Source organism: Bacillus sp. FSL W8-1127 (assembly GCF_038006725.1).
Lineage (GTDB): Bacteria > Bacillota > Bacilli > Bacillales > DSM-4216 > Bacillus_O > Bacillus_O smithii.
In genome coordinates this window covers 2,133,847-2,191,517 of the sequence record NZ_JBBOVU010000001.1, presented here as the reverse complement: position 1 = coordinate 2,191,517, position 57,671 = coordinate 2,133,847, and the positions used below count along the sequence as shown (strand labels likewise).

61 protein-coding genes, 2 pseudogenes and 1 other annotated feature (2 of these 64 only partly in view) are annotated in these 57,671 nt (G+C 41.1%); of the genes and pseudogenes, 47 read left to right on the top strand and 16 right to left on the bottom strand.

Going from position 1 to position 57,671, the window contains the following annotated elements; all coding sequences use genetic code 11:
• A protein-coding gene (locus NST12_RS10385; protein WP_341029921.1) for a DUF871 domain-containing protein crosses the window boundary here: on the top strand, positions 1-1,054 show its 3' portion. It extends 20 nt beyond the left edge of the window; 1,054 of the gene's 1,074 nt are visible here — the last part of the coding sequence; its start codon lies off the left edge, out of view; it ends in the stop codon at positions 1,052-1,054.
• 405 nt (positions 1,055-1,459) lie between these two features.
• Positions 1,460-2,329, top strand: a complete 870-nt coding sequence (locus NST12_RS10380) for a Cof-type HAD-IIB family hydrolase (RefSeq protein ID WP_048623631.1) — start codon at positions 1,460-1,462, stop codon at positions 2,327-2,329.
• 281 nt (positions 2,330-2,610) lie between these two features.
• Here the strand turns inward: NST12_RS10380 and pdxK are convergent, their stop codons facing one another.
• The 4 genes from pdxK to zwf form a co-directional block, all read right to left on the bottom strand.
• Complete coding sequence (pdxK, locus tag NST12_RS10375; RefSeq protein ID WP_003355250.1) at positions 2,611-3,432, bottom strand: pyridoxine/pyridoxal/pyridoxamine kinase; 822 nt, start codon at positions 3,430-3,432, stop codon at positions 2,611-2,613.
• A gap of 165 nt (positions 3,433-3,597) precedes the next feature.
• Positions 3,598-4,026, bottom strand: a complete 429-nt coding sequence (locus tag NST12_RS10370) for a YueI family protein (protein WP_341029920.1) — start codon at positions 4,024-4,026, stop codon at positions 3,598-3,600.
• Positions 4,027-4,333: 307 nt separating this feature from the next.
• Entirely contained in the window at positions 4,334-4,951 is a 618-nt protein-coding gene (locus NST12_RS10365; RefSeq protein WP_048623629.1) for a cyclase family protein, read from the bottom strand.
• 184 nt (positions 4,952-5,135) lie between these two features.
• Positions 5,136-6,638 (bottom strand): glucose-6-phosphate dehydrogenase, encoded by a 1,503-nt coding sequence (zwf, locus tag NST12_RS10360; RefSeq protein WP_341101131.1) that lies wholly within the window; start codon positions 6,636-6,638, stop codon positions 5,136-5,138.
• A 331-nt stretch (positions 6,639-6,969) separates the two neighbouring features.
• On the opposite strand from zwf, the gene rnz reads away from it, so the two are divergent.
• Both rnz and ltrA read left to right on the top strand, forming a co-directional pair.
• Complete coding sequence (gene rnz, locus NST12_RS10355) at positions 6,970-7,908, top strand: ribonuclease Z (protein ID WP_040341756.1); 939 nt, start codon at positions 6,970-6,972, stop codon at positions 7,906-7,908.
• Between the two features lie 571 nt (positions 7,909-8,479).
• Positions 8,480-9,742: a group II intron reverse transcriptase/maturase gene (gene ltrA, locus NST12_RS10350; protein ID WP_003354109.1), complete on the top strand. Its 1,263-nt coding sequence runs from the start codon at positions 8,480-8,482 to the stop codon at positions 9,740-9,742.
• A 98-nt stretch (positions 9,743-9,840) separates the two neighbouring features.
• Here ltrA and namA read toward each other — a convergent pair whose 3' ends face one another.
• On the bottom strand, positions 9,841-10,857 hold the full coding sequence (gene namA, locus NST12_RS10345; RefSeq protein ID WP_328202683.1) for an NADPH dehydrogenase NamA: 1,017 nt from the start codon (positions 10,855-10,857) through the stop codon (positions 9,841-9,843).
• A gap of 186 nt (positions 10,858-11,043) precedes the next feature.
• Positions 11,044-11,913: a pyrroline-5-carboxylate reductase gene (proC, locus tag NST12_RS10340; protein WP_255287997.1), complete on the bottom strand. Its 870-nt coding sequence runs from the start codon at positions 11,911-11,913 to the stop codon at positions 11,044-11,046.
• 62 nt (positions 11,914-11,975) lie between these two features.
• Positions 11,976-12,188: a binding site (T-box leader), on the bottom strand.
• A 258-nt stretch (positions 12,189-12,446) separates the two neighbouring features.
• Here proC and NST12_RS10335 point away from each other — a divergent pair.
• Positions 12,447-13,241, top strand: a complete 795-nt coding sequence (locus tag NST12_RS10335) for an SDR family NAD(P)-dependent oxidoreductase (protein ID WP_048623625.1) — start codon at positions 12,447-12,449, stop codon at positions 13,239-13,241.
• Between the two features lie 102 nt (positions 13,242-13,343).
• Here NST12_RS10335 and NST12_RS10330 read toward each other — a convergent pair whose 3' ends face one another.
• Positions 13,344-13,520 (bottom strand): YqzH family protein, encoded by a 177-nt coding sequence (locus tag NST12_RS10330; protein ID WP_003355241.1) that lies wholly within the window; start codon positions 13,518-13,520, stop codon positions 13,344-13,346.
• Between the two features lie 180 nt (positions 13,521-13,700).
• Between NST12_RS10330 and NST12_RS10325 the strand changes: the two genes are divergently transcribed.
• The 3 genes from NST12_RS10325 (at position 13,701) to NST12_RS10315 (ending at position 15,773) form a co-directional block, all read left to right on the top strand.
• Positions 13,701-14,957 carry a Y-family DNA polymerase gene (locus NST12_RS10325; protein ID WP_327802861.1) on the top strand — a complete coding sequence of 419 codons (1,257 nt, stop codon included), beginning with the start codon at positions 13,701-13,703 and terminating at the stop codon, positions 14,955-14,957.
• 15 nt (positions 14,958-14,972) lie between these two features.
• The gene (locus NST12_RS10320) at positions 14,973-15,296 is read left to right on the top strand and encodes a YolD-like family protein (RefSeq protein ID WP_270583134.1); all 324 of its coding nucleotides are present in this window, start codon (positions 14,973-14,975) and stop codon (positions 15,294-15,296) included.
• 147 nt (positions 15,297-15,443) lie between these two features.
• Positions 15,444-15,773: an iron-sulfur cluster biosynthesis family protein gene (locus NST12_RS10315; RefSeq protein ID WP_048623622.1), complete on the top strand. Its 330-nt coding sequence runs from the start codon at positions 15,444-15,446 to the stop codon at positions 15,771-15,773.
• 35 nt (positions 15,774-15,808) lie between these two features.
• Here NST12_RS10315 and NST12_RS10310 read toward each other — a convergent pair whose 3' ends face one another.
• Complete coding sequence (locus tag NST12_RS10310; RefSeq protein ID WP_048623621.1) at positions 15,809-16,723, bottom strand: alpha/beta hydrolase; 915 nt, start codon at positions 16,721-16,723, stop codon at positions 15,809-15,811.
• Positions 16,724-16,884: 161 nt separating this feature from the next.
• Between NST12_RS10310 and NST12_RS10305 the strand changes: the two genes are divergently transcribed.
• A complete protein-coding gene (locus NST12_RS10305) occupies positions 16,885-17,124 on the top strand; it encodes a YqkE family protein (protein WP_003355235.1) in 240 nt (79 codons plus the stop codon).
• 179 nt (positions 17,125-17,303) lie between these two features.
• Here NST12_RS10305 and NST12_RS10300 read toward each other — a convergent pair whose 3' ends face one another.
• A complete protein-coding gene (locus NST12_RS10300) occupies positions 17,304-18,215 on the bottom strand; it encodes an aldo/keto reductase (RefSeq protein ID WP_048623620.1) in 912 nt (303 codons plus the stop codon).
• Positions 18,216-18,279: 64 nt separating this feature from the next.
• Positions 18,280-18,405 (bottom strand): Z-ring formation inhibitor MciZ, encoded by a 126-nt coding sequence (mciZ, locus tag NST12_RS10295; RefSeq protein WP_082142307.1) that lies wholly within the window; start codon positions 18,403-18,405, stop codon positions 18,280-18,282.
• A gap of 242 nt (positions 18,406-18,647) precedes the next feature.
• Between mciZ and NST12_RS10290 the strand changes: the two genes are divergently transcribed.
• The 16 genes from NST12_RS10290 to NST12_RS10215 all read left to right on the top strand — a co-directional run bounded on the left by NST12_RS10290 (position 18,648) and on the right by NST12_RS10215 (position 32,754).
• Positions 18,648-19,199 (top strand): NUDIX hydrolase, encoded by a 552-nt coding sequence (locus NST12_RS10290; protein ID WP_048623619.1) that lies wholly within the window; start codon positions 18,648-18,650, stop codon positions 19,197-19,199.
• A 210-nt stretch (positions 19,200-19,409) separates the two neighbouring features.
• On the top strand, positions 19,410-20,045 hold the full coding sequence (spoIIM, locus tag NST12_RS10285; protein WP_048623618.1) for a stage II sporulation protein M: 636 nt from the start codon (positions 19,410-19,412) through the stop codon (positions 20,043-20,045).
• Between the two features lie 111 nt (positions 20,046-20,156).
• Positions 20,157-20,633: a ferric iron uptake transcriptional regulator gene (gene fur, locus NST12_RS10280; protein WP_003355230.1), complete on the top strand. Its 477-nt coding sequence runs from the start codon at positions 20,157-20,159 to the stop codon at positions 20,631-20,633.
• A 143-nt stretch (positions 20,634-20,776) separates the two neighbouring features.
• Entirely contained in the window at positions 20,777-20,995 is a 219-nt protein-coding gene (locus tag NST12_RS10275) for a YqzK family protein (protein ID WP_003355229.1), read from the top strand.
• A gap of 6 nt (positions 20,996-21,001) precedes the next feature.
• Positions 21,002-21,895, top strand: a complete 894-nt coding sequence (gene xerD, locus NST12_RS10270; protein ID WP_003355227.1) for a site-specific tyrosine recombinase XerD — start codon at positions 21,002-21,004, stop codon at positions 21,893-21,895.
• Positions 21,896-22,149: 254 nt separating this feature from the next.
• A complete protein-coding gene (gene deoB, locus NST12_RS10265) occupies positions 22,150-23,334 on the top strand; it encodes a phosphopentomutase (protein ID WP_255287963.1) in 1,185 nt (394 codons plus the stop codon).
• Positions 23,335-23,467: 133 nt separating this feature from the next.
• The gene (locus tag NST12_RS10260; RefSeq protein ID WP_341101125.1) at positions 23,468-24,772 is read left to right on the top strand and encodes a pyrimidine-nucleoside phosphorylase; all 1,305 of its coding nucleotides are present in this window, start codon (positions 23,468-23,470) and stop codon (positions 24,770-24,772) included.
• A gap of 180 nt (positions 24,773-24,952) precedes the next feature.
• Positions 24,953-26,134, top strand: coding sequence for a D-alanyl-D-alanine carboxypeptidase family protein (locus NST12_RS10255; protein WP_328202667.1), 1,182 nt, complete (start codon positions 24,953-24,955; stop codon positions 26,132-26,134).
• A gap of 141 nt (positions 26,135-26,275) precedes the next feature.
• Positions 26,276-26,626 carry an anti-sigma F factor antagonist gene (spoIIAA, locus tag NST12_RS10250; protein ID WP_003355223.1) on the top strand — a complete coding sequence of 117 codons (351 nt, stop codon included), beginning with the start codon at positions 26,276-26,278 and terminating at the stop codon, positions 26,624-26,626.
• A 1-nt stretch (position 26,627) separates the two neighbouring features.
• Positions 26,628-27,068 (top strand): anti-sigma F factor, encoded by a 441-nt coding sequence (gene spoIIAB / locus NST12_RS10245; protein ID WP_048623616.1) that lies wholly within the window; start codon positions 26,628-26,630, stop codon positions 27,066-27,068.
• Between the two features lie 12 nt (positions 27,069-27,080).
• Entirely contained in the window at positions 27,081-27,845 is a 765-nt protein-coding gene (sigF, locus tag NST12_RS10240; protein ID WP_003355220.1) for an RNA polymerase sporulation sigma factor SigF, read from the top strand.
• 186 nt (positions 27,846-28,031) lie between these two features.
• Complete coding sequence (locus NST12_RS10235; RefSeq protein WP_040341908.1) at positions 28,032-28,652, top strand: stage V sporulation protein AA; 621 nt, start codon at positions 28,032-28,034, stop codon at positions 28,650-28,652.
• Complete coding sequence (locus NST12_RS10230; protein ID WP_341101122.1) at positions 28,645-29,064, top strand: stage V sporulation protein AB; 420 nt, start codon at positions 28,645-28,647, stop codon at positions 29,062-29,064. Before NST12_RS10235 ends, NST12_RS10230 begins: the two co-directional genes overlap by 8 nt.
• Before the next feature lie 51 nt (positions 29,065-29,115).
• Positions 29,116-30,603: a spore germination protein gene (locus tag NST12_RS10225; RefSeq protein ID WP_328202661.1), complete on the top strand. Its 1,488-nt coding sequence runs from the start codon at positions 29,116-29,118 to the stop codon at positions 30,601-30,603.
• Positions 30,604-30,861: 258 nt separating this feature from the next.
• Complete coding sequence (gene lysA / locus NST12_RS10220; protein WP_328202660.1) at positions 30,862-32,184, top strand: diaminopimelate decarboxylase; 1,323 nt, start codon at positions 30,862-30,864, stop codon at positions 32,182-32,184.
• 201 nt (positions 32,185-32,385) lie between these two features.
• Complete coding sequence (locus NST12_RS10215; protein WP_048623612.1) at positions 32,386-32,754, top strand: GNAT family N-acetyltransferase; 369 nt, start codon at positions 32,386-32,388, stop codon at positions 32,752-32,754.
• A 120-nt stretch (positions 32,755-32,874) separates the two neighbouring features.
• On the opposite strand, the gene NST12_RS10210 is transcribed toward NST12_RS10215, so the two are convergent.
• The gene (locus NST12_RS10210) at positions 32,875-33,417 is read right to left on the bottom strand and encodes a DUF309 domain-containing protein (protein WP_048623611.1); all 543 of its coding nucleotides are present in this window, start codon (positions 33,415-33,417) and stop codon (positions 32,875-32,877) included.
• Positions 33,418-33,609: 192 nt separating this feature from the next.
• Between NST12_RS10210 and NST12_RS10205 the strand changes: the two genes are divergently transcribed.
• From NST12_RS10205 to NST12_RS10150, 12 genes are all read left to right on the top strand, one after another.
• Positions 33,610-34,353 carry a segregation/condensation protein A gene (locus NST12_RS10205; protein WP_328202691.1) on the top strand — a complete coding sequence of 248 codons (744 nt, stop codon included), beginning with the start codon at positions 33,610-33,612 and terminating at the stop codon, positions 34,351-34,353.
• 3 nt (positions 34,354-34,356) lie between these two features.
• On the top strand, positions 34,357-34,947 hold the full coding sequence (gene scpB / locus NST12_RS10200) for an SMC-Scp complex subunit ScpB (protein ID WP_003355211.1): 591 nt from the start codon (positions 34,357-34,359) through the stop codon (positions 34,945-34,947).
• Between the two features lie 270 nt (positions 34,948-35,217).
• On the top strand, positions 35,218-36,360 hold the full coding sequence (locus NST12_RS10195; protein ID WP_003355210.1) for a D-alanyl-D-alanine carboxypeptidase family protein: 1,143 nt from the start codon (positions 35,218-35,220) through the stop codon (positions 36,358-36,360).
• Positions 36,353-36,943, top strand: a complete 591-nt coding sequence (locus tag NST12_RS10190) for a nucleoside recognition domain-containing protein (RefSeq protein ID WP_328202658.1) — start codon at positions 36,353-36,355, stop codon at positions 36,941-36,943. Before NST12_RS10195 ends, NST12_RS10190 begins: the two co-directional genes overlap by 8 nt.
• 1 nt (position 36,944) lies before the next feature.
• On the top strand, positions 36,945-37,478 hold the full coding sequence (locus NST12_RS10185; RefSeq protein ID WP_048623608.1) for a spore maturation protein: 534 nt from the start codon (positions 36,945-36,947) through the stop codon (positions 37,476-37,478).
• Between the two features lie 629 nt (positions 37,479-38,107).
• Positions 38,108-38,833 carry a pseudouridine synthase gene (locus NST12_RS10180; RefSeq protein WP_328202655.1) on the top strand — a complete coding sequence of 242 codons (726 nt, stop codon included), beginning with the start codon at positions 38,108-38,110 and terminating at the stop codon, positions 38,831-38,833.
• A gap of 273 nt (positions 38,834-39,106) precedes the next feature.
• Positions 39,107-39,640 (top strand): thiol-disulfide oxidoreductase ResA, encoded by a 534-nt coding sequence (gene resA / locus NST12_RS10175; protein WP_328202653.1) that lies wholly within the window; start codon positions 39,107-39,109, stop codon positions 39,638-39,640.
• Between the two features lie 18 nt (positions 39,641-39,658).
• Positions 39,659-41,287 (top strand): cytochrome c biogenesis protein ResB, encoded by a 1,629-nt coding sequence (locus tag NST12_RS10170; protein WP_048623607.1) that lies wholly within the window; start codon positions 39,659-39,661, stop codon positions 41,285-41,287.
• Complete coding sequence (gene ccsB, locus NST12_RS10165; protein WP_048623606.1) at positions 41,284-42,468, top strand: c-type cytochrome biogenesis protein CcsB; 1,185 nt, start codon at positions 41,284-41,286, stop codon at positions 42,466-42,468. Before NST12_RS10170 ends, ccsB begins: the two co-directional genes overlap by 4 nt.
• 203 nt (positions 42,469-42,671) lie before the next feature.
• Positions 42,672-43,376, top strand: coding sequence for a response regulator transcription factor (locus NST12_RS10160; RefSeq protein WP_169799157.1), 705 nt, complete (start codon positions 42,672-42,674; stop codon positions 43,374-43,376).
• The gene (locus tag NST12_RS10155) at positions 43,373-45,148 is read left to right on the top strand and encodes an ATP-binding protein (RefSeq protein ID WP_341101115.1); all 1,776 of its coding nucleotides are present in this window, start codon (positions 43,373-43,375) and stop codon (positions 45,146-45,148) included. The genes NST12_RS10160 and NST12_RS10155 overlap by 4 nt, the downstream gene beginning before the upstream one ends.
• 240 nt (positions 45,149-45,388) lie before the next feature.
• Positions 45,389-45,565 (top strand): hypothetical protein, encoded by a 177-nt coding sequence (locus tag NST12_RS10150; RefSeq protein WP_156179247.1) that lies wholly within the window; start codon positions 45,389-45,391, stop codon positions 45,563-45,565.
• A gap of 82 nt (positions 45,566-45,647) precedes the next feature.
• On the opposite strand, the gene NST12_RS10145 is transcribed toward NST12_RS10150, so the two are convergent.
• Positions 45,648-46,145, bottom strand: coding sequence for an inorganic diphosphatase (locus NST12_RS10145; RefSeq protein WP_048623604.1), 498 nt, complete (start codon positions 46,143-46,145; stop codon positions 45,648-45,650).
• A 413-nt stretch (positions 46,146-46,558) separates the two neighbouring features.
• On the opposite strand from NST12_RS10145, the pseudogene NST12_RS17135 reads away from it, so the two are divergent.
• Together NST12_RS17135 and NST12_RS17130 are read left to right on the top strand one after the other, a co-directional pair.
• Positions 46,559-47,296 (top strand): annotated as a pseudogene (locus NST12_RS17135) (MCP four helix bundle domain-containing protein); the annotation flags it as partial.
• A pseudogene (locus NST12_RS17130) lies at positions 47,294-48,164 on the top strand (methyl-accepting chemotaxis protein); the annotation flags it as partial. The pseudogenes NST12_RS17135 and NST12_RS17130, both read left to right, overlap by 3 nt.
• Before the next feature lie 448 nt (positions 48,165-48,612).
• Here NST12_RS17130 and NST12_RS10135 read toward each other — a convergent pair.
• Positions 48,613-48,861 carry a ferredoxin gene (locus NST12_RS10135; protein WP_048623602.1) on the bottom strand — a complete coding sequence of 83 codons (249 nt, stop codon included), beginning with the start codon at positions 48,859-48,861 and terminating at the stop codon, positions 48,613-48,615.
• Between the two features lie 259 nt (positions 48,862-49,120).
• Between NST12_RS10135 and NST12_RS10130 the strand changes: the two genes are divergently transcribed.
• The 5 genes from NST12_RS10130 (at position 49,121) to NST12_RS10110 (ending at position 53,327) form a co-directional block, all read left to right on the top strand.
• Positions 49,121-50,188 carry a helix-turn-helix domain-containing protein gene (locus NST12_RS10130; protein ID WP_048623601.1) on the top strand — a complete coding sequence of 356 codons (1,068 nt, stop codon included), beginning with the start codon at positions 49,121-49,123 and terminating at the stop codon, positions 50,186-50,188.
• Entirely contained in the window at positions 50,178-51,659 is a 1,482-nt protein-coding gene (locus tag NST12_RS10125) for a RecQ family ATP-dependent DNA helicase (protein WP_327796627.1), read from the top strand. The genes NST12_RS10130 and NST12_RS10125 overlap by 11 nt, the downstream gene beginning before the upstream one ends.
• On the top strand, positions 51,646-52,239 hold the full coding sequence (locus NST12_RS10120) for a CPBP family intramembrane glutamic endopeptidase (protein ID WP_327796626.1): 594 nt from the start codon (positions 51,646-51,648) through the stop codon (positions 52,237-52,239). The genes NST12_RS10125 and NST12_RS10120 overlap by 14 nt, the downstream gene beginning before the upstream one ends.
• A 3-nt stretch (positions 52,240-52,242) precedes the next feature.
• The gene (locus NST12_RS10115; protein WP_327796625.1) at positions 52,243-52,746 is read left to right on the top strand and encodes a LysM peptidoglycan-binding domain-containing protein; all 504 of its coding nucleotides are present in this window, start codon (positions 52,243-52,245) and stop codon (positions 52,744-52,746) included.
• A gap of 125 nt (positions 52,747-52,871) precedes the next feature.
• Entirely contained in the window at positions 52,872-53,327 is a 456-nt protein-coding gene (locus NST12_RS10110) for a DUF2663 family protein (protein ID WP_327796624.1), read from the top strand.
• A 24-nt stretch (positions 53,328-53,351) separates the two neighbouring features.
• Here the strand turns inward: NST12_RS10110 and NST12_RS10105 are convergent, their stop codons facing one another.
• The 3 genes from NST12_RS10105 to NST12_RS10095 form a co-directional block, all read right to left on the bottom strand.
• Positions 53,352-53,921, bottom strand: coding sequence for a manganese catalase family protein (locus NST12_RS10105; protein WP_048623597.1), 570 nt, complete (start codon positions 53,919-53,921; stop codon positions 53,352-53,354).
• Positions 53,922-54,030: 109 nt separating this feature from the next.
• Positions 54,031-54,288 (bottom strand): spore coat protein CotJB, encoded by a 258-nt coding sequence (locus tag NST12_RS10100; RefSeq protein WP_327796623.1) that lies wholly within the window; start codon positions 54,286-54,288, stop codon positions 54,031-54,033.
• Positions 54,272-54,529, bottom strand: a complete 258-nt coding sequence (locus NST12_RS10095) for a spore coat associated protein CotJA (RefSeq protein WP_048623596.1) — start codon at positions 54,527-54,529, stop codon at positions 54,272-54,274. Before NST12_RS10095 ends, NST12_RS10100 begins: the two co-directional genes overlap by 17 nt.
• Positions 54,530-54,692: 163 nt before the next feature.
• On the opposite strand from NST12_RS10095, the gene NST12_RS10090 reads away from it, so the two are divergent.
• From NST12_RS10090 to NST12_RS10080, 3 genes are all read left to right on the top strand, one after another.
• Positions 54,693-55,061, top strand: a complete 369-nt coding sequence (locus tag NST12_RS10090; RefSeq protein WP_048623595.1) for a hypothetical protein — start codon at positions 54,693-54,695, stop codon at positions 55,059-55,061.
• A gap of 899 nt (positions 55,062-55,960) precedes the next feature.
• Complete coding sequence (locus NST12_RS10085) at positions 55,961-56,281, top strand: MerR family transcriptional regulator (protein WP_082142306.1); 321 nt, start codon at positions 55,961-55,963, stop codon at positions 56,279-56,281.
• A 1,012-nt stretch (positions 56,282-57,293) separates the two neighbouring features.
• Positions 57,294-57,671, top strand: the 5' portion of a protein-coding gene (locus NST12_RS10080; RefSeq protein WP_048623589.1) for an adaptor protein MecA. It continues 216 nt past the right edge of the window; only the first 378 of its 594 coding nucleotides appear in the window; its start codon is at positions 57,294-57,296; the stop codon falls past the right edge of the window.

Genomic DNA, 57,671 nt, shown 5'->3' with positions numbered 1-57,671 from the left:
CTTATCAGATTCAATCTCTCGTCATGAAGGATATATTGCCAAAATGAAATCAGCGGGCTTTACTTCGATCTTTACTTCTTTGCAGATTCCTGAAGAAAATCCGGATCTTTCTGTAAAACGTTTAAAAGAGCTGGGGGAATTGGCTAAAAAATATGGGATGGAATTAACGGTGGATATATCTCCGAAATCGCTCAAGCGTTTAGGCTGCACATGGGAATCAATAGACAGGCTTACGTCTTGGGGATTAACGGGTTTGCGCATCGATTACGGAATCAGTGAAGAGATCATCGTTGAATTATCTCGTAAAATGAAGATTGCTTTAAATGCAAGCACGTTAACAAAGGAGGGGATGAGACGCTTAAAGTCGTTAGGGCTATGCATTGAAAATACGGAAGCATGGCATAATTATTATCCTCGACCTGAAACGGGATTGGATAGAAAGGATTTTTCGCTGCAAAATGACTGGCTGCAAAAGGAAGGAATTCTTGTTGCGGCCTTTATTCCCGGAGATGAGGAAAAGAGAGGCCCTTTGTATTCAGGATTGCCGACATTGGAAGATCATCGCTATTCTTCACCTTTTTTAGCGTTTCTCGATTTAAAAATAAATGAGAGCGTTGATAAAATCTTGATCGGTGATGTTCGGATCAGCGAGAAAGCATTGGAACAGTTTTCTACATTCAATCAAAATATTTTTTTGCTGCGAGCGAAACCCTTTGTTCAAAATGATATCCTTCAAAAAGACATTTCTGTAGTGCAAACGAATCGAGTAGATGCAGCAAGAGATGTGATCCGTTCTCAAGAATCACGCGAAAATGGGTTAGTTGGTAAACCATTATTGGAGCCTATCCATACAATCGAGCGAAAAAAAGGGTCCATTACAGTAGATAATCTTCTGTATGGACGTTATCGAGGAGAGATTCAAATCGTAAAACGCGATTTGCCGGCAGATAAGAAAGTAAATGTAATCGGAAAGGTCATCGATGAGGATTTGCCCCTTTTGCCATTTATAAAAGGCGGAACAAAGTTTAAGATTAAATGGATGGACATCGAATAGACAATTTTTTTTGCGTGAATGAAATTTATAAGTATTTTATAATTTCGTAAAAGGCCCTTAATAATTCTTTTTTAATATAGAAAGTGTAAGGAAACCAATTGATCGCTTGATTTGAACCTCGAATCACTCAATCGCCCCCTTACAACAGCGTTAAATTCTTTTCATCGTCCAAGAAGGTGATTCAAAAAATGGCGGATTCGAAAGGCATATCGGAAAGAAAAATCGAGTACATATGATGAAGAAATGTTAATTGAATGGTTCCCGTTTATTTAAACATTTTTTTAAGCATTGGAACCTGCTGGTAAGAAAAAATTCGAAAGGAGATTCATGAACAAAGGAGAAAAAGAAGATGGAGGACAATTTGAAAAAGATCACCGAATATAAGCGAAGAAAGGTGTGGACCTCATGATTCGATGCATTGCATCTGATATGGACGGGACCTTATTAAACTCCAAACAACAAATTAGTCCGGCAAATCGTGACGCGATTCAATTAGCTCAAGAGCAAGGAGTCGAATTTGTGATTGCAACGGGGCGTTCTTATCAAGAAGCAAAAGAGGTTTTAGACGAAGCAGGGATCCGTTGTACAGTGATTGGGTTAAACGGTGCGGAAGTAAGAAATGAAGCAGGTGAAATTACTCATAGATCTGTCATTAGCGCCAAAACTGCCTCTCAAGTGGCGGATTATCTTGAAAAATTCGGGCTTTATTATGAATTTTTTACCAATAAAGGCATTTTTACAGAAGACTATGAAACAAGCATCGAAATGTTGGTGGATATTTTCCAATCGGCTAATCCCGAAGTTTCAGAAGAAGAAATCCGCATCCATCTTAAAAATCGCGGTGATATTCGACATATCCAAAACGTATACGACTCAAAAGAAATTTTCAATGATCCTTCCATTCGTTTTTTTAAAATATTGGCATTCGATAAAAAAGAGTCGCTGTTTGAAGAGCTCAGCACCAAGCTGGAGTATGAACTGGACGATATTCACGTGACGTCGTCAGGGTTTCGCAACATTGAAATCAACCATATCTCCGCACAAAAAGGTATTGCCTTGGAACGCTTTGTGAAAGAAAAAGGAATTTCTTTACAACATACGATGGCGGTGGGAGATAATTTGAATGACCTTTCGATGTTAGAAAGAGTCGGTTTTCCGATTGCGATGGGAAACGCGGTACAAGCAGTGAAAAATCTTTGTCCGTATGAGACAAGTAAAAACGATGAAGATGGCGTAGCCAAAGCGATACATAAGATTTTAGAAATCTGTAAATAACCAAGAATGGACCAGATATCTTTCATCCATGGAAAAAGAGGCTTTATTGAAGATGGCTGATCCTTTATATTGGCGTGATTGTATTTCCAATCTTATGGCTGAAAACATTTTTATGTAGCCGTTTGTTGATCCGATTATTCAATGCACACCTACCTGATTGCTGACATCATCCAGCGGCTAAAATCAAAGATAATAACAAACATCCTAGGAAATGAAAAAAGGCATGCAGGGTTATAACATGCCTTTTTTCATCATGCATTTCTATGTGCTGGTTTAGCATTTCATACGGTTGCTTTAGAAACAAATCGGGTATAAGCACCGTGCATAACCGGGCCAACATACTGATTCAATTTAAAGCCGTGTTCAATTGCTGCATGAACAAAATCTTTTGCAAAACGGACGGCTTCTTCCACTGAGCTGCCTTTTGCTAGTTGAGCTGTGATGGCGGCGGCAAAAGTACAGCCTGCACCGTGATTATAAGTGGTATCAATTTTTTCCGATTCAAATACACGGAAGTTTTGACCATCGTAGAATAAGTCAACGGCTTTTTCGTGCTGCAGCTGTTTTCCGCCTTTGATCACGACATTTTTGGCCCCTAATTCATGGATTTTCACAGCCGCTTTTTTCATATCCTCAATCGTTTTAATAGGGCCGGTTTGTGCTAATTGCCATGCTTCAAAAAGGTTTGGAGTGACAATCGTTGCACGCGGCAGCAATAATTCGCGCATCGCGTCTGTATTTTCAGGTTGAAGAACTTCATCTTCTCCTTTACATACCATCACCGGATCAATCACGACTTTATCTAAATGATATTCATCAATTTTACGGGCGGCGAGTTCAATAATGTCGACAGATCCGAGCATACCCGTTTTCATGGCGTCAATCCCGACGGAAAGAATGGTTTCTAATTGCGGTTCAACCGTTTTTACATCCACCGGAAAAACGTTATGATGCCAGTTGTTTTTTGGATCCATGGCAACAATGGAAGTAATGGCTGTCATTCCATAGACGCCCAGCTCTTGGAATGTTTTCAAATCAGCTTGAAGACCGGCTCCACCACTGGAATCCGAACCAGCAAGCGTAAAGGTTTTCTTTAAACTCATAACCCACATCTCCTTCATAGCAACGATTATGAATAGGACTAGTCTATCTTTAGAATATATTTTTCGATTAGAAAAGACAAATATGAGATACTTTTTTTGTTTATGAAGGCATATAGGAAAAAAGAATCTCCAATCGTTAAGCAGGATTTCATTATTGAATCATTTTTATTTAAAGATTTTAGAAAACAAGCCATTCTTTTTCTTTTTTTGTTCTGTAGAGGCTGGCTTCTTTTTGGATGCCCAAATCATTTCTTTGTCGACCGCGTGTTTATGAGCGACTACCAAGCCGATATCCGTTTCTGCTTCATGATTTTGGATGATGGTATAAGAAATATTTTGGTCGTTGGCCAGCCTGACATATTTGCTAATATGAGAATAGTCTATTTTTCCGTTTAAAAGCAGGCGGACGCCGGGTTTTTGGATCCATTCTTTCACTTCCGGATAGATGTCCGGCTCTTGTACTTGGCTAATCGTCAAGGCACCTTCCACGCGCTCTCGAAACGTTCCTAAAAATCGTTTTCGCTCTTCAGGTTTCAGTTCTTTTTTTCCGTATAATCCTTCTTTTAACACGTCATCGATCTTTTTTCCAACCACTGGAACCGCCTCCTAAGCTAATATTTTCAAGCCTATATTATGTTGGCTGGTTTAGTTACACCTATTCGGGATGGCTGAAAAAGGTTCAAATATCGGTCAAGATGGCCGTTTTTTCCTAAAGATAATGGATCATGAAAAGAGTCCATTTTCATCAATAAAAGAAATTTGACGATCAAGGCAAAACCCCGATGAATCTAAACGGATAGATAGGCAGGAAGTTCCAGGCGAAATGGGGATGACGAAACATGATTACCAAAAAAAGAACAGCCTGTGAAGCGCACAAGCTGCTCTTTTTCATCGCATTTCTTTATTTCCAATTATCCAGCAAAAGAACTCGGGCTGGAGAGGCATCCGTTCCTTGAATATTTAAAGGGGCCGCAATCATAAAATAGGACCCTTCTTCCACGTCCGCCAATTGAAGTCCTTCGATGACCACGATGTCTTTGTCCATCAGAGCACGATGAGTGGGGTGCTCCGGCTGAGCACGTTCTATGCCTAAGGAATCGATGCCGACACCGGCGATTCCGATTTCCGCCAAGTAGCGGGCTGCATCTTCAGCAAGATAAATGAAATCAAAATTAAATTCTTTATCAAACGAGTTTTTCGTTTTCAATAAAATAAAGTCGTCTTTTTGAATATCCGCATTTTCTACATCTGATTTCGTAATTTTTTCATGGACATGTGTCAAATCGATCACTTTGCAAGGACGAACGAGTTTTTCGATCGAGATCGTTTCAATCGTTTTTCCGTCGTTCATCATATGGAGCGGAGCATCGACATGTGTACCGGTATGTACGTCCATGCAAATTCGTGACTCCGTTACATGGCCATTTGTTTGAGTGGTAATCGATGGCTGTTTTTCCGGCTTATTTTTATAAACCGGCATTCCTTCATAAATTGGAGCAGTTATGTCAATAATTTTCAATTTTATAACCTCCTTTTCTTTTTGCACGGTTCGGTTTGACTCGTTCGGATTCCCGCTTGAAAGAGTCTTTGACGTAAAATGCCTAAGTATTGGATGGCAGTGAACGGTGGCAGTATGTGTATCCAATGGATAGGCATGACGGCAATCATCAGCGGAAAGAAAATGACCGCTGATGATTGGATTTTTATTGACAATTGTCTACATCAAGCCGATCAATAGGCCACCAGAAGAATCCGTCTTTTTCAAGCAGTTGGTCAGCTTCTTTCGGTCCCATAGAACCAGCTTCATAATTAGGGAAATGGGCGGAAGTGTTGGCCCATACTTCAGAAATTTCATCGACAAAACGCCATGAGAGGGAAACTTCATCCCAGTGGGTAAAGTTGGTCGCATCTCCCCGAATGGCATCGTATAAAAGCTTTTCGTAGGCTTCAGGCGTGTTGATGGCGTCAAAACTGTTATTTCCAAAGCTTAGTTTGATTGGAATCATGCCCGTGCTCTGACCGCTTTGTTTTGTGTTTAAATGAAGGGTGATTCCTTCCTCAGGCTGAATATGGATCACAAGCAGATTAGGGGACAATGGTTGATCCATCTTGTAATAAAGATTCATCGGGACATCTTTAAATTGGACGACAATTTTCGTTGATTTCGTAGCCATCCTTTTTCCTGTTCGAATGTAAAAAGGTACGCCGGCCCAGCGGAAATTGTCTATCATGACTTTCCCGGCTACAAACGTTTCAGTATTGGAATGAGGATCGACGTTCGGTTCTTCCCGATAAGCGACCACTTCTTTGCCATTAATGACTCCTTTTCCGTATTGGCCGCGGACGAAGTACTCGTGCACTTGATCTCCTTTTATTGGACGAAGCGCGCGCAAAACTTTTACTTTTTCGCTGCGGATTTCATCTGTTGTCAATTTAATCGGTGGTTCCATGGCAAGCAGCGCCACCATTTGCAGCATATGGTTTTGAAACATATCGCGCAGTGCACCGCTGTTTTCGTAATACCGTCCCCGTTCTTCTACTCCCAGCGTTTCGCTGGAAGTCACTTGGATGTTTGAAATGTAGCGGTTGTTCCATAATGGTTCAAACAGGGCATTAGCAAAGCGGATCGCTTCAATATTTTGCACCATAACTTTTCCTAAATAGTGGTCAATCCGATAGATCTCAGATTCGGAAAAGGCCGTTCGAATTCGTTTATTCAATTCGATGGCTGATTCTAAATCATGGCCAAACGGTTTTTCGATGACGAGACGGGTGAATCCATTAGTGTCTGTCAATCCGTCTTTTTTCAAATGTTCGGCGATCGTTCCAAAAAATTCCGGAGCCATTGCCAGATAAAAGATCCGGTTCCCTTCAAGGTTGTATTGTTCATCCAACGTTTGTGCCAACTTTTTCAAAGCAACATACGACTCTGAGTCTGACACATTATGAGGCTGATAATAAAAATGGGAAATAAACTCATCGATATTGTCCACTTTTCCGATTGAAGCAATAACGGAGTCTTTTACATGGGATTGGAAGGTTTCTTTTGACCATTCTCTTCTGGCTACGCCAATGACGGCAAATCGCTCTGATAATTTCTTTTTTCGAAATAGATGGTAAAGAGAAGGAAACAGCTTTCTCTTCGCTAAATCCCCTGTTGCACCGAAAATCATAATTAAAGTTGCTGGAGATTCTGATTGTTTCACTGTATATGACCTCACTTTTTACATCTTTTATGTAACAAAAGTTTGCTGCTGTTTAAAGGATGTTCTATGCACTGTTAGTTTTCGCCAAACAGGCTAAAACCAAACACCTCTTTTCTATTTCCAAAGCATGAACATTTTATCCTATACAGGTATTTAATTTTAGACGTTCTGACGCCTTTAGGCAACTATTATGCGCAAGGATTGCCGTGAAAAAGGAGATGGATGACGTTGTTTTAGATGGCAAAATTCATGTTTTGTTGGAAAAAGACGTGCATTTATGACAGAATGGAAGAACGGAAAACAGGTAGTTTGTTAAAAGGGTGTGAGTTGTTTGGAATTGTTGTTTTTAGGAACAGGAGCGGGTGTACCAGCCAAAGCAAGAAACGTCAGTGCCTTGGCTTTAAAACTCCTCGCTGAACGAGGAACGGTGTGGTTGTTCGATTGTGGAGAAGGAACACAGCATCAGATTCTTCGCACATCGTTAAAACCGAGAAAAATTGAAAAAATTTTTATTACCCACTTGCACGGTGATCATATTTTCGGTCTTCCGGGGCTTTTGGGAAGCCGTTCGTTTCAGGCAGGGGAGACTCCTTTGACGGTATACGGACCTAAGGGTATTGCCGATTTCTTGCGCGTCAGCTTGGAGGTCAGCGAAACGAGGCTGCGCTATCCGCTCATCATTGAAGAAATTGAAGAGGGAATCGTTTTTGAAGATGAGCAAATGATCGTGGAAACACGGCTTTTGGAACACGGGATTCCATCGTACGGGTATCGGATTACAGAAAAGGATAAACCCGGTGTTTTGCTTGTAGATAAATTAAAAGAAATGGGAATTATGCCGGGGCCTCTTTATAAAAAAATAAAAAATGGCGAAACAGTTGTGCTCGAAGACGGCCGCGTCATCGACGGAAAAGAATTTGTCGGACCTTCCAAGAAAGGAAAGGTCGTCGCCATTCTTGGCGATACCCGTCCTTGCCAAGCTGCTGTAGATCTGGCTAAGGATGCGGATATGCTTGTTCATGAAGGCACATTTTCCGCTGAAAGTGCAGAGATGGCGTATGAATATTTTCATTCGACCACGGCTCAAGCAGCTGAAATTGCCAAAAAAGCGAATGCAAAAGCGTTGTGCTTAAATCATGTCAGCTCCCGTTATCCTGTGGAGGAATGGGATCACTTGCAGAAAGAAGCGGAATCGATTTTTCAGCCGACTGTATTGGTTCATGATTTTATGGAAGTCAAAATCGAAGACATCACAAAAAAGGAAGGCTGATCTTTTAGCCTTCCTTTTTTGTGTGCGCCCGGCATGGGTGTAATCTATAGGGTGAAAGTCCCGAGCTGCGAAGGCAGAAGTAGCAGTTAGCTTAACGCAAGGGTGTCCGTGGTGACGCGGAATCTGAAGGAAGCGGGCGGCAAACTTCCGATCTGAGGAACACGAACTTCATATGAGGCTAGGTATCACTGGGTGAGTTTGCACAACAAAACAAAGCCCTTTCTGCCGAAGGTGATACAGAGTAAATGAAGCAGATGGATGGAAGGAAAGATTACACTCTTACCCGGGGAGGTCTGATGGATACGTGAAGTAGCCTTCATAACCTACTTAGTGATAAGTAGCTGAGCCATCAGAAGTCAGCAGAGGTCATAGTACGAATTGGTCTAGAACAATTCGGAAGGACTGAACAATTAAGAGAGAATAGCCCTTTGCATTCAGTGTGTCATGTTGAACACAGAAAACGTAGTACCTCACTTGAGGAAGGAAACGGTGAATCCCGTGGGGGACCTCTTGGAGGGTGGAGTGACCACTGGCATAAGAAGATAAGCTATTCACGGAAGGAAGAATAACAATGCTTTTGAATCAAATCCTGTCACGGGAGAATATGCTTTTAGCTTTACAAAGAGTAGAAAAGAACAAAGGTAGCCATGGAGTAGATATGATGCCCGTACAAAACCTACGTCAGCACATAGTCGAAAACTGGATATCCATTAAAGAAGCTATTCTCAAGGGTACCTATGAACCAATGCCTGTTCGAAGAGTCGAAATCCCGAAACCTGATGGCGGTGTTCGGTTACTAGGTATTCCAACCGTAACAGACCGTTTGATTCAACAAGCAATTGCCCAAGTATTATCGAGGATATATGACCCTATGTTCTCCGAACATAGTTATGGGTTTCGTTCAAATCGAAGTGCTCATGACGCAGTTAGGAAAGCAAAAGGCTATATCAGAGATGGTTATAGATGGGTAGTAGACATGGATTTAGAAAAGTTCTTCGATCGAGTGAATCATGACAGGCTGATGAGTACATTAGCCAAGACTATTAAAGAAAAGCCACTATTGAAGCTAATCCGCAAATATCTACAAGCTGGTGTCATGATTAATGGTGTGGTATCTAGGACAGAAGAAGGGACGCCGCAAGGTGGCCCCCTAAGCCCTTTACTTTCGAATATTGTACTAGATGAACTAGACAAAGAATTAGAGAAAAGAGGGCATAAATTTGTTCGTTATGCCGATGACTGTAATATTTACGTGAAGTCAAAACGGGCTGGTGAAAGAACCATGGCTAGTGTCAAACGATTTATTGAGGGAAAACTTCGTCTAAAAGTCAACGAGAAGAAATCTGCGGTTGACCGACCATGGAAACGAAAGTTTCTAGGATTTAGTTTTACACCTTCAAAAGAGCCAAAAGTTCGGATTGCCAAGCAAAGTCTAAAACGAATGAAGAAAAAGGTGCGAGAAATCACGTCAAGAAAAATACCATACCCAATGGAATATCGGATTAAGAAACTTAACCAATATCTACTTGGATGGTGTGGATATTTTGCATTAGCAGACACAAAGAGTATCTTTGAAGATTTGGATGGCTGGATTCGACGAAGACTCCGGATGTGTTTATGGAAAAACTGGAAGACCTCAAAGACCAGGATACGCAACCTCATAAAACTAGGAGTTCCTGAATGGAAAGCTTATGAATGGGGGAACAGTCGTAAAGGTTATTGGCGAATCTCAAAAAGTCCCATATTACACAGAACCCTTGGAAACTCCTATTGGAGTAACCAAGGGCTTAAAAGTCTACAGAAACGTTATGAATTCTTGCGTCATTTATCTTGATTGAACCGCCGTATACGGAACCGTACGTACGGTGGTGTGAGAGGACGGGGGTTAATCACCCCCTCCTACTCGATTGGATAAAAGAGGATGAGATCTTTTTACCAGCCTCGGCTGTATTGAACAGGTGCTTCGATTGCAGCATTTAATTCTTTTGCAGCTTTGCGTGGCCAATAAGGCTCGCGAAGCAATTTGCGTGCGAGGAAAACAAGATCGGCGCGATCATTTTGCAAGATTTCTTCGGCTTGAATGCTGGAAGTAATCAAGCCTACTGTTCCAACTGGTATCCCGGCTCCGTGTTTAATTTTTTCCGCAAATGGTACTTGATAGCCCGGATAAGCATGGATTTTGGCCGGAACGACTGCTCCAGAGCTGACATCGATTAAGTCCACGCCTTGTTCTTTTAATTGTTTAGCAATTTCCACGTAGTCGTCAGGGGTTAATCCTTTTTCGTGGTAGTCGTTAGCCGATACCCTTACAAACAAAGGACCATCCCAGACTTCTTTCACCGCTTTGATCGTTTCTATTAGAAAACGCAAGCGGTTTTCCGCTGAACCACCATATTCGTCCGTCCGCTTGTTGGACAGCGGGGAAAGAAATTGGTTGATTAAGTATCCGTGCGCCGCATGGATTTCAATTACGTCAAAACCGGCTTCTTTGGCCCGTCTTGCTCCTTCTTGAAAGGCGCGAATCGTTTTTTGTATATCTTCTTTTGTCATTTCTTTCGGCGTTTTGGATGTTTCGTTAAAGGCAATCGCTGACGGCGCATAAATATCGCCTTCCAAATCGGCTTTTCTGCCCGCGTGCCCTAATTGAATGCCGATTTTGGCTCCATGTTTTTGGACCATGGAAACAAGTTTGGCAAAGCCTTCAATATGGTCGTCGCTCCATATGCCCAAATCTTTAGGAGAAATTCTTCCTTCCGGCAACACGGCAGTCGATTCTACTATGATTAATCCGACTTGGCCGACTGCCCGAGTTGTGTAATGGACATAATGCCAGTCTTCCAAAAAACCTTGTTGATTTTCAGCCGAATACATGCACATCGGTGACATGACGATCCGGTTTTTGAAGGTTACATTTTTCACCGTATACGGTTCAAAAAGTTTTACTGCCATTTTATCTCCTCCTTTTTGACGCACTTTTCATTATAACAATTTTTTTCATTGATTATAAATAATCTGATTTTCCCGATCGACATAATCCAATAAGCCTAAAAGAAAAGGGCGTAATCCTTTTTTGACGGATCAGCCCTTTAAGAGAAAACATCCTCAGTATTGCAAGAATGAAAGGCAGCAGTGACTTTACCGGTTGGATATTTGTTTTAGAAAAGGAAGTCCCAGTTTTTTGGATTGAGCAGTCGCGGCTTTGATGCAATCGATCACAGCTTCTCTCATTTGTCTTTCTTCCAAGACGCGCAGGCCGGCTTCAGTGGTGCCGCCGGGACTGGTCACTGCTTTGCGCAAATCTTCTGCTTTTTGTCCGGTTGTCGAAAGCATTTTCGCTGCTCCTAATAAAGTTTGGATGATCAACGGTTTGGCGGTATCTTCATCCAAGCCGATTTCAGCGGCTGCTTTTTCCATCGCTTCTACCAGATAATAAATATAAGCAGGGCCGCTTCCTGATAAACCGGTTACGGCATCAATCTGATCTTCTTCTACGATGGCCGTTAAGCCAATGGCTGAGAAAAGATTCAAGGTGTATTTTTGCTGCTGCTCCGTTACATGGCGGTTCAATACGATTCCAGTTGCTGATTGCCCGATTGCGGCTGAAGTATTAGGCATTGCGCGGACGACGGCGCAAGGAATTTCCAACGTTTCCTCAATAAAAGAGATGGATACACCGGCAAGCACGGAAATAACAAGTACAGTGGAAGGAACGTGAGGCTTGATCGCTTCCAGCGCCTCTTTGGCGTCTTTTGGTTTCATAGCCAAGATGACGACATCGGCTTCCCGTAAAGCTTCGTCAAGGCGGTCCCGGCCACAAGAGGAAATGCCGTACTTTTCCTCTAATTCTTGCAAACGTTTTTGGTTGGATCGATTTGTCACAATTACTTCTTCTTTTATCAGTGCCTTTTGGCTGAGTCCGCCGGCAATGATGGCTTCTGCCATAGAACCGGCGCCGATAAAGACGACTTTCATGTTGTTTTCCTCCTTTAGAACGTTTTTAGTCAAGAGCAGATGATGGGAATATTTTTTGCTTTTTTCTATTTCAAATAAAAAAACCTTTCATCCTTTAAAAGGACGAAAGGGAATCTTCCGTGGTACCACCTTTATTTGCAAATGGAATCATTTGCACGCTCGTTTCCGTTAACGCGGGATAAACGGTCAAGTATCTTGACAGCTCATAAGGTAGGTTCAATAGAAAAGAGGATGATGAAGCTTCGCAGCCCAGGAGCTTCACTCTCTTACATCATTTTCTATTTACTGGCCTTATTCATTGCTTTTTGCTTCACACGATTATTACAAAATTATGCAAAAAAAAGACCTCATTGTCAAGGGCTATTTTCGGAAAAAACTGACGATTAGAAGCGCTTTTGAATGAAGAAAACAGCACTTTTGCCACGGTTCCCAGCCAATGATTATGTATGAAAAGTTGTTTCCAACGCCCTTAGACATTCTAAACATTTTGTGTTTTATTGAGCGGAAAAATGGTATGATGATGGGTAGCAATCCTGCCATATTTCCTTATGGAGGTGAAGTATTTTATGAATCCGCGGATTCACGGAAAAAACGTGGTGATAACCGGCGCTTCAAGCGGGATCGGCGAACAGATGGCGATCAAAGCGGCAGAAAGCGGGGCTAATCTTGTGCTGCTTGCTCGTCGGGTAGAAAAGCTGGAGGAACTGAAGTCTTTTCTTGAATCCCGCTATTCCAATAAAGTGTGGATCCATTCTTTGGACGTCTCTGAACGGGAAAATGTTGAAGCGGTTTTTTTGGCTATTTTTGCAGAGGCCGGAAAGATAGATGTTTTAGTCAATAATGCTGGTTTCGGGATTTTTGAAGAAGCCCATCTTGCCAAATGGGGAGACATTGAAAGGATGTTTGCTGTCAATGTGCTCGGATTAATTTCCTGTACCCAAATGGTGATTGAGCATATGCAAAAAAATCGTTCCGGCCATATTGTTAACATCGCCTCTCAGGCCGGGAAAATCGCAACGCCCAAATCGAGCATTTACGCGGCGACAAAACATGCCGTTCTAGGGTTTTCCAACAGTTTGCGAATGGAGCTTTCTACATACGGCGTCTTTGTGACAACGGTTAACCCCGGGCCGATTGCGACCAACTTTTTTGAAATTGCTGATCGTTCCGGCACTTATGTGCAAAATATCCAACGCTTTATGTTGAAGCCGGAAAAAGTGGCCGAAAAAGTGGTGGCTGCCATGCTCACGAATACCCGCGAAATTAATCTTCCAAGATGGATGAACGCCGGAAGCGTTTTTTATACGCTGTTTCCTCGGCTTGTAGAAAAGGTTGGCAAAAACGCATTTTTTAAAAAATAGTTTCTTCAAAGGCTGGCTCTAGAAAGGGCTGCCTTTTTCTTTTTGAAAATATTAGAAGCGGATTGCGGTTGAAAGCCTCTTGAATTAGGGGAGGATCGCTTTTTACTTGGTTATATATTCGTAAACCACATCTTCCGTGATTTCATGCAGTTCTCCTTTCTCGGATTTCTGCCTGATCATCACTTCTTTTGCAAGATCTTTCAGTTCCTTATCGGTCAATTCCGGACTTTTATATTGCTGCAGTTTTTTTTGAATCATAAGGATAATCATCTTTTCCATCTATCTATCACCTGCCTTTATCCCGTATCCGACGGATCAATTCCTTTGATTATTATAAACCGAATTTGGCAATTATTAAGTGGTTTTCCATTGAAAATAAATTGATGCAGAACGTATATTCCCCTAGAATAAAGAATATATTAGAACAAACGTTCGCTAACAAAGGGGTGGCAAAAGCGAATGAATGATTTGGCGCTTCCAAAGGAAAATATTCTTTGTATCGATATTAAAAGCTTCTATGCCAGCTGTGCGGCTGTCATGCACGGCTTGAATCCGCTGGAGTGCTACTTGGCGGTCATTAGCGATAAAGAAAGGAAGGGAAGCCTCGTTCTGGCTGCTTCTCCAAAACTGAAAAAAGAATTTGGCATCCGCACCGGTTCTAGGTTGTTTGAAATTCCGGATGATCCGAGGATTGTGTTGGTTGAGCCGAATATGGAAACGTATTTACGCATTTCAACGGAAATTACGAAAGTCTTTAATCGATACGTTCCGAAAGAATCCATTCAAACGTATAGCGTGGACGAAAGTTTTGTAAAAGTGGATGGAGCTTTTCATTTGTGGGGAGACAGCGAGACGATCGCCAGAAAAATAAAGGATGATCTTGAAAGGGAGTTTCAATTGCCTGCTGCGATTGGAATCGGCTCCAATATGCTTTTGTCAAAGCTGGCTTTGGATTTGGAAGCGAAAAAAACGGGAATTGCCAGATGGACATATGAGGATGTTCCCGAAAAATTGTGGCCGGTTTCTCCTTTGAGCAGTATGTGGGGAATCGGAAAACGACTGGAGAAAACGCTCAATCGCATGGGCATCTTTACGGTCGGACAGCTGGCGAACTACCCATTAGATGTACTGAAAGCCAAATTTGGCATCATGGGAGTTCAGCTTTACTACCATGCTTGGGGAATTGATTTGTCCCATATTGGCGCTCTTGTTTCTGAAAATCAGAAAAGTTTCGGAAACAGTCAAATTTTGCTGAAAGATTATACAAGAGAAGAAGACATTCAACACGTATTGTTGGAGATGTGTGAAGAAGTAGCCAGAAGAGCAAGGGAACATAAAAAAGTCGGAAAAACGATCAGTCTTAGCATTGGGTTTAGCCATAAAGAAAACGGAGGAGGCTTTGCCCGTTCCCGGACGAGGGAAGAGCCGACGAATTCCACAATGGAACTGTACGAAACGTGCTTGGCATTATTCCGCGAACATTACAACGGCCAGACCGTAAGGCAAATTTCTGTTTCACTCTCTCATTTGTCCGATGACGGCGAATTACAATTAAGTTTATTTGAACCAAATCGTTGGCGACAAAAACAGCTGGGCTATGTCGTCGACCGCTTGCGTCGGAAATACGGATCCCATATTTTGCTTAGGGCCGTTTCTTATACCGAAGCAGGAACATCAAGAAGGCGCGCTCGATTAATGGGCGGACACAAAATATAGAAAGAAGGGGTTGTCATGATCAAGGACAGAGGAAATATAAAATGGACATCCATGATGCTTCCTGAACATGTGGAAATGCTGCGCCAATGGGTAAAAGAAGATCAAGCGGAACCGCAGAAAGAACTGGATGAGCAGCAGCTTGAATTTTTAAACGAGGCGCTGCTTGAAGCGATGGAATTTCATCATACTGTTACGATCACCTATTACTCTCACCGCCGCTATCAACAAATAACCGGTATAATCCATTCCTGCAACGAACAGGAACAAACCCTTCATTTGGCAGATCACACCGGAAAAGTTCACTCTATCCCACTCAATACGATTATTGATATATACTGATAAGAGAAGTCCTCCATCCAAATGCTCTTTCAGCAGAAAACGGTTATGGATTTTCGTGAAAGATCATTTTGCAAATGAGTTGAAAGCGGAGGTTGAATGGATCCGAAACGGGAGCACGCCTCCACTTGAAAGAAAGGGGAAAAAACGATGAACATCACCATAACGGAAAAAGCTGCAGAAGCTTTAAAACAAAAAATGAAAACACCATCCAGTTACATCAAATTGCATTATGACACAGAAGGATGCGGCTGCTCTGTCGACGGTGTGCCCGTTTTATGGCTGGTCGATTCCAAGAATCAAGAAGATGAAGTAGTCGAAACCAATAAATATCCTATTTTAGTGGAAAAATCCAAAAAACTCTTTTTTGATGATTGCTTAACGCTTGATTGGAATCCAAACGGCACATTTCAATTAAAAAGTGCGAACGAGATTTTAAATGGTTGGATGACGTTTGTGGATAAGACAGGTCGAGATTAACGGGAAAAGAGGGTCTTGCAGTCAAGATGAAAGAGTTAAAGCGGGAGGCCGACAGTATCGTGCAAAAACTCCCGGACCACATTTTCATATTCTTCCGGATTTTCGAGATAGGAACGGGCGTGGGCTCCTTTTTTAGCCAAATACAATTTTTTAGGCCCTTTTTTCCGTTCATATAATTCTTTTGACATATCCGGAAGAATATAATCGTCTTCTTCGCTATGGATAAATAAGACCGGATGGCGAATAGCACTGACCGCGGCAAGGGGAGAAATCGATTTTAAAGAAAAACCATCCCGCCATAATACCAACCATTCCGCAAGTTGAACAAGGGGCTTAGGGGCAAATCCTAATTCTTGTTTCATTTGGCGGGCGATTTGTTTGCGAAAATCAGAGAAAGGGCAGTCAGCGATATAAAAATCGGCGCGGTCTTCAATCTCGCCTGCGTATAAAAGCGCGGTCGCGGCGCCCATCGATTCGCCGTGGATCCCGAAATAGACGCCGTCGCCTTCCCGCTTGATCAGCTCATCTACTACGGCTTTTAAATCATGCTTTTCATAAAATCCATAGCTAGTCGTTTTGCCGCCCGATTCTCCATGGCGGCGGTGGTCGTAAATCATGCCGTTGAAACCAAGTTTTAAAAATAAATTCAAATATTTGATTGAACTGATTTTATTTTCTGTCACACCGTGGCAAAAGATCATAAATTTTTTATGAGGATACGGGCGGATCAAGACTGCTTTTAACGAATAACCAAATGGCGACGAAATCCAAAACTCTTCTTTTGGCAGCCGATTAAATTCCTCAGGGTGAAACTGTTTTGCATCCATTTCCCGTTTTAAAATGAACGGATCATCCTTTTTCTTTATGTATAAAAGGCGATTGGAAAAATAATATCCAACACCTGCAGCCGCAGCCAAACAAGCAGTTAATCCCGATTTCCATTTCTTCATTTTTCATCCCTCCCTAAGGTTGAACTAAGTATAGCAGATTCCCTGCACTGCCGGAAGTGATGCTGTCGGGGAAAGAAAATCGATATAGCAAAGTGAAAATCTTTTGTTTGAAAGCCGAATTCGGTATGATGAAAGAAAGAACAGAAGAAAGGAAGTTCGTCATGAGAAAGGCAAAGGAAAAGAAAGTCGATCAAGAATCCCAGCTAACATTAAAAGACGCTCTCAATGAAGAAATATTAAAGCAGCTAAAGATGACGCAAAAAGAACTTGAAAAGCAGGAAGAAATGAAGAAAAAAGCAGAAGCAGAAAAAAAGCGCGAAGAAAGAAAAAGAAGAGAAAAAAATAAAAGTTTTGAAGAATTGCTGAATGAAAGCCGATTAGATTGGAAGAATTTTAAATAAAATTCCTGCCTGCACACGGCTGGCAGGCCGATCATTCCTCAACGGAAAGGAAGCGGGAATCTGCGAGATTGGCCGTTGCTTCCTTTCTTGCTGAAAAGTACATAACATGAATCAAATCAGGATATTGAAAGGGATTAAAGAGAGGCCGCGCAAAAATCTTCCACGCCTCCCCTTGAGGTTTAGCGGTGCTGTTCGTACAGGTCAGTTTTGGTCATCTTTTTTAAGAAAGAGTATTCTTCTTCAGAAAGCGGCGGACGATTAACAGCCCGAACATTTTCTTTCAGTTGTTCAACAGAGCTGGCTCCGACAACGACAGCAGCCACTGCGGGATGGGATAAGTTGAATTGAAGAGCAACCTCCGTTAGAGTCCGAGTGTTTTGAAAATAGTCTTCGATTGACGATAGGAGGTTTTTCAATTCCGGATAGGAATAATTTAAGTATCCGGAGTCATCTGCTTTTTCGCGCCAGCGTGTGCTCAGCAGTCCTTTGGCAACAGGGCCGCGCGTGACGACGCTGATTTGATGTTCGTGCAGAAGCGGAAGAGCTTCTTCTTCCGGTCTCCGGTCTAAAAGATTGTATTGCATCATGACGCTGACAATGTCAGAGTGTTTGACGTATGCGCGAATCACATTCGGACGGATGGAGGAAATGCCGTAATGCCGGATGATTCCTTCTGCTTTCAGCTCCTCAAAAGCTTCAATGGTCTCTTCTATCGGATCGTCGATCGTTCCTCCGTGCAATTGATAAAGGTCGATATAATCGGTGCCTAAACGGCGAAGGCTGTCTTTCACTGCTTCTTTTATATAAGATTTGCTGGGGTCCCAATGCCAGCTGTCTTTTTTATCATTCCAGCGGTTTCCCACTTTTGTTGCGATGATCACTTGATCTCGCACACTTTTTAACGTTTGTCCGACTATTTTTTCGTTTTCGCCGTAATCATATAAATCGGCCGTGTCAAAATAATTGACTCCTTCATCAAGAGCTGCTTCTATAATCGTTCTTGCTTGTTTTGCATCGGTGCCTAAAGACATGCATCCCAGCCCTAATTTGCTGACCATAAGAGCGGAACGGCCCAGCTGTCTTTTTTCCATGGTATATAACACCACCTTTTTCTTTTATAATATCGAATCGAGAAAAGAGAAGACAATGTTCTTTTTAGAGTCGCTTTTTCAGCAATTCTGTTACCCATATATGATGTTTGGCGTATTGTTTTAGCATAGAGCAAATTTCCCGCGCTTTTCCTGTCAGTATGAGTCTTTCTTCTCCTATGTACACTCTCATTTTCTATCCTCCCGGTACCGCTTATTTCCGCAAAATGTGGAACAGCAGCAGCCAAATCCTCCACACCGTTTTTGTTTATTTAGAGAAATGTGTTTGTTTCCATAGTGATGTCATTTTGGAAAGTTTCCGATTTTTAGCCGATATCAAGAAAACACCACAGATCGGTAATCGCTTTATGGTACACTTTATGATGGGAAAAGCAGAATAGAACAAAGGGGTCCATGAAAAGAGGAGTGGTGAAAATGTCGCGTTTGGAAGAAAAAACATTGTCAACGGAACCCATTTTTGAAGGAAAGATTATTAAAGTTCAAGTAGACGAAGTGGAACTGCCGGATGGAAAACGATCGAAGCGGGAAATTGTCAAGCATCCCGGAGCCGTAGCCATCCTTCCTATTACACAAGATGGAAAGATTGTGATGGTGGAACAATACCGAAAGCCGTTGGAACGGACGCTTGTGGAAATTCCGGCGGGAAAACTGGAACCGGGGGAAGACCCGGAACAAACTGCTCACCGGGAATTGGAAGAAGAGACCGGCTATGTATGCGAAAAATTAACCCATATTATTTCATTCTACACGTCACCGGGATTTGCAAATGAAATCGTTCATCTGTATTTGGCAGAAGGATTAAGCAAAAAAGAGAATGCCAAAGCCGCTGATGAAGATGAATTTGTGGAATTGATGGAAATGACTTTGGAGGAAGCAGAACAATATATAAAAGAAAACAAAATAGCAGATGCGAAAACGGTTTATGCGATACAGTATTTGAAATTAAAAAAAGGCCATCGTCTCTGAACCTATCGCGAATCTTCCAAAAGAAATAATAAAAAAGCAAACACCATCGAGAAGCTGGCCGAAAGTTAGGTGAGCTTCTTTTTAAACTTTTTCTTAAAGATATGGACGTTGTCGGACGTTTTTTAGCTTCTGATGACTCAGGACGCTTTTGGGGTATAAAACAGAATGGGACAGCATACAGTGTAGTAACTAAATTTAGGAGGAAAACATATGCAGAAAAAGACCACGTCCCATTCTATCGTTCAACATGTACAAGCCAATTCCTCAATTTATTTGTTTATCATGACGCTTTTTCTGATGGGGATCGTATTTGGCGCGGTGATTGTCAACAGCCTTTCGTACGTCCAAAAAGAAGATTTGTTTTATTATTTGCAGCGGTTTTTTGGACAAGTTTCCAAAGGAAATATCGCTGCGAGCGAAGACCTTTTTCAGCAAAGTTTTTGGCATAATTTAAAATATTTAGGGCTTATATGGGTGCTTGGCATTTCCATTATCGGCTTGCCGTTGATTTTTATATTCTTGTTTATGAAAGGAATTGTCGTCGGCTTTTCCGTCGGTTTCTTAGTGAATCAGATGGGCTGGAAGGGATTCTTAGTTAGTATTGCGGCGGTGCTTCCTCAAAATTTGTTTATCATACCCGCTTTTATTTTAATAGCGGCATCCGCTGTCGCGTTTTCTTTGCAATTGATCAAAAAAATCTTCGTCCATCAGTCAGGGCATTTTCCTATTTTGCCGATGTTTTCGCGATATGTGATCTATTTTATCATTGCGGTTGGGATCGTGACCATCGCGGCAAGTGTCGAAGCTTACTTATCGCCTAGCTTAATGAAAATGGTATTAAAATAATGATTATTAAAAAAGAATATCTTTTGCTATCAAATGAAAATGATTTTATTTTGCTTATTCCTCCCTTTTTGTTATAATAAGAAAGACATCGGCTAGGGAGGGAAAACATAAATGGAAAGCCGAATTGAACGAATCAAAAAACAATTACATTCCGCAAGTTATAAACTAACACCACAGCGGGAAGCGACGGTTCGGGTGCTATTGGAAAATGAAGCCGACCATTTAAGCGCTGAAGATGTTTACCTCCTAGTGAAAGAAAAATCACCAGAAATAGGGCTTGCGACTGTTTACCGAACGCTGGAACTTTTAACGGAATTAAAAGTGGTAGACAAAATCAATTTTGGCGATGGCGTCTCCCGATACGATCTTCGGCAAGAAGGGGCAGCCCATTTCCATCATCACCTTGTCTGTATTGAATGTGGAGCAGTGGATGAAATCCAAGAAGATTTACTGGAAGAAGTAGAAGCGATCGTTGAAAAACGCTGGAAATTTAAGATTAAAGACCATAGGCTTACTTTTCACGGCATTTGCCATCGTTGCCAAGAAAAAGCGGAAAAAGAAAATCGTGAAAAACAGCATGCCAACTAAAAACCTTCATTATTTGGAAGGTTTTTTTATTTTCTCCATAAAATTTCAAGAATGATGTATAAACCTCCGTAAAATCGTCATAGCCTGTAATAAAAACGATTTGTTTTTTTGGCGAGACAAGCTATGGTCCGGGAGGCATGTGAATGTTTCGAACGATTTGGCAGACAATTAAAGTGTTTCTACTTTTTACAGGATGCACGATTTTCTTTTACTATGGTATTATATGGATAAGTCAAGAGTATCAAACGAATCATCGATACGAAAAGCCAAAAGGTTCCGCGGTCAAAGTTTTTCAATCCGTGGAAGATAATCATGTTCATTGGCAAGATCGATTGCTACTTTTTTATCATGATGGGGAGTAATGGGCTGTGAATGACTATTTACAAGATTTTCTTCACTTTTTAATTGTGGAAAAAGGATTGGCCAAAAACACAATCGTTTCTTATGAACGGGATTTGAAAAGCTATTTGCATTACTTGCAAACGGTGGAGCAAATCACCGATGTGAATCAGATCACTAGAATTCATATCATTCAATTTCTTAACCACTTGAGAAAAGAAGGGAAATCCGCCAAAACATTGGCAAGGCATGTTGCTTCTCTTCGCTCCTTTCATCAATTTTTATTAAGAGAAAAAATGGCGGATCAAGATCCTTCTGTTCATATAGAATCCCCTCATCTTGAACGTTCCCTGCCGAAAGTGCTGACATTGTCAGAAGTGGAGGCGCTTCTAGAGGCTCCGGATAGATCTAAGCCCTCGGGATTGAGAGACGCGGCCATGCTGGAGCTGCTTTATGCTACCGGGATACGCGTGAGCGAGCTGGTAAATTTGAATTTAGACGACCTTCATCTCACAATGGGATTTTTGCGCTGCATTGGAAAGGGAAATAAAGAAAGAATTATTCCGGTCGGAAAAACGGCTCTTCATGTACTGGATCAATATTTGCAATACGGCCGTCCGAATATGCAATCAAAAAAATATCGGACAGATGCCTTATTTTTGAATCATCATGGAAACAGGCTGACAAGGCAAGGGTTTTGGAAAATTTTAAAAGGTCTGGCCAAAAAAGCGAATATTGAAAAAGAATTAACCCCCCATACGCTAAGGCACTCTTTTGCCACTCATTTGCTGGAAAACGGAGCCGATTTAAGAGCTGTACAGGAAATGCTGGGGCATGCGGATATTTCCACTACTCAAATCTATACCCATGTCACCAAAACGCGTTTGCGGGAAGTGTATTCCAAATTCCATCCGAGAGCGTAAATAACCGGTCAACCTCCATTACAAGTTGTTTTTGAAAACGGGCATAGGTTAAAATGTAAGTAGACTTGGTGGCAATGAAGAGAAACCGAGGAAGCCGGTCTTTATGAAAATGAGGAAGAAACTGCTGGATAAAGAAATGAAATCGTTTTAAAAAGGGGGCTCTTGATCCGAAATCGATTGATTAAAGCGGGTGGAAACCTGATCGACCGGTTTTCGATCAAGTCATGACATCGATGGATAAGGAGGTTGTACAGGTGGAAAAAGGTACATATAAACGTGTTCATTTAATCGTGATGGATTCTGTAGGAATAGGGGAAGCTCCCGATGCTGAAAAATTTAACGATAAAGGCGCAGATACGCTTGGACACATCGCAGAGCGTATGAATGGCTTGAACATGCCGAATATGGCGAAGTTGGGCTTAAGTAATATAAGACCGTTAAAAGGAATTCCAAAAGCAGAAAAACCGCTGGCTTATTATACAAAGATGCAAGAAGCATCAAAAGGAAAAGATACGATGACAGGGCATTGGGAAATCATGGGGCTCCAAGTTGACAAGCCTTTTAAGGTATTTCCGAATGGATTTCCCGAGGAATTAATTCGCCAATTGGAAGAAAAAACAGGTCGGAAAGTGATTGGAAACAAACCGGCTAGCGGTACGGCCATTATAGAAGAACTGGGAAAAGAACATATGGAAACCGGGGCTTTGATTGTTTATACGTCTGCAGATCCGGTTTTACAAATTGCCGCCCATGAAGAGATTGTACCGTTGGATGAGTTATATAAAATTTGCGAAATTGCCCGAGAGTTGACGTTAGATGAAAAATATAAAGTGGGACGGGTGATTGCACGCCCATTCATCGGTGAACCGGGCCATTTTACTAGAACGTCCAATCGCCATGACTATGCGTTAAAGCCATTTGGCCGTACTGTTATGAATGAATTGAAAGACAGCGGCTTCGATGTCATCGCGATTGGGAAAATTTCTGATATTTATAATGGCGAAGGGGTGACCGAAGCCATTCGGACCAAATCCAATATGGATGGAATGGATAAATTCATTTCGGTCTTTGATCAAGATTTTACCGGTTTGAGTTTTATCAACTTGGTAGACTTTGATGCTCTATACGGTCATCGCAGGGATCCGATCGGATACGGGAAAGCACTTGAAGAATTTGATGCCAGATTGCCTGAAGTATTCGACAAAATGACGGATGAAGACTTGTTGATTATCACAGCGGACCACGGCAATGATCCAATTCACCACGGAACGGATCATACACGCGAATTTGTGCCGTTGCTCGTTTACTCCAAACGTTTTCATGGAGGAAACGAGCTGCCGATCAGAAAAACGTTCGCAGACGTCGGGGCAACTGTGGCGGATAATTTCCAAGTCCGTATGCCGGAGCATGGGGAAAGCTTTTTACCCTATTTAAAATGAATGAACAGGATCAAATGGTTCTGCCCTCATGAAAGGGTATTGTACGGCAATTTCATCAGGAAAAGCATGAAAAAGCGATGGATGGAACGAAGTATAAAATAACATTGAAATCTTTCAAAAGCGGTGAGAACAGATGAGAATGGTAGATATTATTGAAAAAAAGAGAAACGGAAATGAGCTTACTACAGAAGAAATTCAATTTTTTATTAACGGCTATACAAAAGGAGAAATTCCGGATTATCAAGTAAGCTCGTTGTTAATGGCCATATTTTTTCAGGGAATGACAGAAAGAGAGCGTGCAGATTTGACGATGGCGATGGTGCGTTCCGGTGATCAAATCGATTTATCGGCGATTCACGGAATCAAGGTCGATAAACACTCTACTGGAGGAGTGGGCGATACGACGACGCTTGTACTTGGACCGCTTGTGGCTTCGGTTGGCGTACCGGTTGCTAAAATGAGTGGGCGCGGTTTGGGCCACACCGGCGGCACCATTGATAAACTAGAGTCTGTACCCGGTTTTCACGTAGAAATTGACAATCAAGAATTTATAGAACTCGTAAACCGAAATAAATTGGCTGTTATTGGGCAAAGCGGGAACTTAACGCCTGCAGATAAAAAATTATATGCTCTCCGAGATGTAACGGCTACGGTAGACAGTATCCCGCTGATAGCCAGTTCCATTATGAGCAAAAAAATCGCCGCAGGTGCCGATGCCATTGTACTGGATGTCAAAACCGGGGCGGGTGCCTTTATGAAAACAAGGGAAGAGGCGCGTCAGCTTGCGGAAGCGATGGTTCGCATCGGCAATCAAGTTGGACGTAAGACGATGGCCATCATTTCGGATATGAGTCAGCCCCTTGGCTATGCGATCGGCAACGCATTGGAAGTAAAAGAGGCGATGGATACATTAAAAGGGGAAGGACCGAAAGATTTAACCGAACTTTGTTTAACTTTAGGCAGTTACATGGTCTTGCTGGCAGAACAAGCAAATACGCTGGAAGAAGCGCGTGAGAAACTGCTTACATTCATTCAAAATGGATCAGCATTGCAAACGTTCAGAACTTTCTTGGCTGCCCAAGGAGGCGATGCTTCTGTAGTGGATCAACCGAATAAACTGCCGCAGGCAAAGTACCAAATCGACTTTCCTGCTAAGGAAGACGGTTATATAGCAGAGATGGAAGCGGACAGCATTGGAACGGCAGCAATGTGGCTGGGGGCAGGAAGAGCCACAAAAGAATCGACAATCGATCTGGCAGTGGGTCTTGTACTGAAGAAAAAAATCGGCGACGAAGTCAAAAAAGGCGAATCGATCGTCACCATATACAGCAATCGCGAAGATGTTGAAGATGTAAAAGAAAAGTTATATGAAAGCATCAAGATTTCCAAAGAAAAAGTGACGGCACCGACGTTAATATACGAAGTCATTTCAAAATAAAAACGGCTAGCATCGCTTTTATGAGGCTGGCTTCTCCCAATTCCTCAATAGACAGATCTGTCTGGGATGCGGAGAGGTCGGTCTTTTCTTTTTATTTATTTCAGGAAAACTTTGCATAAATTTTATGAAACTGGAAAAGATGGGTTTAGATAGCTTACAAAACAAATGGAGGGTAGAAAAATGAAACGATTCTTGATCGTCTTCGCGGCTTTGTTCCTATGGATATCATCTATGTCATCACTTGCTTTTGCAGAAGAAAAGCAAAAGGATGGATCAAAATCGGAACTTGCTGATGAAGCGAAATCCGCTGTTTTAATTGAAAGAGATACAGGAGCGGTTCTTTATGACAAAAACAGCCATGAACGGCTTCCTCCGGCATCTATGACCAAAATTATGACGATGATTCTCATTATGGAAGCTATACAAGAAGGGCGCCTTCATTGGAATGATAAAGTAAGAGCAAGCGAAAAAGCGGCTTCCATGGGGGGGTCACAAGTCTTCTTGGAGCCTGGTGAAGAGATGACGGTGAAAGAAATGCTAAAGGCCATCGCGGTGGGATCTGCAAATGATGCCTCTATTGCAATGGCAGAGCATATTGCGGGGAGCGAAGAAGAATTTGTGAAAATGATGAACAAAAAAGCCAAGGAGTTGGGATTGAAAGATACCAAGTTTCAAAATCCGACTGGGCTTCCGGCAAAAGGCCATTACAGTTCTGCTTACGATATGGCTTTGATGGCAAAAGAGCTGTTAAAGTACCCACAAATTACAAAATATACTGGGCTTTATGAATCCTATCTCCGTGAAAACACCGATAAAAAATTTTGGCTCGTCAATACGAATAAGCTAGTCAAACATTATCCGGGAGTAGACGGTTTGAAAACCGGTTTTACGAACGATGCGAAATACTGTTTAACTGCTACAGCGAAAAAAAATAATATGCGTGTCATCGCAGTCGTATTTGGAGCACCTACTCCAAAATCAAGAAATACACAAATTTCCAAAATGCTGGATTATGCCTTTGCGCGCTATGAAACTTCCCCGATTTACGGACAGGGAGAAACGTTGGGGCAAGTCAAAATTTCCAAAGGTAAAAAATCCAAAATTGACGCCAAAACGGCTGAAAGCGTCTCGGTTCTTATTAAAAAAGGCGAGAAATTGAATAAGCTCAAGAGGGATATACATCTGAAAAAAGATATAAAGGCACCTGTTCATAAAGGCGACAAAATTGGTGAACTCGTTTTGAAAAAAGATGGAAAAATTTTGTCCAAAACGCCGTTGATCAGCGAAGAGAATGTAGCAAAAGCCGGCTGGTGGCAATATTACAAGAAAGCGTTTAACTTATTCACAAAGGCAGAGGAATAGAACCTTTGATTTAGAAGATGGAGGTTTTTGTATAAAATCCACTGGTTCTGGCGAATAGATACTATTTTTGTCATGGAGAAGGATTCCATGATTCATAAGTCGAATTGACTCACTAGCAAAGGATTAAAGGAGGAAAACGCTGTGAGTCTTGCGATTGATATGGAAGTGAAAACGGATGTGCTCTGCATTCGATTAAGCGGCGAATTGGACCACCACACGGCTGAATCATTGAGAAAACAGGCGTCAGAAACCATCGAAGCATACGATATTCGTCATATTGTTTTGAATTTGGAGCATTTGTCCTTTATGGACAGCTCCGGACTCGGTGTCATATTAGGCAGATATAAGCAAATTCAGCAAAAACATGGTGAGATGGTCGTTTGCGCCATATCTCCATCTGTCAAGCGGCTGTTTGAAATGTCGGGACTGTTCAAAATCATTCGATTGGAACAATCAGAGACAGGCGCTTTGGTAAGATTGGGGGTAGCGTAGAATGCGAAATGAAATGAGTTTGCAATTTAGTGCTATTAGCGAAAATGAATCATTTGCTCGAGTGACGGTGGCTGCTTTTATTGCACAGCTGGATCCGACGATGGATGAATTGACGGAAATCAAAACGGTCGTGTCAGAAGCTGTGACGAATGCCATCATTCATGGATATGAAAACAATCCTGCAGGAATCATCTATATTTCTGTCGCCATTGAAGATGGCGTCGTCGACATGGTCATACGGGACGAAGGGATTGGGATAGCCAATATCGAAGAAGCTCGCCAACCTTTGTTTACAACAAAGCCTGAATTGGAACGCTCAGGCATGGGCTTTACGATTATGGAAAATTTTATGGATGAAGTCGAAGTGATCTCACAACCTGGAAAAGGCACCACGATTCGATTGACCAAACACATCGCCAACAGTAAAGCATTGTGTAACTAAGGAGTCGTGCCTATGGACGTGGAATTGAAAAAGGATAAAGGTAAACCATCCATCTTAAAAGATCATGAAGTGAAAGATTTGATCCAAAAGAGCCAGCAAGGCAATCAAGAGGCAAGAGAGCTCCTTGTCCAAAAAAATATGCGGCTAGTCTGGTCTGTTGTACAGCGTTTTTTAAACAGGGGATATGAACCGGATGATTTGTTTCAAATTGGCTGTATCGGATTATTAAAATCTGTAGATAAATTTGATTTGACATACGATGTGAAGTTTTCGACTTATGCGGTCCCCATGATCATCGGGGAAATACAAAGGTTTATAAGAGATGACGGTACAGTAAAAGTGAGCCGTTCCTTGAAAGAAATGGGAAACAGAGTACGCAAAGCAAAGGATGAATTAACGAAACGTTTGGGGCGGGCTCCTACAATCAACGAATTGGCAGCGCATTTAGATCTTTCGCCGGAAGAAATCATTATGGCGCAAGAAGCTAGCAAAATGCCTACCTCTATTCATGAAACAGTGTATGAAAATGACGGTGATCCTATTACCTTGCTGGATCAAATCGCCGATCAAAATGATGAGCAATGGTTTGATAAAATGGCGCTAAAAGAGGCGATCCGTGAATTGGATGAACGGGAAAGGCTGATTGTCTATTTGCGCTATTATAAAGATCAGACGCAATCTGAAGTGGCTGAAAGGCTGGGAATATCTCAAGTGCAAGTGTCAAGGCTTGAGAAAAAGATTTTAATTCAAATGAGAACGCACATGAATCAATCATAACGATTCATGTGCTTTTTTTTGTTCAAAATGGTTGATTTCCTATCTTGCATCAAATTCCATGGGCTTTTGCCAATGGATGGATACCATATGTTTAGGATGACTGACAGTTATTGGATTGAAAAAAATAACCAAAACGGCCCATACTATGAACAGAAACAAACTGATCGCTCAGGAAGTGGTAAAACTATGGAAAAAACAATCTACATTCGGATGAGAAACAAGCTACAATGTCCCGAGTTGCAAAAACTATTATTAAAAGATCTTGCTCAAATTATTGCTCCAGAACCGTATTTGAACACTTTGCAAAACTTGCCCATTTATCAGATTAGAAAAGAGGATAAAAATTTTATTATTATCGATGTCATCAAGGTAATTGATCAAGTTTTGAAAGTATTTCCACAGGCAGATGTTCAGACCATCGGGCCGGCTCAGACGATTGTAGAAGTGATTTATAAGAAAAAGAAAGCTTCCCCGCTCTTGTTTATCAGCGTCTGGCTGCTGTTATTTATCGGAGCGGCTTTTACCATTATGAACTTTCATGAAGATGTGAGCATGGGAAAAGTTCATAGGGAGCTGTATCGAATTATCACGGGAAAAGAGGATCAAAATCCGCTGATTTTCCAAATTCCGTACTCGCTTGGTTTAGGTGTGGGAATGATTTTATTCTTCAATCATGTCTTTCAAAAACGGATTAACGAAGAACCGAGCCCTTTGGAAGTCGAAATGTTCAATTACCAGCAAGATTTAGACCAATACATGATTGTACATGAAAACAAAGAAAGCATGAAGGAACTGAAAGATGATTAAAGAGGCGATAGCAGCCTTTGTCGGGCTTGCTGGTGGCTTATCTGTCGGAGGAGGATTCGTCGCTTTTCTAAGTGTGCTGGGAATTGTGCCGCGTCTTACTCAGCTGACGAAAACCGTCAACAAGATTAGCTATTATGAATGGGCGATCGTGCTTGGAGCATTGTTCGGATGTTTGATCAGTTTATGGAAAGTGACATATTCTTTTTTTCCGGCGTTTTTGATTCCAATTGGGCTTATGTACGGGATTTTTATTGGAATGCTTGCGGCTGCGCTGACAGAAGTCACGAACGTGTTGCCGATTTTAGCGAAAAGAATAGGCGTTGATAATCAAATCGTATCGCTATTAATGGCGATCGTGATAGGAAAAGTGGCCGGATCGCTGTTTCATTGGATGTATTTTGCCCGGCTATAGCGATAAAAAATATGTTTGTTTTGTTGATACATTGGAAGGGAGCGTTTAACAATGGGAAAGCAAGATCTCAATACGAAAACCACCATTCCTAAAGACCTTTCTCATCTTGAAGAAATGATGAAAGAAAGGGTGGGATTGGGCACTAGCTTTGATCTAGGTGTTCGGAAACTAAAAATCATCAGAAAAAACGTTCATCTATATTATGTGAACGGTCTATGCGATACTTCCTTTATTACAGGTATTTTGATGTTTTTGACTCGTCTCAACGATACAGAAAGAAATACCATTCGAGTAAAAGAAATCGTGGAAAACCGAATTGTCAATCAATCGGTTCAGAAAGTGAAAACGATTGATGAAATGGTGGATCAAGTACTATCCGGGCTTGTAGCCATTTTAGTGGAAGGGGAAGAAGAGGCCTTTATTGTCGATGTTCGGCATTATCCCGGCAGACAGCCGGAAGAGCCGGACACCGAAAAAGTTGTGCGAGGCTCCCGTGATGGCTATGTGGAAAATATCATTATGAATACGGCATTAACAAGAAGGAGAATCCGTGATGAACGATTGCGGTTCGAGTTATTGAAAATAGGGGAGCGTTCCAAAACGGATGTAGCCATTGGATATATTAAAGATGTGGCTAATCCCGACTTAGTCAACGTGATCAGGCAGGAGCTTGAAAACATTAATATCGACGGCTTGCCCATGGCCGATAAAATAGTAGAAGAATTTTTGCTGAAGCAAGGCTATACCCCATATCCACTCGTTCGTTATACAGAAAGAGCCGATATCGCTTCCGCCCATTTATTGGAAGGGCATGTGATGATTATTGTGGATACATCGCCAAGCGTTATTTTAACTCCTGCAACGTTTTTCCATCATGTCCAGCATGCCGAGGAATACCGGGAGGCAGCAGCCGTAGGGACATTTGTACGATGGACGCGCTTTATCGGCATTTTTATTTCCATCTTTCTGTTGCCTCTTTGGTATTTATGTGTGAAAGATCCATCCTTGCTTCCGGATCAAATCGATTATATAGGCCCCCACAAAAAGTCGCATATTCCTGTAGTGGTTCAGCTCTTTTTAGCAGACATGGGAATCGAATTTTTCAGAATAGCGGCCATTCATACACCGACGCCGTTATCAACGGCTATGGGGCTGATTGCAGCCGTGATGATCGGTGAAATTGCAGTGGAAGTTGGACTGTTTGTTCCGGAAGTCATTTTATATGTATCCGTCGCAGCCATCGGGACCTTTACGACTCCCAGCTATGAATTAAGCATTGCCAATACGTTGGCACGAATGTTTCTCCTCATTATGGTAGTCCTTTTTAAAGTTCCGGGATTTGTCATCGGCAGCACCGTTTTTCTCATCTATCTGGCCAGTATTCGTTCATTAAATACACCTTATTTATGGCCGTTTATCCCTTTTAATCCAAAAGCGTTGTTAAATGTGTTGGTAAGACGTCCGGTTCCGGGAGAAAAAATTCGTCCGAGCATTGTTCACCCGCAAGATCGATACAAACAGCCAACCAAATCATCATGATCGAAATCAGTTAAAACTTCCCTGCCATATTGATTTACTCTGTTTTGAATAGGATGAAAACAAGTAATAAATAGGCCGGAGGAACAAAGTGGTAATCTTGAAGTTGAGCTGATTTCAAATATATGTTATATTACATTTATCTTTTTTATGAAACGAGATCAATCGACAGTGTTCGGCTGTCGATTGTTTTCATCAATAGATTTATCAGAATCTTGCGGTGATTATATCAGAAATCGGATGACGGAATGAGGGATAAAAATGGTAGAACATGCTTCAGCTGCCATTAATGAGAAAGGGCATTTAGTATTTGGCGGCGCAGATGTGGTAGAATTGGCGAAAACATACGGTACACCGCTGTATGTATATGATGTTGCCATGATCCGAAACAGGGCGCGCGGATTTAAAAATACATTTGAACGGTTGGGGGTTAAGGCTCAGGTTGCCTACGCCAGCAAGGCATTTTCTTCCATCGCCATGCTTCAGCTGGCAGATCAGGAAGGACTATCGCTTGACGTTGTTTCTGCCGGTGAGCTGTACACGGCTATTAAAGCGGATTTTCCACGTGAAAAAATTCATTTTCATGGCAATAACAAAAGCGAAGAAGAGTTGGAAATGGCGCTTGATTACGAGATCGGGTGCATTGTCGTTGATAATTTTTATGAACTTGAACTCTTGCAGCAATTATGCAAAAAGAAAGACAAACAAGTAAATGTTTTGCTGCGCGTGACGCCTGGAGTGGAAGCTCATACTCATGACTATATTTTGACAGGGCAGGAAGATTCCAAATTTGGGTTTGATTTAAACAGCGGACAAAGCGAGGATGCGCTGAAAATGGCCCTTCGCTCACCTTATTTAAATGTTCTTGGTCTTCATTGCCACATCGGTTCTCAAATTTTCGAAACGACCGGGTTTAAGCTGGCGGCCAAAAAATTGTTGACCAAGATGGCGGAATGGAAAGAAAAGTATCAGTTTCAGCCTGAAGTTCTTAATTTAGGCGGTGGGTTCGGCATAAGATATACGAGCGAGGATGATCCGCTTGAACCGTCCCGCTATGTGGAAGAAATTATCCATGAAGTGAAACAGCAAACGGAGCTCCTTCATTTAACAATGCCGGAAATTTGGATTGAGCCGGGGCGTTCTCTTGTGGGAGATGCCGGAATGACATTGTATACAATCGGTTCAATGAAGGAAATTCCTGAAGTGAGGAAATATATGGCCATTGATGGGGGAATGTCGGATAATATTCGACCGGCTCTTTACGATGCCAAATATGAGGCCGTCATTGCCAATCGGATGAATGATCCTGTAGAAGAAACGGTATCCGTTGCGGGAAAATGCTGCGAGTCTGGCGATATGCTGATATGGGACTTGCCTGTTCCAAAACCGAACCATAAAGACATTTTAGCCGTTTTTTGTACGGGAGCATATGGTTATTCCATGGCTAACAATTATAATCGAATTCCACGGCCGGCTGTGATATTTGTCGAAAACGGAGAAGCGCGTCTTGTGATCAAAAGGGAAAGCTATGAAGATTTGGTGAAATTAGACTTACCGCTAACTGTTTCCGTTGAAAACGCATAATGAAAGGATAGAAGAGGTGGAGAACGGGAAGAAGCATCTTACGCCTATTTTGGCTAGACGACGGATTCGTTCAGGCATATATTTCCATTTTGCAACCATAAGTTGATTCCTTCGATAAATTTTAGTAATATAGTTACAGCTATGTCATTGGATGAATGGAAAGAGTGTAGCGGAAATACACGAACTTAAGAGGGATTAAGAATGCTTATTCGTTATAAAAAGTCTTTTGAAAAAATTGCAATGGGCTTGTTATCGTTCATGCCTAATGAAAAGGACGTTAAAAAGCTACAGCAAACCATGAAAACATACGAAACTGATGATCAATGGCAACTGTATTTATGGAAAAAAGAAGATAAAGAAGATATTGTCGGAGTCGTTGGAATTCAACTAAAAGAAGGAAATATTGCTGAAATTCAACATATTTGTGTCAATCCTTCCTATCGTCAAGAAGGAATCGGAAAAGCGATGCTGAAAGCTCTCAAAGAACTTCACAGCGATAAGCAGCTGAAACCCAACGAGTATACAGCTGCGTTCTTCGATAATTGCGAGTTAAATGAAGATGATGCTTAATCAAATGTGGTAAAAGAGTGTTCCAAAGATTGGGCACTCTTTTTTTACGCCTGCCGCCCGAAATCGTTATGGCGGATTTTTAAGAAGTTTGAAAAGATTAAAAAAGATCTTGAACGAAGCTCAGCATTTTTTCCATGCGGGAGCACCGGAATTATGCCGCTTTTCCAGTGACTTCAGACGGTTCTCAATGATACTGGAACGATCTCGCAGCGAATGTCGGTTGACAATGTACTTTCTATTGCGGATGTCACTCCAGTTGGAAATAGAAAATTGTCGGGCTAATTGCATATACTGATTTTTCACGTTGGGATTGTTCAATGGGAGAGCAAACGGCCGAAACTCTTTCTGATTCAGAATATCTTGATAACGGGATAAAAGTAAATGTGAAAGACGGTCCGGATCGATTCCGAGCTGAAAGAGTTCTTTTCGATTTTTTTTCAGCTGTGTTTGGACCTTCGACAGCAATTTACCGGCCCCCTTGAAATTTCCACGGCGATGGTGATAGCAGGAAACGGCAATTTGAATCAGCAAGACCCAAACGGAGTCGCGTTTTTGTTGTGTTTCATTTTTCCAATATTCTTCTAATATTTCATGACATTCAAAGTAATCATGATCCAGATGAAAATGGGCTAAATACAATAAGTAAGAAACGGGATAGGTCAATTCGGGTACACCTCAGATTGATTTTTCGCAATTCAAATATAGCTTAACATGAATGATGGAAAAAGTATAATGAAAATAAAACTTGGAGAACAAGCAGGGGATCCACTATACTATTAATGTTGGTATGGAGCATGTACCAATCTCATGATCTTAAAGAAGAAATATCTTCTGCTTTTTAGAATTGGTGATAATATGCAGATTAATGTAAAAGTTGAAGGGTTTGAAGGGCCTTTAGATTTGCTTCTTCATTTAATCCAGCATCTGGAAATAGATATTTATGACATTCCAATGGCGGAAATTACAGAGCAATATATGCTGTATATTCATACGATGAAAGAGCTCGAGCTCGATGTAGCCAGCGAATATTTAGTCATGGCGGCAACGCTGTTAGCGATAAAGAGTAAAATGCTGCTTCCAAAGCAAGAAGAAGAAATCGTCGATGATATTGAGGAATGGGAACCGGAAGATCCTCGAGAGGAACTAGTGACAAAGTTGATAGAATATAAACAATTTAAAGAGGCAGCTAAGCTGTTAAAAGAAAAGGAAGCAGAAAGAGGACAAATCTTCACGAAACCTCCGGCAGACTTATCATCCTATGCCAAAGAGGAGGCTCCGCTGAAAGATTTACAGGTCACCGTATATGAAATGATCGCCGCTTATCACAAAATGCTCCGGAGGAAAAAACTGAAACGGCCACTTTCGGCCAAAATTGCCAGAGAAGAAATTCCGATTGAAGAAAAAATGGATGAAATTTTAAAGACGCTGCGCTCAACCGGAAAACGGCAAAAATTTTCCGAATTATTCTCTGATACCGGCAAAGAAGTGATCGTCGTGACGTTTTTGGCTATCTTGGAGTTGATGAAAAGAAACGAAATAGTGGCGGAGCAGGATGAAAATTTTTCGGAAATTTTCTTGGCAGTGAAAGGAGGAGCATAACGATTGGAATTGATTCATTGGAAAAGCATCTTAGAGAGTTTGCTTTTTGCTGCCGGAGACGAAGGATTGACGTTAAAGCAAATCGCAGATGTGTTGGAAATTGAAGAATTCGAAGCCATGGACATTGTCAATGATCTGAAGCAAGAATATGAAAACAATGAACAACGAGGATTACAGATCATCGAGTGGGCCCATACGTTCCAGCTTGCTACTAAAAAAGAAAATGCTCCTTATTTAAAAAAGATGGTTGAAACGGCGCGGCCTCAGTCATTGTCGCAAGCGGCGCTGGAAACGCTGGCCATCGTCGCTTATAAACAACCCATAACGAAAGTAGAGATTGAGGAGATTCGCGGCGTCCAAACGGAGCGTCCTATTCAGACGCTCATATCGAAAGGATTGATAAAAGAAGTCGGAAGAAAAGAAAGCCCGGGAAGACCGATTTTGTACGGCACTACGAATGAGTTTCTCGACTACTTCGGACTGAAAGATTTAAACGAATTGCCACCGCTCCGTCAGCCTGAGGAAGAGGAATATCAGCAGGATGCGGATTTATTTTTTGAAAAATTCCAGGAAACATTACAAATTGAAGAATAATTCCTTTACGATATAGTAAATTGAAAATCAAAACATTTTTTGCAAGGGCAAAAGTGATTTTAAAATGAAATCACTTTTGCCTTTTTTATTTGTTTATGAGGAGTGAAAGAATAAAAAAACATTAAATGGTTCCAATGAAAAAACAGCTGCCGGAATTCCCTCTCACGCTTGATTTTTTCCCGTGTGTGCAATGAAGAATGCGACAACTTTTCATCATATGCCGATTTCTTCTGCATAGACTTGTACAAACAACAGAAGGAGAGGGCGGAAATGAAAAGGAGTATGGTTTACATATGTTTCTCCCTTTTGCTGCTTGTTCCTTTATGGCCCAAGCCGGTAGAGGCGAAACTATCGATCAGCGCTAAAAGCGCCGTTTTGATGGATCAAAACAGCGGCCGTATATTATATGAGAAAGACCCCCACGAGATTAAGCGGATTGCCAGCATTACGAAAATCATGACGGCCATCGTGGCAATTGAATCCGGAAAATTAAATGATACAGTCAAAGTGTCTGAGCGTGCCGTTCATACAGAAGGCTCTTCCCTATATTTACAACCAGGAGAAAAAATAAAACTGAAAGACCTTGTTTATGGATTAATGCTTAGATCAGGAAATGACGCAGCTGTTGCGATTGCGGAACACGTGGGGGGAAGCGTAGAAGGATTTGTTTTTCTCATGAATCAAAAAGCGAAAGAGATCGGCATGAAAAACACTCATTTTTCGAATCCACACGGTCTTGATGATTCGGATGATCATTTTTCTACGGCTTACGATATGGCGCTGTTAACGAAATATGCAATGCAAAATAAAACCTATCGGAAAATTGCAGGTACAAAAGTGTACAAAGTGCCTGACCCCAGGGGGGATTGGGACAGGGTCTGGAAAAATAAAAACAAACTGTTGACGGAAAAATATCCATATAGTACGGGTGGAAAAACAGGATATACCAAAAAAGCGAAAAGGACGCTTGTATCTACTGCCCAAAAAGGAGACTTTGATTTAATTGCCGTCACTTTGGATGATCCAAATGATTGGGATGATCATATAAAAATGTTTGACTATGCATTTGATCGTTACGATCCAAAAGTAGTTTTGCCAAAAGGAAAAATTGACGAAGTAAAAAATTCTTTTTATAAAGGACGAGTTTACACAAAGAAAGAAGTGGTACTGCCTCTCACCAAAAAAGAAGAAAAAAAAGTAGAAGTAAATTATGAATTGCTAAAGCCTAAAAAGGCTTGGAAAAAAGGCAGAAATGTGCCTTCATTAGTAGGTCGGGCTGTTGTCTATTTTGATCATCGTCAAGTTCGGTCCATTCCGATTTACTTTGAACCAGTCAAAACAGAGAAAAAAGGTTGGATACAGTACTGGAAAGACTTGTTTGCGATGCAGATGGGTGTGAAATCAAATGGTTAACTATATATGGGTAGGAATGACGATCGTTGGCTTGCTATTTGCGATGGTGAATGGAAATATGGATAAAGTGAATGAAGCCATCTTCGAAACAGCCGGCCAAGCAGTCACGTTGTGCATTGGATTGATCAGTGTATTAGTATTTTGGCTCGGCATGATGAGAATCGCCCAAGAATCCGGTTTGCTTGATAAAATGTCCAAAGCCTTTCGCCCGCTCGTGAGGCGGCTTTTTCCCGAAGTGCCTCCCGACCATCCTGCATTAGGATATATTGTATCCAATATGATGGCCAATTTATTCGGACTTGGGAATGCAGCAACACCCCTTGGAATAAAAGCAATGGAGCAGTTGAAAAAGTTGAATGGCGGAAAGGAGGCAGCCAGCCGCTCGATGATTACTTTTTTGGCTATTAATACATCGAGCATTACCTTGATTCCTACGACGGTAATCGCGGTCCGTATCACTTACCATTCTTCCTCGCCGACTGAAATTGTTGGTCCAACATTGGTTTCCACTGTATTTTCCGCTATTTTTGGCATTTTAATTGACCGGTATTTTTATTATCGAAGGAAAAACGGAGTGAAATAATATGCAGTGGATATCCGCCATATCCTTATGGCTCATTCCTTTTATTATAGGTTTTATATTACTGTACGGAACAATGAAAAAAGTACCGACCTATGAAACGTTCGTGGAAGGTGGGAAAGAAGGGATTCAAATGGCTTTTTCCATTATTCCTTATTTAGTGGGGATGATGGTGTCGATAGGTATTTTTCGGGCATCCGGCGCTCTGGAATTTTTGGTTGGCTGCATAAAACCCTTATTGTTAAAAGCAGGGATTCCACCTGAAATCATACCTCTTGCCTTAATTAGACCGATTTCCGGCAATGCGGCGCTTGGAATGATGACCGATTTGATTTCGACTCACGGTCCTGATTCGTATATTGGCCGATTGGCTTCGGTTATTCAAGGAAGCACGGATACAACAATGTACGTTTTGACTGTTTATTTTGGAGCCGTTGGGGTAAAAAAAATGGGGGATGCCTTAAAAGTCGGACTTTTGGCCGATTTGGCGGGATTTATAGTGGCTATCATCGTGGTGACTCTCGTTTTTGGTTCCTGACCTCCGGTTCATATGATTTTTCGAAAAAAGTATATAAATAGTTGTTTTTTCTCGTAACCCGCATCTACTAATATCTGGATTTGGCTTAGGCGGACATGACGCTTTCCGTTTTTCCAAATGCGAGGTGAAGCAACCGGTGTCTGTTGATCTTTGAGGAACGGGTTTCAATGTCCGATCTAAACATTGCAACCTGGTATCAGCTGCCGTTTTTCATATGAACTTCTTTCATCTGCATACATGGAAAAGGCGATTTTTTTATTTGTCTCGGATAACATTTTACTGTGATGATTGCGAAGCGGGCGAGATCCCTAGCAGCGAGGGACGTGCGAGGCGTGTCACGGATCAAGACACGAAAAGCGAGTGATTTTCTCGTTCACAAATATGTTTGATAGAAAGCTTTACATGAAAAAAGGGGCACCTCTTAGTCATTTTACTGACTATTGGGGCAGTCCCATTTTTTTATGTTGCCACTGAAATTTCAATGCATGACCCGTCCATCGAAAGATCGACGAAAAACAGTTAGACAGCGTCCCGTTTTGCGTTCATGACATTCATCTTTGCTTTTTTGGAACGATATGTGATAATGCAGTAAGGAATGTCAACTAAGGAAATCAGTAGAGGTGATGGAAATGGAAAGATTGCAAAAGGTGATTGCTCAGGCAGGAATTGCTTCAAGAAGAAAAGCCGAGCAGCTGATAGTAGAAGGAAAAGTAAAAGTAAATGGAGAAGTAGTTACGGAACTTGGTACGAAAGTTTCAGACAGCGATAAGATTGAAGTAGAAGGGATTCCTGTTGAAAGGGAAGAAAAAGTGTATTTTCTGCTGTACAAACCAAGAGGTGTGATTTCTTCGGTTCGAGATGATAAAGGACGGAAAACGGTGATCGATTTCTTTCCTCATGTGGACAAGAGGATTTATCCAATTGGACGTCTTGACTATGATACTTCAGGCCTGTTGTTGTTGACGAATGACGGAGAATTCGCCAATCTGCTCATGCATCCTCGCTATAAAATAGAAAAGACTTATATTGCCAAACTGAAAGGCATTCCTCCTCGTCCAGCCTTAAAGCAGTTGGAAAAAGGGGTGGAATTGGAAGACGGGATGACGGCACCCGCTAAAATCAAATTCTTAAGTGGCGACCGCAAAAAGAATACCGCCATTGTTGAAATCACGATTCATGAGGGAAGAAACAGGCAAGTTAGACGAATGTTTGAAAAAATTGGCTATCCTGTATTGAAATTAAGAAGAGAACGTTTTGCTTTTTTGACGCTGCAAGGTTTAAATGCCGGAGAGTTTCGTGAATTATCTCCTCATGAAGTGAAGCAGCTGAGAGAACTGGCGCTGAGAGGAGAATGAAGAGGTTTTCAAAATATAAAATTCGCGAAGCTTCATTCTTCTATTCAATAAAGGAATAAATGGTATAATGAATGTAAATTCTGTGATTGTCTCATTTTTGAAAAAGATCAAACTTTTACCATAATTCAAACTATATGGCGCATCCGGCCGGACTGCCTTAAGGCACTGCTTTGACAACGGCCGCTTCCTTTGTTGTACATACTGAATGAACGATGTGACGGAAGCATTTTCTTCTATGAAGAAGAAATCGTTTCATCAGATGGAGGTGCTGATGTGGATAAAAAGAAAAGACGTCTTTTGGTACGGACGATCATTCTCCTCATCTTAGCCGCTGCAGTTGGCTATACACTTTATGCCAATTTAACAAGAGATGAGAAAGGGTCCGTTCAAAAGGGGGATCAAGCCCCTGATTTTGTCTTGAAAGATTTGCATGGGAAAGAACATAAGCTTTCTGATTACAAAGGAAAAGGAGTTTTTCTTAATTTTTGGGGGACATGGTGCGAGCCATGCAAAAAAGAAATGCCATATTTGGAAAAAGTAGGAAAAGAGTATAAAAGCAAAGGAGTAGAAATCCTCGCTGTCAATGTCGGTGAACCTGATTTAGTAGTAAAAAAATTTGCCGAACAATACCATCTCACATTTCCAATCATGATTGATGGCAATAAGGAGGTGCTGAGAGCGTACGGAGTCGATCCTTTGCCGACTACTTTTCTTATTGATTCAAAAGGAAGAGTGAAAGAAGTCATCATCGGCGGGCTTCAAAATGAGGAACAAGTGCGAGAAAAATTGGCGGAAATTAAACCATAATGTTAGAGGAGAAATACTATGGAAAAGGTGAAATGTGAATGCGGCCACGTAAATCCTCATGGCACTATTCTTTGTGAAGCGTGCGGGAGAGCACTTACGGAAGAAGCGAAACAAAGCAAACTTTATAATATGCGCTACGAAGGAAGCGCTCGACGTTCCCAAACTTATCATAAAACGATCATTGATAAAATATGGAACTTTTTTTCTTCTGTTAAAGTAGGAGTTATCCTCATTATTGTCACGTTGATTGCCAGTGCCATCGGGACGATTTTTCCTCAAAAAATGTATATTCCTCAAAATGTGGACCCGGGAGATTATTACAAACAAGTCTATGGAACGTTGGGGGAAATTTATTATAAGCTTGGTTTTTACGATCTTTACAACTCTGTCTGGTATATAACGCTCATTGCTTTAATCGGAGTATCACTTGTCATCTGTAGTCTTGACAGGGTCATCCCGTTGTACCGCGCTTTAAGAAATCAAAGGGTGGTTCGACATGAGTCCTTTATGAAGAAGCAACGTTTGTTTGCTCAAAGTTCCGCCCATCACTTTCATGAAGACATCGAAAAAATCAAGAAAAAGCTGGAAAAAAAACATTACCGTATCCGAATGGATGATGAAGCCCTGTTGGCGGAAAAAGGACGCTTTTCCCGCTGGGGACCTTATGTGAATCATATCGGTTTGATCATTTTCTTATTTGGAGCTATGTTGCGTTCGGTTGACGGCATGTATGTAGACAAGCTTCTTTGGATAAGGGAAGGGGAAACCTTGGAGGTTCCGGGGACAAACGGAAAATATTATGTTCAAAATAAAAAATTTATTTTGCAGGAATACAGCAAAAAGAAAGATCCGGAAGTTTTTAACCAAGCAATGGATCGCGTTGGAAACATCGCTAAAAACTATCAATCCAATGTAGTTCTTTATAAAAATGAAAATCAAGGGCTGCCGGGAGCGCCACCGAAATTAAAAAAGATAAAGGAAGGAGCCATCCGTGTCAACCATCCAATCAAATTGGATCATTACGCGATTTACCAATCTTCCTTTAAACTGGGCGAACCAAAAGCGATGGTGTTCACTTTAACGGACAAAAAAACAGGCAAAGAGTTCGGAACGGTAAAAGTGGATCTTTTTCAACCTAAAGAAACGTATTCGTTAGGACATGGCTATAAAGTAAAATTAATGGGTTATTATCCTGATTTTTCAGGATTTGCCAATAATGGTGAGCCACAATCCAAATCTCCGATTCCGAATAATCCTGCTTTCTTATTTAAAATGTTTTCGCCTGAGCATCCTGATGGAGAAGTGAGTTTTGTAGCGATCAGGCAGACTATCGAGCCGCTTGGTGCAACCGATTATAAAATGAAGTTTAAAAGCCTTGAAACACGGAATGTCTCTGCATTGACAGTCCATAAAGATTTAACTCTTTGGATTTTAGCCCTGGGGGGAGCGATTTTTATGATCGGCGTCATTCAAGGCGCTTATTGGAATCATCGCAGGATTTGGATTAGAAAAGTAGATGGCGAAGTTTATATTGCTGCTCATACAAATAAAAACTGGTATGGATTAAAAAAAGAAATTTCGTCTATTCTAGAAGGAACCCAATTGCCGGTGCCGGTTGACCAATCTGAAAAGGGGGAAGAAGCGTGACGCTAGCACATTTAAGCAGTAACTTATTATATACCGCTTTTATTCTGTATTTAGTAGCAACGCTTTTTTTTGGCGGATCCATCCGCTCTAAAAACGCTGAAATGGTAAAGGAACCTAATCGCTGGGCGAAAATAGGAATTTTGATCACCATCGTCGGTTTTATCGCTCAAGTCGGATATTTTTTTACTAGATGGGCTGCTGCCGGGCATGCACCGGTGAGTGACTTATTTGAATTTACGACGTTTTTTGGCATGATGTTAGTAGGGGCCTTTATCATTATTTATTTTATTTATCGTTTGCCTGCACTTGGCCTTTTCGCTCTTCCTGTCGCGGTCATTATCATCGCTTATGCGAGCATGTTTCCAAGAGAAATCAGTCCATTAATCCCCGCGTTGCAAAGCGATTGGCTTCATATTCATGTTACGACAGCGGCGGCAGGAGAAGGGATTTTATCCATCAGTTTTATTGCCGGGCTCATTTATTTAATCAAAGTGGTGGATCAATCAAAAGCGAGCAAACGGACTTTTTGGCTGGAAGTCATTATGTACGGACTGGTGGCGGTCATCGGCTTTGTGGCGGTGACAACCATTTTCCGGGTAATGGATTATGAAGCCGCTTTTCAGTATGTCAATAAAGAAGGGCAGCCGGCGGAAGTGGTTTATAATCTGCCTGCTTTGATTGGTCCTCATGAGGGTGATTTGCAAACGAAAAACGTTATGAATCCACTTTTCTACGTTCCGGCTATCATTAATGCCAAAAAACTGAATACGGTGATTTGGTCGTTGATAGCAGGCACCATTCTATACGTACTGATTCGAGTGATCACTAGAAAACGAATAGCCGCCTTGCTGCAGCCTTTTGTCCAAAACATCAGCTTGGACTTAGTCGATGAAATCAGCTACCGCGCTGTTTTAATCGGTTTTCCGGTTTTCACTTTAGGCGCTTTGGTTTTTGCCATGATTTGGGCGCAAATTGCGTGGACAAGGTTTTGGGGATGGGACCCGAAAGAGGTTTGGGCTCTTATTACCTGGCTGTTTTATGCTGCTTTTTTGCATTTGCGTCTTTCCAAAGGCTGGCATGGAGAACGATCCGCATGGATGGCGGTGATCGGATTTATCATTATCATGTTTAACTTAGTGGCGGTCAATCTCGTCATAGCCGGGCTGCATTCTTATGCGTAGCAGCCGATTTTAAAATCAGAATTTGTCGATGTTCATAAAAAGTTCAATCCTTCCCTTTTAAAAGAGGCTTTTTTCCTATTAAAATGAAGCATGTGGCCCTTCATTTAACGGAGCAAAGAGTTACTGCTCCTCCTTACTTGTTTAGCATAAAGCGGGGATGAACAACTAGTTTAGACTAGGAGGGAAATAAAGTGGAAGAAGAGATGAAAATTTTAATTGTCGACGATGAGGAAAGAATTCGGCGACTATTGAAAATGTATTTGGAAAAGGAAAATTTTGTGATAGATGAGGCAGCCGACGGAAATACTGCGTTAGACAAAGCGTTAACCACTGATTATGATTGCATCATTCTTGATCTCATGATGCCCGGTAAAGACGGTGTGGAAGTATGCAAAGAGTTAAGAGAAAAGAAAGCTACTCCTGTCATCATGCTGACGGCTAAAGGCGAAGAAGCAAATCGTGTGCAAGGATTTGAAGTCGGAGCAGATGATTACGTCGTAAAGCCTTTTAGCCCGCGTGAAGTTGTGCTGAGGGTAAAAGCGCTGCTGAGACGTGCTTCTACGACAAGTTATTTGCATACGAACGCTTCTGCTAAGGACATGATCGTGTATCCCCATTTAGTCATTGACAATGATGCCCACCGTGTAACTGCGGACGGAAAAGAAGTAAATTTAACACCGAAAGAATACGAACTTCTGTATTTTCTGGCAAAAACGCCGGATAAAGTGTTTGATCGCGAGCACTTATTAAAGGAAGTTTGGCATTATGAGTTCTTTGGCGATTTGCGTACTGTCGACACTCACGTAAAACGGCTGCGGGAAAAGCTGAACAAAGTGTCTGAAAAAGCCGCTAAGATGATTGTAACCGTTTGGGGAGTAGGCTATAAATTCGAGGTAAAGCCTGAATGAAATTTTGGAGAAGTATTGTAGGAAAATTATGGGCGACCATCTTGCTCTTGGTGTCCTTTGTCTTATTTGTTCTTACCATTTTGCTGTTAGGTTTTTTCGAAAATTACCACGTCAATCAGGTGGAAAAGGAATTATCTAATACCGCGGAAAAAATTGCGGACATCCTGGCCCACCATCCAAATGAAAAAATCGGTACGGAAATGGCATGGGAAATTGTCGATTCACATGTTCATGTCATTATTGCTAAGAATAAGGACACCTTTTTATATTCGCCCAATATTTCTCCGAAAGATAAACTGGACCGCAGCGTCATCATACACGACAAGCAATTGTCCAAAGTTTTCAAAAATAAAAAATATGTCCAAAAAGAAATCAACATCCATGGTGGGAAAAAATTTTCCAATCGCTATGAAAATTCGATTGTAGTGGGAGTTCCTCTGAAAATGTCTCCGAATGAAAATGGAGCAGTGTTCCTTTATCAGTCGCTGGAAGTGATTAAGGAGACGTCGGAGCAGACGACTAAACTGATTATATTGGCGGCCGGCATTGCGATTTTCTTGACAACGGTGTTTGCCTTTTTCTTATCCACCCGGATTACGGCCCCTTTGCGAAAGATGAGGGAAGCAACGAGCTCTTTTGCAAAAGGAAAATTCGATGCGAAAGTTCCGATTTTAACGTCTGACGAAATCGGGGAGTTAGGCATCGCTTTTAATCACATGGCAAAACGGCTTAAGTTTAACATGAATGCTCTTAACCAGGAAAAAGAACAGCTGGCCAGCATTTTGCGCAGTATGGCAGACGGAGTGATCACTTTTAACCGAGATGGCACGATTTTGATTACGAATCCTCCGGCCGATCGTTTTTTGCAAAACTGGTATTATGAGCACAGAGAAGATGAACAACCGGAAACCGCCCCGACTCTTATTCAAGAATTATTGGGAAAAGTTTTCCGTCGGGAGGAATCAGAGCAAATAGGTGAATTGACTGTTCAAGGAAGAACGTATGTCGTCATTGTGAGCCCTTTATACAGTGGAGAAACGGTTCGGGGGGCTGTAGCGGTTGTTCGGGATATGACGGAAGAACGCAGACTGGACAAGCTCCGTAAAGATTTTATCGCCAACGTTTCCCACGAGCTGAGAACGCCTATTTCCTTGCTTCAAGGGTACAGTGAAGCCATTATTGATGACATCGCAGCGACGGATGAAGAAAAGAAGGAAATCGTGAAAATCATCTATGAAGAATCATTGCGAATGAAAAGGCTGGTCAACGAATTATTAGATTTAGCGAGAATGGAAGCCGGGCATACCAACTTACAAAAAAGAGAAGTAGAAATTCCGGCTTTTATCAAAAGAGTCACGAACAAGTTTCAAGGATTGGCGAAGGATCAAGAGGTTCGTTTACTGTTCGATTGGAACAAGCCATCTTTTGCCGCCAATATCGATCCGGACCGCATTGAGCAAGTGTTGACGAATTTGATTGACAATGCTCTCCGCCATACTCCTAAAGGCGGTTTTGTCAAGGTGGATATGGAGAAAAAACAGAAAGGCGTTGTCATTTACGTAATCGATTCCGGATCGGGTATTCCGGAAGAAGATCTGCCGTTCGTGTTTGAACGCTTCTATAAAGCCGATAAAGCCAGGACTCGCGGCCGATCCGGCACTGGATTAGGGCTTGCGATTGCGAAAAACATCGTGGAAGCTCATGGAGGAAGCATCAGAGTTCAAAGCAAGTTGGGTGAAGGAACGACATTCTCCTTTTATCTTCCTTATTAATCAAACTGTCGAAAACCCATTCATATGTGGGAATGATGGCGATAAATCTTGTTACATGGGAAACATCTTCCTTTATACGCGAATAGAAAGGGTCGACCTTATTGAATCATCATCTAATTATAAAGGAGGTTGACCCTTTTTTTGTTTTTAAATGGAATCGCTTACATAAAATGAAGCGGTCTAATTTGTCATTTGGAATCATAACGTTTTATGGTGAAAGAATTGCCGAGGAGGATCAGAATGCGGGATTACTTAAAGCGGTTGGTCATCGTAATAGCGATGGGGGCTTGCATCGGAATACTGATCATTGGAGGAAGGCTTGCTTATGCCAAGACCAGCAGCAGTACAGGAGAAAAACATGCTCTTAGTTTTGGTGATTACAGACTGTGGTCTGCAGAGAAAGGTACAGCTCCGTAAAAAGAAAAAGGACGCCAAGAGCGTCCGTGAGTCTTTTTTGAAAAAATTGGTTTAAAAGAGAGCAGGTGAAACATCCTGCTTTTTATTTGTTTTCTTCGTAGCGTGCTCGGCATTCTTCGATCAGTTTAGCGGCTTTTTCAGGTCCTTCCCAAGTGCCGATTTCGGTTTTTTTGCCTTGCAAATCTTTATAGCGTTCGAAGAAATGAGCGATTTCTTTTAGTTTATGCTGCGGTAAGTCGTCGATTGAATGGATTTCATCAAAACGAGGATCTTCTACAGGCACACCGATTAGTTTAGCATCTTCTTCGCCGCTGTCGATCATGTTCAAATAGCCAATGACACGAGTATCAATGACGCATCCAGGGAAAGTAGGATTTGTCACCAATACAAGAATGTCCAGCGGATCTCCATCCAAAGCCAACGTATTTTCTAAATATCCGTACTCTGCTGGGTAAAACATTGGCGAAAATAAAACACGGTCTAATTTAAAAATTCCTCGTTCTTTATCAAACTCATATTTGTTTTGGCTTCCGGTAGGAATTTCGATAAACGCCTCTACTATTTGGTTTTTCACCGTCATGAACCTAATACCTCCTATACACTATGTATACTATTTCATTATAGTGGAATAAGTAGGGAGAGGCAAACAACTCTATATATTTTCGGAATATTCACACTATAAATTCTGGCATTCAAAAGCGAAAAGATTCCGCATCAAGAGTGTTCGCAAGTGAGCAGAGGACGAATCGCGTCGGACTGTGGATGGCCGTCCGCTCCCCTCGTTCTTTTTTCTAATAAGGGGTAAAGATTTTTTGCTCTCTGTCGAAAAAATCAATGAAGGATCCTGTTTTAGACCGACAAACAACCCGTTTTCCGATACACGGATTCCATTTTACTTCCTTATACTCTTTTACATGGTACTATATTCCTGTTTTATGGTAAAATAGATAGAGTCCACTTGAATGCATTTTGAAAAATGAAGGAGGGGGCATAATGTTTAAAACAATAAAAAGAAAACTATATTTAGGTTTCGGCATTTTAATCATCATGTCGACGATTATGTCCGTTATTTACTTTGTGTCTTCCCAAACCGTGTATCAGAAAACGGAGAATATGATCAAAAATCAAGTTCCCGAGCTGGTTGCGGAGCAAGAACTGCGTTTTAATATTTCGCAACGTATTGCTCTTGCCAGAGCTTATGTTCTTTATGGAGATCCTAAATATAAGGATGAGTTTAATCAATATACGGAATCTAGCAAAGCCATTTCCGACTCGATTTTAAGCGAGCATCCATCGAAGGAAATGAAAGCCGTTATTGCGGACAGTAAGAAGTGGCGATCTCTAGTACTCAATGACGTCATTAAAGCCTATGATCATGGAAAAGTAAAAGAAGCCCGGGCTGCGTTGCAACAAAAAGCGGAGCCGATCGCTCAAAAGATCATGGCTGATTTTGATTCCATTGCCCAAAAGGAAAAAAGCAATATTCACTCTAATGGAAATGAAATCATTTCCAATAGCAATACCATAGCAGGCTGGGGTTTGACATTAGCTATCGTGATCATTGTCATCAGTCTAGTCGTCACTCAAATATTTACAAAGATCATTTCAAGTCCGATTGTTCGTGCAAAAGATCGTCTTCTGATGATTGCACAGGGCACTCTTCCAAAAGAACCATTGCAGTTAAAAAATAAAGATGAGATAGGGGAGTTGGTAGACGCTTTAAACGTGATGAACGATCATCTAAAAAGGACCATCTCCGGAGTGCAAAGCGTCTCCGCCAACTTATTAACACACAGTGAAAAAATGGCTAAATATTCATTTGACGTAAAAGAAGGTGCCGTGCAAATCGCCACAACGATGGAAGATCTTTCAAACGGCATTCAAGAACAGGCCAATTCTAACCAAAAATTATCGAGCGATATGGAAAAATTCATGAAAATGTTAATGGATTCCTCGTTAAAAGGGGAAGAAGTGAAAACAAAAGCCGAACAAATGAAAGAACTGGCCGATCAGGGCAGACAAAAAATGAACCAATCCGTGGAAGAAATGAACCACATCTCCATTACGGTAAATGAAGCGCTCCAGCTAGTGGAAGGGTTGAACAAAAAAACCGAAAACATCAGCAAATTGGTCAATGTGATTGAAGACATTTCCGAACAAACGAATTTGCTTGCTCTTAATGCAGCCATTGAGGCAGCGCGAGCAGGTGAAAGTGGACGCGGCTTTGCCGTCGTGGCAGAGGAGGTAAGAAAATTGGCAGAAGGGGTGAATCATTCGGTGGCTGACATCACAGCCATTATTTCGGAAGTGCAAAACGAAACGGGAAAAGTGGTTCAAGCGCTGAAAGCAGGATATGGAACAGTAGAAGGAGGCCGCCAATCCATTCAATCAACAGGCGAATCCTTCCATCAAATTTATCAAAGCATTGAACGGGTATTTGAGCAAGTAGAAGAAATGTCTACGAACTTATATGATATTTTAGACCATACGAAAGACATTACGTCGGCTATTGAAAATATAGCAGCAGTATCAGAAGAATCTGCCGCCGGCTTTGAACAAGTTACGGCTACTGCTGAGGAATCGTCCTCATCCATTGAACAAATAGCCAATGGAATTCAGCAAATGGAAACAGAAGTACAAAGCCTGGATGAAGCGATCCATCATTTTCATGTCAAACATTAGGGAAACCCATCATTATCAGAAAGGGGGCTATACTGTTTAGGAATGTCCGTTGGATCATGTGAAGCTGCTTTCCTGCATGTGAGAAAACGGGGATTCCTTTTGAAAGTTTGATTGTCGTCCATCGTTTTTTACATATTTTCGAATTTGAAAACGAGTCGGAACATGGATCTTTTAAGCTTTATGTCTCATACCGGTTTTTGGTATTCAATCTTCAGCAAAAAAACCTTCCAGCTAAAAGGATGAAGCATCCTTTTAACTGAAAGGTTTTTTATTTTCAGTCGGAATGTCTTTTCGTTTTGACGCAATTGTCTGATTAGTCTTGCGATTCATCTAAGCGAAAAACGATTGAAGCAGGCACTGGATTTTTATTCAAATTTCAGCGGGTCTCCATCGAAAGGTTCGTCTGCTACTTTGATGGAATCGGTAGGGCATCCTTCGAATGCATCTTGCATATCATCAAGCAGTACCTCAGGTACTTCCGCTGTTCCTTGGTTATCATCCAATACTACAAATGCAAGTCCTTCGTCATCATAATCATAGATGTCAGGAGCAGCGGCCCCGCAAGCACCACATGCGATGCATGTATCTTTATCTACAATTGTATATTTTGCCATAGATTGTTCCTCCTAACAAAGCTATCTTGAGAAATTTAGTCGGATTTAACTTCTCCATCTTCATTGTAAAGCTGTTAACAAAACTTTTCAATAGAAAAGAGCCAACAATTCAATTGAAACGCTTACGATGGAGGTGATGGAACAATGGATGTCGAATTTCATGTTAAAATAGAAGGCGGCTGCTATTGATAGTGGAATCATAACATTTTCTTGTAAGGCCATATGGACTAAATCAACAAAGAGCTGGAGGAAAAAATCTTTGAACTTGTTTCAAGCGGTTTTGCTGCATTGCTTTGAAAAAATCCATGGGGAGCGAACGGTCTATTCTATTTTTCACATTCTAAAAGGAAAAAAATCATTGCAATCCATTCAAGATGTGCATTTTTATCAATTAACAAAGTGGTTTTCCGCCGTTCCGTATTTGAATAGAAACGATTTCGAAAAAGAGATTAAGCGAATGTGTGATCAACAATGGTGCTATATGGAAAATGGCGAAAGAGCCCTTTTGCTTCCAAAAGGAAAAAGTGAATTAGAAGAATTTTGGACCAAAAACTCAGCCCTTCCGTATTTGGATGGCTGGCCTTTACATTCGATGGCGTCGGTCTTTTGGAAACGATTAAACTTGCTCGTTCAAACCGTTTCCTATTTAATTCATGAAGAATCTGTCTTTTATCCGGCAGAGAGGAATGACCAAGTTCAAATGTGGGTGAAAAAATGGCTTTTGAGCCGGAAGGTAAATCGGACGGATACAGGTGTACAACTATATCGCGAACTATATGAATTATTGCAAAGTGAAAAAGTAGAAGATCCGCGTCTGTTCGTTTTTCGCTTGTCAGGATACGAACGAATTGGAAAAACGGCGGCGCAAACAGCAAAACAATTGGGAATAGAAGAACCGGAATATTGGCTGCGATTTTCTCATTGGATTCATTTTATGATACACTCTGCGCTTCATCATCCGAAAAAATTTCCCATTTTACATGAAATGCTGCTAGATTTAAAACAGCCGGTTGTATTGACAAAATCAGCAAAAAAAACATACGAACTATTTCAGAGGGGGCTATCTGTTGAACGGATCGCACATGTGCGCGGACTGAAGCGGAATACAATCGAAGATCACCTCGTTGAGATTGCCTTAAATGTTCCCGATTTTTCCATAGATCCATTTATTGAAAGAGAAGAGTTGGAGGCCTTTGAAAAAGTAGCAAAGACACTCACCAGTAAAAAATTAAAGGATATTAAAGAAATTCTTCCTCATTTATCTTACTTTCAAATTCGTCTTGTTCTAGCGAAGTATGGAAGGATAGTGAATCAACATGGAACTTGAACTGTTATTACGAAAACAATTTGGGTATTCGTCATTTCGAACCGGACAGAAAGAAGTCATTACTTCACTGCTTGAAGGAAAAGATACACTCGCCATGCTTCCAACCGGGACAGGGAAATCACTTTGCTACCAACTGCCGGCCTACATATTAGACGGTACGTGTATTATCATTTCACCTCTTCTTTCTTTAATGCAAGATCAAATGGAACAAATGAAGATGCGAGGGGAAAAAAGGGTGATTGCTTTGAACTCTTTCCTCTCCTTTGAAGAAAAAAAACGTGCACTTTCCCGTTTAGGGCAATTTCGTTTTGTTTTTATGTCTCCTGAGATGCTTTCTAATCAACGGGTGTTGCATGAATTATCCAAAATCCGCCTTTCATTGTTTGTAGTGGACGAAGCCCACTGCATTTCCCAATGGGGGCACGATTTTCGCCCTGATTATTTAAAAATCGGCGAAGCACGTGAATTATTGAACCGGCCATTGACGCTTGCGCTGACGGCGACCGCAACAGAAGAAGTGAGAACGGACATCACGAAGTATTTACATCTTCAAGATGCGAATCAATGGATCTTTTCGGTTGACCGAGCCAATATTGCGATGAGTGTTCAACATTGCGAAAGTTATAAAGAAAAGCTGGACAGTCTTTTGGAGATTGTCAAAAACGTACAAAAACCAGGCATTATTTATTTTTCCAGCAAGAAGGCCGCCGAAGAAACGGCTTATTGGCTCGAACAAGAAGGGATAAAAAAAGTAGGCGTTTATCATGGCGGAATGGAACAGGACGAAAGAATCTTAATACAGCAGCAATTTTTATTTAACGAGTTGGAGATTATCTGTGCAACGAGCGCGTTTGGGATGGGGATCAATAAAAACGATATTCGATTCGTCGTCCATTTCCATCCACCGGGTCAAATGGAATCGTACTTGCAGGAAATTGGCCGCGCTGGTCGTGATGGTAAAAGAAGTTTGGCGATCTTGTTGTACGCCGACGGAGATGAACGCATACACGAGCGTTTAATGGAAACGGAATTGCCTACGGACAAACAAATTGAAGCATTCCTTGCATATGAGCCGAACTTAAAAAAGGAAGCGGCGGCTGTTCTGCAACTGACGGATGTCCAGTATCGTTATCTTCTTCACTATGAGGAACTATACAAAGATTTTTCATTCGAAAAAAAATGGGAGTATATCCAAAGAGACAAAAATGAGCAGATCCGTAAGAAGCGCAGGAAATTGAGTCAAATGGTCCAGTGGATCCATAGCACTTCTTGCCGTAGAGAAGGAGTTCTTTTATATTTTCATGAAAAGATTGGATCGAAGCCGGAAAGGTGTTGCGACTGCTGTGGGCTGAATATTCTCGATTATTATGAATCGACAGCCGGCCAGTCCAGGCAAGAAGAGATGAATGATTGGGAGGCCATTCTGCAAAAATTGCTTTTGATGGAAGGAAAAATCGATGAAAAAGAATAAGTTACTATTGATAGAGGAGTTAACGCACCAAGATATCATGAAATCTCTTTATTGGACACAATGTCTATTGCTTGCTTTTACCGGAATCGGCATCTGGCTATTATTTGATTCCTTCTCCTCTTATTTTCAATTGTTTGATTGGAGCGATCGGCGGCTTGTCTGGGGAATAGTCGGAGGTTTGACCGTTGTCTTGATTGATTTTTGCTTCATGAAATGGCTTCCCCACCAATATTTTGATGATGGCGGGATCAATGAGAAAATATTTTCGAAGCTAAACATGATCTCCATCGTATGGATAACGGCTCTTATTGCTTTCAGCGAGGAAATGTTTTTTCGGGGAGTTCTTCAAACTCACTTTGGATTCGCAGCGGCAAGCATTCTTTTTGCTTTAGTCCATATTCGTTATTTAAGCAATTGGTTTCTTACAGTCAATGTTTTCGTCTTCAGTTTTTGGATTGGCTTTTTTTACGAATGGACTGAAAACTTGGCAGTAACGGTCGTCATGCATTTTGTCATCGATTGCGCATTAGGAATCATCATTCATTTTAAAGATAAAAGGGAAAAAAACGAAGAGGGATGATACATGAAGAGAGACCCTTATCGAGAATTGGCAGAAAAGCATCGAAAAGAGCTGAAATTGCAAGAATGGACCGAAATAGAAGAAGAGCCTAAAACATTAAGCAGAACAGAATATCGAAAGCAGAAAAAGCAAGAAAAAAAAATCTTTTCTATGCTTCGTACACTTCTCATTCTATTTATTTTTCTCCCGGTGGCGATTTTATTTAGTTACAACACGATAAAGGAAAAAGAACGTCCTTTGTCTTCCGTATCGGTTATTACCGAAGAAAGCGCAAGCGGACACGATCAATCGGCCAGTTCAACATCCAACCAATCAAAAAAGGAAACTTTAAAAAACAAACAAAGAAAAACGGTGACTCATATTGTCCGGCCGAATGAGACGCTTACTGATATTTCCATTCATTATTACGGTACAAAGGATGGAATCGACAAGATTAAATCGGCCAACCATTTAGAGGACAATCATATTAACGAGGGACAGGTACTCAAAATCCCATTGGAAAAATAATTTTTTGTTTAGCCTTTCTCGTCTTTTTTTGGTAAAGAGCTGGAGCGGGTCAACATCCTTTCCTTTCAAAATTTGATCATATCGATGAGTGCTTGTACATAGAATGAGTGTGGAGGAGGGAAAGGATGGATTCAGTTCTTTTGATGTTGGATGACGGAACAGATGAGGCTACGAAGCAAATGCTTCAAAATTTAATTGAAAGAAAAAGGAAGCTGGATAAACTTCACAAAAAGCAGATGTTTTTTTTATCACTCTTTTTCCTTTATACCTTTCTTTTTATTTATTTGTTTTATAAAAAGCTGTTGATTCCGTATTCAGATTCCGCTTTTCAAATTATTTCGTCCTTTTTTGACAGTCGAATGATGATGCTGCTGTTATTGGCGGGCGCAGCACTTTTAGGAGCTGTAAAAATTTTTCGCGATCAAAAAGACAAAGCGGAGGAAGAGTTTCATGCGCTTCGCTGTGAAATCATTGATAAAAGCAAAGATCTTTGGAAAAATGACGCTTGGGAAAATCGGCATAAAATATTCGAAATGATGGAAAGAAAATTCGGTATTAATTTATATCACGAAAGCAAATAGCGGGAAAGCCGCTCCTTCCCGCTTTTAGAAAAACTGTTTTTTGCCCCTTTCTTCTTTAATCAATTCTACTGCTTCACGAAAACGCTGGGAATGCACAATTTCGCGTTCTCGTAAAAAACGAAGGCCATCGTTTAAATCCGGGTCATCGCTTAAATTAATAATCCATTGATAAGTGGCTCGAGCTTTTTCTTCAGCTGCGATATCTTCATACAAATCGGCGATCGGATCTCCTTTGGCCTGAATATATTCCGCTTTCCAAGGATTTCCGGACGCGCTTTGATAAAATAACGCTTCGCTGTGATTCACATAATGATCCCCTAACCCCGCTTCTTTCATTTGTTCCGGTGTAGCGTCTTTGGTTAATTTGTACACCATGGCGGCAATCATTTCAAGATGAGCCAATTCTTCCGTTCCAATATCGGTTAATAGTCCAATGACTTTATCGGGAATGGTGTAGCGTTGATTTAAGTATCGGAGTGCTGCGGCTAATTCGCCATCTGCACCCCCGTATTGTTCGATGAGAAATTTCGCCAGCATCGGGTTGCAGCTGCTGACCTTTACTGGGTACTGAAGCTTTTTTTCGTACACCCACATAGAATGACAACACTCCTTTCTTGTTGTTTTCAGGCATGATTATAAAACCCTGCATAAAAATCAAGAAGTAGTTCGAGCATCAGGACACAGAAAAAGCGGCGAGATTGGTTTAAACTTGCCAAGGCCATGGAGCTTCTTTCCAATCCCACGGATAACGGGAATAACTGTACCCGAAGCTGGTTAAGGATCCGTGTTGAAGTTCAAAAGCTTTTTTCATCTGTTTCCGTTGTTTGATCAGCCAGTTATATTGCAGAACGGCATCGTAATCATCAGGATGGGTGTCCAAATAGAGGGCTAGTTCTAAAATGGCGAAGTCAATGGCCTGCAGATCCTCTAAATCTTTGTAATAATTAGGTGGCTTCTTCATTTTCTCTAACCCCCTTTGGTTGTTCGTATGGACCGTAATATGGATCATAGAAAATTTTAAACAATGTCCCTTTTTTTAAAGCTTCTATTGGTGAAAATTGCGGAGTATTCGGTGGCTGGAATCCTATATATAAATTCGGCGGAGTGGAATACGTTTTGATCGTCTTAGGCGGGCATGGATCAAAGGGACTAACATACGGTGTATAGCTTTTAAATGGAGTGAAGCCTTTAAAATGTGTCACACGATCACCCTCCTCGCATAGATCTCAATCTATTGTATGGAGCTGTTTTGTCCCTCATGCTAATAAATTCTAATGTCGTGGGATTATAGCCGGATGATGCAGGCAGTTTTTTTGCGACTTCCTCATACGATGAATATAGGAGGAGGTGGTTCCATGCCCTGGAGTGTATCGCTTTTTGTTTGCGGAACTGTTTAGTTGGATGTATATTTTTTGCTTGCCAAGTCCGGAAGCCTTTTCATGGTCTCTTTTGTTATTAACATTTATATTAAAGCCGATGAAGTTTTTTCTCGCAGCAGTAGCGTTTATGGCGGCTTTTGTATTGAATGGAAATCTGCTTGAATGGGAAGTGAAAGGGCTGTATCGGTTGTTTATGAAGAACATCAATATTTGGGGATGTTTTTTCTTTCTGCATTTTGCTTCTTTTGTCGTGATGGCTTGGTTCTTTTTTTGGGAAACAGCCATTCTTTGCTTTTTCTCTATTCTGTATGGAATCATTTCCATAGATTTTCAAAAATTGAGAGAGATGCAATGATGGATGGTTCCGATAGTGATCAGCAGCTCTCAATTGATTGCCGTTAGGTATGAGGAATGAATGAAGTGAAATAAAATACTCTTTCATTTCTTTAAATGTTAAATTCCTTATTACTTTTTGTTCCAATCGCTGGCTGGATCCGATATGAAATAACAGCGGGGAGTAACCCCACAAAGAATCATGTTTCAAGGCAAAGTTGTACAAAGGTTCATTATCATTATTTTGACGTCCTTACTATATGGGGACCTGGCATTTAGGTCTTTGCGAGAAAAATATGTCAGAAAAACTGACAAAAGTGCTGATAAATTCGTCCTGTTCCGAGGAATTTGTCTCTATCGAAGACGTCGCACCTAGTCAGAAGAATGTATCGTTATAAAAAGAGGTTTATTGCTGCTCTTCCCCTTATCAGGGAAGAGTTTTTACATTTTTAAGTACAAAGATGGGCAATCCATACACTGAACAGCAACTGGACATCTTGGCAATAACCAACAAAAGAAAATGCTTTAAACGGAGAATGGAAGCAGTAGCCAACCAATCGATCTTCACAAGTTCGATGCCGAGTACAACTAGAAGAAAGAAAATCATACTTTCTGAAAAATAATGTGAGAAAATCTTACAATAAATTTCCCGATCAGAAATGGGATTGATTGATGAATGAAAAATGGTGAAATATTCATTTGAATGCTTCGCATCACCACCATTTGCACTCTTTATAAAGACCTTTAAGCCTTCTTGTTTATAAGAAATGTGCATGATATAAATTGAATTTCTGTAAATAAATCTCACTCATACTCTTTGTTCAGAAAAATATGTGATATAAAATAACATTATTATGGAAATATTATGAATATTAACATATAATAAAAATAAGTGTAACGAGCTTAAAGGAGGGGATAACCGTGACTATAAAAAGTGAATCCTACAAAGATAAAAAAGTGATTTCCATTGGTACTGTTAGTGAGATCACAGGATTGTCGGAACGGCAAATTCGTTATTATGAGGAACGGAAATTGATATTTCCTTATCGTACAAAGAAAGGAACAAGAAAATATTCATTCAGCGATGTGGAACGCCTGATGGAGATCGCTGAGATGATCGAAGAAGGAGTTCAGACATTTGAAATTCGAAAAAAGATATTAAAAAAAGAAAAAGAAGCCGTCCGAGAAAAAATGATTCGCGGACAATTAAATGCAAGATTCGGTGTTCTGAGAATGCCGTAACTCGATGAAAAAGTGCCATGTTCGTAATGGCATTACATCTCAACAGTCAAGTTTAATCTAATATTCATTTCTCTAACAATGTATTATTTGTCATCGCCCATTCCTCTTTTGTAGAGCATCATAGGTTCGCTTGCCGTTTCAAAAGTAAACTGCCTTCAAAAATACAATAAGGTGATCAGATCAGGTGTTATGTTCGTCTTTTGTGCTTGTTATGCTATCATTGTGGGAATTTTTGGGTGAAAAAACAAGAATATTGCGAATGATTGCAAATTAAAAATGCAGGCGTGACAAAAAGGCGGAAAATAAGCCGACTATATGGAGGAATGGCTTAGCCTTATAAAACTGTCACGCCTCGCAAAGAATAGGAGACAGTCCAGAATGATTTTGACAAAAGGTTTTGTCCATTCAAACACGTTCATGAATCCTGCTAAAAATTGATCCCCATTCGATTAAGAGAATATAGATACAATAAATGATGAAAACATTTTTTGTTTACCTTTTTATCATTACTTTTCCATACAAAATAGACTGGAACCACGGCTCAGCACTCTTGCGAATCGTCCTTTTTAAACAGTACACCACTCTCCTGCAAATTTTCACAACTTCGCTTTATATTGAATATTGTCAAGTAATAAAAGGGGAGCGTTCAAAGTCGTGCCGGCAGACGGATGTGAAAATTTTTATAGATCATCTGATATTTAAATGAATACGGAGACAGAGGATAAAGTATCCTTGATGTTAAGTGGGTATACCCACGGGAAATAAATTGGGTGATTGGGTTTAGGATAGTACTGAAAAGGAAAATGTGGAGGTAAAAATTCGATCATTTTGATCGGCAACGGCTTGGACATGATTTCTTTGAGGTTGGGATATCAGGCAGATACATATTTATTGATGAACTCCAAAGGAAAAAAGTGTTTCTTAAAGCGAAGTGATAAAGCCTTTCTGACACCATCTTTGCTGCCTAACATAATATACTCATAAGAGTTCACACTCAGGGGGCAGCCATGTGATGAATATAGAGCGATTGTCAAAAAATACGGTTAAACTATCGATATCCTTTGAAGAATTGCATGAAAAAGGATTCGCTAAGAAGCAGATGGTGGAAGAGGATGCTTTTTTTTGGCATGAACTGTTTGAAGAATTGATTGAAGAAATTGAAAAGCGTTACCATTTTGCGTATGATGGTCCGGTGGCTATTGAGATCCATACTTTAACGGAGGAAGAAGTAACACTCATATTTACACTTGACTTTTTGGATAATGACGATCATACAAATGATGCCATTGAAGAGTTGCATGCTGGATGGAAACGAGAGTTCACGCCTTTTTCCATTTATAAATGTACGGATTTTGAAGAGATTATCCAGCTTGCTCAGCGTATAGCAAAA

What these genes read in the sequence shown, in the direction of transcription:
- NST12_RS10180 (WP_328202655.1), top strand. Translation starts at nt 38,108, where the DNA reads ATGGAAAGATTGCAAAAGGTGATTGCTCAGGCAGGAATTGCTTCAAGA.
- NST12_RS10100 (WP_327796623.1), bottom strand. Translation starts at nt 54,288, where the DNA reads ATGAAGAAGCCACCTAATTATTACAAAGATTTAGAGGATCTGCAGGCC.
- NST12_RS10335 (WP_048623625.1), top strand. Translation starts at nt 12,447, where the DNA reads ATGAATCCGCGGATTCACGGAAAAAACGTGGTGATAACCGGCGCTTCA.
- NST12_RS10120 (WP_327796626.1), top strand. Translation starts at nt 51,646, where the DNA reads ATGAAAAAGAATAAGTTACTATTGATAGAGGAGTTAACGCACCAAGAT.
- NST12_RS10235 (WP_040341908.1), top strand. Translation starts at nt 28,032, where the DNA reads ATGGAAAAAACAATCTACATTCGGATGAGAAACAAGCTACAATGTCCC.
- NST12_RS10255 (WP_328202667.1), top strand. Translation starts at nt 24,953, where the DNA reads ATGAAACGATTCTTGATCGTCTTCGCGGCTTTGTTCCTATGGATATCA.
- NST12_RS10315 (WP_048623622.1), top strand. Translation starts at nt 15,444, where the DNA reads ATGAACATCACCATAACGGAAAAAGCTGCAGAAGCTTTAAAACAAAAA.
- fur (WP_003355230.1), top strand. Translation starts at nt 20,157, where the DNA reads ATGGAAAGCCGAATTGAACGAATCAAAAAACAATTACATTCCGCAAGT.
- mciZ (WP_082142307.1), bottom strand. Translation starts at nt 18,405, where the DNA reads ATGAGAGTGTACATAGGAGAAGAAAGACTCATACTGACAGGAAAAGCG.
- NST12_RS10330 (WP_003355241.1), bottom strand. Translation starts at nt 13,520, where the DNA reads ATGGAAAAGATGATTATCCTTATGATTCAAAAAAAACTGCAGCAATAT.
- NST12_RS10110 (WP_327796624.1), top strand. Translation starts at nt 52,872, where the DNA reads ATGGATTCAGTTCTTTTGATGTTGGATGACGGAACAGATGAGGCTACG.
- NST12_RS10275 (WP_003355229.1), top strand. Translation starts at nt 20,777, where the DNA reads ATGTTTCGAACGATTTGGCAGACAATTAAAGTGTTTCTACTTTTTACA.
- NST12_RS10325 (WP_327802861.1), top strand. Translation starts at nt 13,701, where the DNA reads ATGAATGATTTGGCGCTTCCAAAGGAAAATATTCTTTGTATCGATATT.
- NST12_RS10190 (WP_328202658.1), top strand. Translation starts at nt 36,353, where the DNA reads ATGGTTAACTATATATGGGTAGGAATGACGATCGTTGGCTTGCTATTT.
- pdxK (WP_003355250.1), bottom strand. Translation starts at nt 3,432, where the DNA reads ATGAGTTTAAAGAAAACCTTTACGCTTGCTGGTTCGGATTCCAGTGGT.
- NST12_RS10305 (WP_003355235.1), top strand. Translation starts at nt 16,885, where the DNA reads ATGAGAAAGGCAAAGGAAAAGAAAGTCGATCAAGAATCCCAGCTAACA.
- NST12_RS10205 (WP_328202691.1), top strand. Translation starts at nt 33,610, where the DNA reads ATGCAGATTAATGTAAAAGTTGAAGGGTTTGAAGGGCCTTTAGATTTG.
- lysA (WP_328202660.1), top strand. Translation starts at nt 30,862, where the DNA reads ATGGTAGAACATGCTTCAGCTGCCATTAATGAGAAAGGGCATTTAGTA.
- NST12_RS10195 (WP_003355210.1), top strand. Translation starts at nt 35,218, where the DNA reads ATGAAAAGGAGTATGGTTTACATATGTTTCTCCCTTTTGCTGCTTGTT.
- NST12_RS10225 (WP_328202661.1), top strand. Translation starts at nt 29,116, where the DNA reads ATGGGAAAGCAAGATCTCAATACGAAAACCACCATTCCTAAAGACCTT.
- NST12_RS10155 (WP_341101115.1), top strand. Translation starts at nt 43,373, where the DNA reads ATGAAATTTTGGAGAAGTATTGTAGGAAAATTATGGGCGACCATCTTG.
- NST12_RS10230 (WP_341101122.1), top strand. Translation starts at nt 28,645, where the DNA reads ATGATTAAAGAGGCGATAGCAGCCTTTGTCGGGCTTGCTGGTGGCTTA.
- namA (WP_328202683.1), bottom strand. Translation starts at nt 10,857, where the DNA reads ATGGCAGTAAAACTTTTTGAACCGTATACGGTGAAAAATGTAACCTTC.
- NST12_RS10380 (WP_048623631.1), top strand. Translation starts at nt 1,460, where the DNA reads ATGATTCGATGCATTGCATCTGATATGGACGGGACCTTATTAAACTCC.
- NST12_RS10125 (WP_327796627.1), top strand. Translation starts at nt 50,178, where the DNA reads ATGGAACTTGAACTGTTATTACGAAAACAATTTGGGTATTCGTCATTT.
- NST12_RS10290 (WP_048623619.1), top strand. Translation starts at nt 18,648, where the DNA reads ATGTCGCGTTTGGAAGAAAAAACATTGTCAACGGAACCCATTTTTGAA.
- NST12_RS10320 (WP_270583134.1), top strand. Translation starts at nt 14,973, where the DNA reads ATGATCAAGGACAGAGGAAATATAAAATGGACATCCATGATGCTTCCT.
- NST12_RS10145 (WP_048623604.1), bottom strand. Translation starts at nt 46,145, where the DNA reads ATGACGGTGAAAAACCAAATAGTAGAGGCGTTTATCGAAATTCCTACC.
- spoIIM (WP_048623618.1), top strand. Translation starts at nt 19,410, where the DNA reads ATGCAGAAAAAGACCACGTCCCATTCTATCGTTCAACATGTACAAGCC.
- NST12_RS10150 (WP_156179247.1), top strand. Translation starts at nt 45,389, where the DNA reads ATGCGGGATTACTTAAAGCGGTTGGTCATCGTAATAGCGATGGGGGCT.
- NST12_RS10185 (WP_048623608.1), top strand. Translation starts at nt 36,945, where the DNA reads ATGCAGTGGATATCCGCCATATCCTTATGGCTCATTCCTTTTATTATA.
- NST12_RS10215 (WP_048623612.1), top strand. Translation starts at nt 32,386, where the DNA reads ATGCTTATTCGTTATAAAAAGTCTTTTGAAAAAATTGCAATGGGCTTG.
- NST12_RS10160 (WP_169799157.1), top strand. Translation starts at nt 42,672, where the DNA reads ATGAAAATTTTAATTGTCGACGATGAGGAAAGAATTCGGCGACTATTG.
- sigF (WP_003355220.1), top strand. Translation starts at nt 27,081, where the DNA reads ATGGACGTGGAATTGAAAAAGGATAAAGGTAAACCATCCATCTTAAAA.
- spoIIAB (WP_048623616.1), top strand. Translation starts at nt 26,628, where the DNA reads ATGCGAAATGAAATGAGTTTGCAATTTAGTGCTATTAGCGAAAATGAA.
- NST12_RS10170 (WP_048623607.1), top strand. Translation starts at nt 39,659, where the DNA reads ATGGAAAAGGTGAAATGTGAATGCGGCCACGTAAATCCTCATGGCACT.
- NST12_RS10300 (WP_048623620.1), bottom strand. Translation starts at nt 18,215, where the DNA reads ATGGAAAAAAGACAGCTGGGCCGTTCCGCTCTTATGGTCAGCAAATTA.
- NST12_RS10115 (WP_327796625.1), top strand. Translation starts at nt 52,243, where the DNA reads ATGAAGAGAGACCCTTATCGAGAATTGGCAGAAAAGCATCGAAAAGAG.
- ltrA (WP_003354109.1), top strand. Translation starts at nt 8,480, where the DNA reads ATGCTTTTGAATCAAATCCTGTCACGGGAGAATATGCTTTTAGCTTTA.
- NST12_RS10105 (WP_048623597.1), bottom strand. Translation starts at nt 53,921, where the DNA reads ATGTGGGTGTACGAAAAAAAGCTTCAGTACCCAGTAAAGGTCAGCAGC.
- NST12_RS10260 (WP_341101125.1), top strand. Translation starts at nt 23,468, where the DNA reads ATGAGAATGGTAGATATTATTGAAAAAAAGAGAAACGGAAATGAGCTT.
- NST12_RS10135 (WP_048623602.1), bottom strand. Translation starts at nt 48,861, where the DNA reads ATGGCAAAATATACAATTGTAGATAAAGATACATGCATCGCATGTGGT.
- NST12_RS10310 (WP_048623621.1), bottom strand. Translation starts at nt 16,723, where the DNA reads ATGAAGAAATGGAAATCGGGATTAACTGCTTGTTTGGCTGCGGCTGCA.